The sequence below is a fragment of the Pseudoalteromonas sp. LC2018020214 genome (genome assembly GCF_016598755.1).
Taxonomy (GTDB): Bacteria; Pseudomonadota; Gammaproteobacteria; order Enterobacterales; family Alteromonadaceae; genus Pseudoalteromonas; species Pseudoalteromonas distincta.
Genome location: NZ_CP066805.1, coordinates 288358 through 346028, shown reverse-complemented (window position 1 = coordinate 346028; position 57671 = coordinate 288358). Strand labels below are relative to the sequence as shown.

General features: G+C 38.2%; 44 protein-coding genes (2 of these 44 only partly in view). 37 read left to right on the top strand and 7 right to left on the bottom strand.

Annotated features, from left to right (window positions below; genetic code table 11):
- The 4 genes from JG479_RS17975 to JG479_RS17960 all read right to left on the bottom strand — a co-directional run.
- Positions 1-12 carry the 5' portion of a Na+/H+ antiporter NhaC family protein gene (locus tag JG479_RS17975; RefSeq protein WP_200220644.1) on the bottom strand. It extends 1371 nt beyond the left edge of the window, so the window shows 12 of its 1383 coding nt (coding positions 1-12); it begins with the start codon at positions 10-12; the stop codon falls past the left edge of the window.
- 463 nt (positions 13-475) lie between these two features.
- Positions 476-1084 (bottom strand): PqiC family protein, encoded by a 609-nt coding sequence (locus tag JG479_RS17970; RefSeq protein ID WP_200220643.1) that lies wholly within the window; start codon positions 1082-1084, stop codon positions 476-478.
- Positions 1084-2739 (bottom strand): intermembrane transport protein PqiB, encoded by a 1656-nt coding sequence (gene pqiB / locus JG479_RS17965; protein WP_002959056.1) that lies wholly within the window; start codon positions 2737-2739, stop codon positions 1084-1086. Before pqiB ends, JG479_RS17970 begins: the two co-directional genes overlap by 1 nt.
- A complete protein-coding gene (locus JG479_RS17960; protein WP_231619691.1) occupies positions 2736-3902 on the bottom strand; it encodes a paraquat-inducible protein A in 1167 nt (388 codons plus the stop codon). The genes pqiB and JG479_RS17960 overlap by 4 nt, the downstream gene beginning before the upstream one ends.
- Positions 3903-4066: 164 nt before the next feature.
- Here JG479_RS17960 and JG479_RS17955 point away from each other — a divergent pair, with 164 nt between their 5' ends.
- On the top strand, positions 4067-4813 hold the full coding sequence (locus tag JG479_RS17955) for a substrate-binding periplasmic protein (RefSeq protein ID WP_200220642.1): 747 nt from the start codon (positions 4067-4069) through the stop codon (positions 4811-4813).
- Here JG479_RS17955 and JG479_RS17950 read toward each other — a convergent pair.
- Positions 4802-5617 (bottom strand): thioesterase family protein, encoded by an 816-nt coding sequence (locus tag JG479_RS17950; protein ID WP_024595563.1) that lies wholly within the window; start codon positions 5615-5617, stop codon positions 4802-4804. The two genes, JG479_RS17955 and JG479_RS17950, sit on opposite strands and share 12 nt — an antisense overlap.
- A gap of 241 nt (positions 5618-5858) precedes the next feature.
- On the opposite strand from JG479_RS17950, the gene dnaK reads away from it, so the two are divergent.
- The 12 genes from dnaK to JG479_RS17895 all read left to right on the top strand — a co-directional run bounded on the left by dnaK (position 5859) and on the right by JG479_RS17895 (position 19184).
- On the top strand, positions 5859-7775 hold the full coding sequence (gene dnaK / locus JG479_RS17945) for a molecular chaperone DnaK (protein WP_002959064.1): 1917 nt from the start codon (positions 5859-5861) through the stop codon (positions 7773-7775).
- Between the two features lie 202 nt (positions 7776-7977).
- Complete coding sequence (gene dnaJ, locus JG479_RS17940; protein WP_002959065.1) at positions 7978-9117, top strand: molecular chaperone DnaJ; 1140 nt, start codon at positions 7978-7980, stop codon at positions 9115-9117.
- A gap of 103 nt (positions 9118-9220) precedes the next feature.
- Entirely contained in the window at positions 9221-9682 is a 462-nt protein-coding gene (gene ybaK / locus JG479_RS17935; protein ID WP_200220641.1) for a Cys-tRNA(Pro) deacylase, read from the top strand.
- A 150-nt stretch (positions 9683-9832) separates the two neighbouring features.
- Positions 9833-10237: a DUF1761 domain-containing protein gene (locus JG479_RS17930; RefSeq protein ID WP_138490397.1), complete on the top strand. Its 405-nt coding sequence runs from the start codon at positions 9833-9835 to the stop codon at positions 10235-10237.
- Positions 10238-10329: 92 nt separating this feature from the next.
- Complete coding sequence (locus tag JG479_RS17925; protein ID WP_024595560.1) at positions 10330-10698, top strand: response regulator; 369 nt, start codon at positions 10330-10332, stop codon at positions 10696-10698.
- Positions 10699-11002: 304 nt separating this feature from the next.
- Positions 11003-11254 carry a hypothetical protein gene (locus JG479_RS17920; RefSeq protein ID WP_024595559.1) on the top strand — a complete coding sequence of 84 codons (252 nt, stop codon included), beginning with the start codon at positions 11003-11005 and terminating at the stop codon, positions 11252-11254.
- A 161-nt stretch (positions 11255-11415) separates the two neighbouring features.
- Positions 11416-11679, top strand: coding sequence for a CBU_0592 family membrane protein (locus JG479_RS20160; RefSeq protein ID WP_024595558.1), 264 nt, complete (start codon positions 11416-11418; stop codon positions 11677-11679).
- 190 nt (positions 11680-11869) lie between these two features.
- Complete coding sequence (locus JG479_RS17915; RefSeq protein ID WP_039488491.1) at positions 11870-13600, top strand: ATP-binding protein; 1731 nt, start codon at positions 11870-11872, stop codon at positions 13598-13600.
- Complete coding sequence (locus tag JG479_RS17910) at positions 13593-14957, top strand: sigma-54-dependent transcriptional regulator (protein ID WP_200220640.1); 1365 nt, start codon at positions 13593-13595, stop codon at positions 14955-14957. The genes JG479_RS17915 and JG479_RS17910 overlap by 8 nt, the downstream gene beginning before the upstream one ends.
- Before the next feature lie 176 nt (positions 14958-15133).
- Positions 15134-16090 carry a porin gene (locus tag JG479_RS17905; protein ID WP_138490398.1) on the top strand — a complete coding sequence of 319 codons (957 nt, stop codon included), beginning with the start codon at positions 15134-15136 and terminating at the stop codon, positions 16088-16090.
- A 9-nt stretch (positions 16091-16099) separates the two neighbouring features.
- On the top strand, positions 16100-17575 hold the full coding sequence (locus JG479_RS17900) for an SLC13 family permease (RefSeq protein WP_149603626.1): 1476 nt from the start codon (positions 16100-16102) through the stop codon (positions 17573-17575).
- A gap of 214 nt (positions 17576-17789) precedes the next feature.
- The gene (locus JG479_RS17895; protein ID WP_442793223.1) at positions 17790-19184 is read left to right on the top strand and encodes a coniferyl aldehyde dehydrogenase; all 1395 of its coding nucleotides are present in this window, start codon (positions 17790-17792) and stop codon (positions 19182-19184) included.
- Between the two features lie 136 nt (positions 19185-19320).
- Here JG479_RS17895 and JG479_RS17890 read toward each other — a convergent pair whose 3' ends face one another.
- Entirely contained in the window at positions 19321-20046 is a 726-nt protein-coding gene (locus tag JG479_RS17890; protein WP_149603627.1) for a tetratricopeptide repeat protein, read from the bottom strand.
- 782 nt (positions 20047-20828) lie between these two features.
- Here JG479_RS17890 and JG479_RS17885 point away from each other — a divergent pair.
- From JG479_RS17885 to JG479_RS17855, 7 genes are all read left to right on the top strand, one after another.
- On the top strand, positions 20829-21692 hold the full coding sequence (locus JG479_RS17885; protein WP_039488498.1) for a DUF6279 family lipoprotein: 864 nt from the start codon (positions 20829-20831) through the stop codon (positions 21690-21692).
- Between the two features lie 84 nt (positions 21693-21776).
- Entirely contained in the window at positions 21777-22805 is a 1029-nt protein-coding gene (locus JG479_RS17880) for an XdhC family protein (protein ID WP_200220638.1), read from the top strand.
- Positions 22799-23392, top strand: coding sequence for a nucleotidyltransferase family protein (locus JG479_RS17875; protein ID WP_200220637.1), 594 nt, complete (start codon positions 22799-22801; stop codon positions 23390-23392). The genes JG479_RS17880 and JG479_RS17875 overlap by 7 nt, the downstream gene beginning before the upstream one ends.
- A 199-nt stretch (positions 23393-23591) precedes the next feature.
- Complete coding sequence (locus tag JG479_RS17870; RefSeq protein ID WP_007582016.1) at positions 23592-24080, top strand: (2Fe-2S)-binding protein; 489 nt, start codon at positions 23592-23594, stop codon at positions 24078-24080.
- 12 nt (positions 24081-24092) lie between these two features.
- Positions 24093-26384 carry a xanthine dehydrogenase family protein molybdopterin-binding subunit gene (locus JG479_RS17865; RefSeq protein ID WP_200220636.1) on the top strand — a complete coding sequence of 764 codons (2292 nt, stop codon included), beginning with the start codon at positions 24093-24095 and terminating at the stop codon, positions 26382-26384.
- Positions 26385-26569: 185 nt separating this feature from the next.
- Positions 26570-27541, top strand: a complete 972-nt coding sequence (gene moaA, locus JG479_RS17860) for a GTP 3',8-cyclase MoaA (protein ID WP_200220635.1) — start codon at positions 26570-26572, stop codon at positions 27539-27541.
- 147 nt (positions 27542-27688) lie between these two features.
- A complete protein-coding gene (locus JG479_RS17855; RefSeq protein WP_002958691.1) occupies positions 27689-28726 on the top strand; it encodes a GGDEF domain-containing protein in 1038 nt (345 codons plus the stop codon).
- 10 nt (positions 28727-28736) lie between these two features.
- Here JG479_RS17855 and JG479_RS17850 read toward each other — a convergent pair whose 3' ends face one another.
- Entirely contained in the window at positions 28737-29675 is a 939-nt protein-coding gene (locus JG479_RS17850) for a LysR family transcriptional regulator (RefSeq protein ID WP_002958690.1), read from the bottom strand.
- Between the two features lie 119 nt (positions 29676-29794).
- On the opposite strand from JG479_RS17850, the gene JG479_RS17845 reads away from it, so the two are divergent.
- From JG479_RS17845 to JG479_RS17765, 17 genes are all read left to right on the top strand, one after another.
- Entirely contained in the window at positions 29795-30964 is a 1170-nt protein-coding gene (locus JG479_RS17845) for an efflux RND transporter periplasmic adaptor subunit (RefSeq protein ID WP_002958689.1), read from the top strand.
- Positions 30965-30973: 9 nt separating this feature from the next.
- Positions 30974-34126: an efflux RND transporter permease subunit gene (locus JG479_RS17840; protein ID WP_002958688.1), complete on the top strand. Its 3153-nt coding sequence runs from the start codon at positions 30974-30976 to the stop codon at positions 34124-34126.
- On the top strand, positions 34119-35531 hold the full coding sequence (locus tag JG479_RS17835) for a TolC family protein (protein ID WP_193226861.1): 1413 nt from the start codon (positions 34119-34121) through the stop codon (positions 35529-35531). Before JG479_RS17840 ends, JG479_RS17835 begins: the two co-directional genes overlap by 8 nt.
- 10 nt (positions 35532-35541) lie before the next feature.
- Positions 35542-36570, top strand: coding sequence for a zinc-binding dehydrogenase (locus tag JG479_RS17830; RefSeq protein ID WP_200220634.1), 1029 nt, complete (start codon positions 35542-35544; stop codon positions 36568-36570).
- 605 nt (positions 36571-37175) lie between these two features.
- Positions 37176-39431 carry an acyl-CoA dehydrogenase gene (locus JG479_RS17825; RefSeq protein ID WP_200220633.1) on the top strand — a complete coding sequence of 752 codons (2256 nt, stop codon included), beginning with the start codon at positions 37176-37178 and terminating at the stop codon, positions 39429-39431.
- A 399-nt stretch (positions 39432-39830) separates the two neighbouring features.
- The gene (locus tag JG479_RS17820; protein ID WP_200220632.1) at positions 39831-40028 is read left to right on the top strand and encodes a helix-turn-helix domain-containing protein; all 198 of its coding nucleotides are present in this window, start codon (positions 39831-39833) and stop codon (positions 40026-40028) included.
- Positions 40025-40615 carry a DUF1819 family protein gene (locus JG479_RS17815; RefSeq protein WP_234047912.1) on the top strand — a complete coding sequence of 197 codons (591 nt, stop codon included), beginning with the start codon at positions 40025-40027 and terminating at the stop codon, positions 40613-40615. The genes JG479_RS17820 and JG479_RS17815 overlap by 4 nt, the downstream gene beginning before the upstream one ends.
- Position 40616: 1 nt before the next feature.
- Positions 40617-41240: a DUF1788 domain-containing protein gene (locus JG479_RS17810; RefSeq protein WP_200220631.1), complete on the top strand. Its 624-nt coding sequence runs from the start codon at positions 40617-40619 to the stop codon at positions 41238-41240.
- Between the two features lie 17 nt (positions 41241-41257).
- Positions 41258-44839 (top strand): BREX system P-loop protein BrxC, encoded by a 3582-nt coding sequence (gene brxC, locus JG479_RS17805; protein WP_200220630.1) that lies wholly within the window; start codon positions 41258-41260, stop codon positions 44837-44839.
- The gene (locus JG479_RS17800; RefSeq protein WP_200220629.1) at positions 44836-45960 is read left to right on the top strand and encodes an AAA family ATPase; all 1125 of its coding nucleotides are present in this window, start codon (positions 44836-44838) and stop codon (positions 45958-45960) included. Before brxC ends, JG479_RS17800 begins: the two co-directional genes overlap by 4 nt.
- Positions 45957-46484: a hypothetical protein gene (locus JG479_RS17795; protein WP_200220628.1), complete on the top strand. Its 528-nt coding sequence runs from the start codon at positions 45957-45959 to the stop codon at positions 46482-46484. Before JG479_RS17800 ends, JG479_RS17795 begins: the two co-directional genes overlap by 4 nt.
- Before the next feature lie 19 nt (positions 46485-46503).
- Positions 46504-50070: a BREX-1 system adenine-specific DNA-methyltransferase PglX gene (gene pglX, locus JG479_RS17790; RefSeq protein ID WP_200220627.1), complete on the top strand. Its 3567-nt coding sequence runs from the start codon at positions 46504-46506 to the stop codon at positions 50068-50070.
- Positions 50071-50134: 64 nt separating this feature from the next.
- Positions 50135-52723 (top strand): BREX-1 system phosphatase PglZ type A, encoded by a 2589-nt coding sequence (gene pglZ / locus JG479_RS17785; RefSeq protein WP_200220626.1) that lies wholly within the window; start codon positions 50135-50137, stop codon positions 52721-52723.
- Between the two features lie 75 nt (positions 52724-52798).
- Positions 52799-54874 (top strand): BREX system Lon protease-like protein BrxL, encoded by a 2076-nt coding sequence (gene brxL / locus JG479_RS17780; RefSeq protein WP_200220625.1) that lies wholly within the window; start codon positions 52799-52801, stop codon positions 54872-54874.
- A 243-nt stretch (positions 54875-55117) separates the two neighbouring features.
- Positions 55118-56203 (top strand): ArdC family protein, encoded by a 1086-nt coding sequence (locus tag JG479_RS17775; RefSeq protein ID WP_200220624.1) that lies wholly within the window; start codon positions 55118-55120, stop codon positions 56201-56203.
- Between the two features lie 108 nt (positions 56204-56311).
- Positions 56312-57151 carry a hypothetical protein gene (locus tag JG479_RS17770; RefSeq protein WP_200220623.1) on the top strand — a complete coding sequence of 280 codons (840 nt, stop codon included), beginning with the start codon at positions 56312-56314 and terminating at the stop codon, positions 57149-57151.
- A protein-coding gene (locus JG479_RS17765; protein ID WP_200220622.1) for a hypothetical protein crosses the window boundary here: on the top strand, positions 57148-57671 show its 5' portion. It continues 208 nt past the right edge of the window; the window shows 524 of its 732 coding nt (coding positions 1-524); the start codon lies at positions 57148-57150; its stop codon lies beyond the right edge, outside the window. Before JG479_RS17770 ends, JG479_RS17765 begins: the two co-directional genes overlap by 4 nt.

The window sequence follows — 57671 nt, the reverse complement described above, 5'->3', positions numbered from 1 at the left end:
AGGTTCAAGCATTTAAGTATTCACAAAATTAAAAGCATGTATAAAAATTACAATAGTATTAATTTTTAAACTGCTTATACAAAAACAAAGAAGATGATAAGTTTGTTGTTAAATCATCTTCCAAGTCACTGCTTTTGTACGCGAGGGAGGAACACATAAACAGTTATGTTAAATAGCGGCTTAAGTGAAACGCGTTGGCTTTGGCGCCAGACGGTGCAAGGAGTGCAAACCGCTATTGTTGTGCCTGTAAAAACATCGGCGCAAAAATAATCCGCTTTTTAATTTCAGTCAACAAAAATTTACATGTTTGATAAAGTTTTATTAGAGGCGGTTTAATTGAGTGCTTTGTAGCGCTAATTCCTTGATGTAAAGAGATGCCATTCATCAACTTAAAAAATTATTGAAGAAGCAGCAAAAAGTAAGATTCGACGGTAATTGATGTTAAAACCGCCGTGATTATATTGTCACTTAACGATTAAAGTCTTGCTTGTTCTATTTGTTTTGCAACATTTAGGTTTATATTTAGCCATGTTGCTTCAAGTGTTGAAACTAAACCGTCATAGCCATCATCATCAATAGGGACCAATTGCGAAAAATTATGAATACTTATAAGACGTCGGCCTGTTTCAGGGTGTGTGTAATATAAACGCCAAAGCCCAGAAATATCAGCGTTACCTCGCATATCGCCATTAAAGTGGTGAATTTCGTATTCAAGCTCATAAAACGTTTGTTGATCAAGTTCAGTAATGACCGGTAAGCCTTTTATTACCATCCAGTTGGGCATAGCATTAAAAAGTGTTTGCTGGGCTGTTGCAGTAAGCATTACATCCGGCGATTCGCCCCATAGGTTGTAATTTGCAGCATGAATTTGGTTGCTATCTATTTTCATAGCAATGCCTAAATTATTTAAAGCGCCTCTAAGTACAACAGTTTGTATTCTTAGTTGCGCATCTGTATCTGCAACGTTTCGAGACGATGCACCTATAGGCTGCTCAAACTGGTAATACTGTGTCGCAGTTTGTATTGATGAACTACAACCTGCCAATAGTAATAATAAACTTGCAGTTAAAAATAACGATTTCATTATTGCTTCCTTGGTTTTGGATCTGCTGGTAATGATTTATCAAAAATTAGCATATTAGGTTGCTCGTTTAATCCGCGAGTTAGAGGCTGTAGGCCCTCACTTAAACGTTTAAACTCTTTTAATGTTTGCTGTATTTGATGATGAAGTTCAGAACCGGCTTGGTAACTGGCCATGGTTTTATCAAATTGGCGCATAGTGACTTCAAACTGCTCCATGCTTTTTGTCATCTTTTCGAAATTACGGTTAAAATCGCCAGGTAAGTTTTGTGTATCTTTTTGGCTTAGCAGCTCTCGCATTTCATTAGCAAGCGCTCGGTAATCGGTAAATGTAGCTTGCATTTGTGCCAAGCTATCTTCAACTTTTAAGTTATTTACCTTATTAAGTACGTCAGAAACTTGATCTGCTAATACAGTTATACCGCTAGAAATACTCGGAAAAACATCATACTGCACAAGTTTACCTAGGTGCGCTTCTGGCGCGTCGGGGTATATATCAAAATCTACATACACAGCACCCGTTAATAAATTACCAGGCTTTAACGAGGCGCGCATACCACTTTCAATCCAGCCCTTTAAACTGCCTTGCCAATACTCTTTTGCTGAAGCACTGTCATGATACAAGCGTCCGTATTCTACTTTTATAAGCACTGGAACCGCCGTATTATGGTTTCTAAAGTGGGCAGGTTTACCGTCAATAATTACATTGGCAGGGGTTTCAACAACAGTACCTACACGCATACCTCTGTATTCGACAGGTGCACCTGTGCGTAGTCCTCGAACTGATTGTTCAAATTCGATTAGGTAGTAATCAAAATCATAAAAGCGCTCTTCTAACGCCTCTTTATAGCTTTGGCTTAATGAAAAGCTGTGCCCATCTTGTGCTATTTCACCCGGGGCCTGTTGTTCAGGTAAACCAACCGAAATACCGCCTTTTAATAGTTTACTCAAAGAGCCCGTATTAATATTGATGCCATCGGCAGATAGGTCAATTTCAATTCCTGCGTTCACCCAAAAAATAGAGTTCATGGTGATCAGATTTTGATAGGGGGCTTTAATAAATACGCCGTACTTCATTGCTTGGTTTTCCCAATCAAAAGTGGCGGTTTCTATTTGCCCTATTTTATAATTTTTGAAGAATATACCGGTGCTTACATCAAGTACTTCAGCGTTGTAACTCATTAATTTAAAACGACCACCTTTCACATCTTTACCAATGAGGGCGGGTTCATCTTGTAACTTAAAACGCTCTTTTAGCTCTTTACTTTCACCGGGTGAAAACTCTAAATATACACCAGACAATAACGTACTCATCCCGCTAATACCTGTTTCATCAATGCGTGGTTTCACGACCCAAATTTTAGCATCGTCAGTCAGTAGCTCGTTGTAATTTTTATCTATTTGCGCGCGAGCAATTACGCTGTCTTGCGTGTCGGATAGCCTAACATGATCAATTTGGCCTATTTTTACACTGCGCACTTTTATTTCAGTCTTACCTGCAATAATACCTTCTGCTTGTGGCATTTCGATAAAAATAGTAGGGCCTTTATTAGCTTGGTATTGGTATAACATCCACATGCCCACTAACAGCGCAATTGCCGGAATGATCCAGATAGCGGAAATTTTCGGTTCTTTTGTTATTTCAGCGGTTTCGGTCATGCTTTGTTCTCTGATTTTTTGTTTTTAGGGGAATCCCACAATAAGCGTGGGTCAAAGGCATGGGCAGCCATCATTTGGCATATTACCATAACTGTAAAAAATACAATGCCTAATCCTGGCGTTACTGACATTAAATTACCCAGTTGAACTAAGGCCACTAAAATAGCAACCACGAATACATCTATCATCGACCATTTACCAATAAACTCGGTCAGTTGATAAATTCGGGTGTAACTTTTTGTATGTTTATTGGCAGGCCTTGTAACCATAAAGCATAAAAAGCTCAATACAAATGCCTTAGCAAGCGGTACAACCACACTGGCTAAAAATATAATAGCGGCAATAGGGTAGGAGCCACTGTTCCAAAGAGTAATAACACCACCAATTAAAGTTGAAGGGGATTCATCCCCAAGGCTAGTGGTGTGCATAATAGGTAAAACATTAGCTGGAATATAACAAACAACAGAAGTAATTAGCCAAGCTGCTGCTTTTTGTACGCTATAAGGGTTTCTTACGTGTGTTTTTGTATGGCAACGCTGGCAAATATTACCGGTACATAGTTGATGGCACACATGGCAGGCTTTAATATTTTCATCTATTGCACGTTTAGCATGCTCTGCGCCTTCGAGTACTTTTACAGGCTTTATTTGAGCCCATAAGCGTGGGCGATTTAAGTGAACAAGCGCAGCTATGTATAAAATAACAAACCCCACATAAGCCCAAAAACTCGTGCCGAAGCTAATATCAGCCAGCGACATGATTTTTACCATACTAACAAGTACGCCAATTAAAAATATTTCCGACATAATCCAAGGCTCTAACGCCAAAGTGAACTTTAGTAGTCGCCTTGCAATGCTCTCTGGTAATGCTTTTAAAAGCCCAAGATGCAAAGGAATTAAAATAAGAAGCAAACCCATGGGCAGGGCAATAATGCTCAAATCAATAAATAAGCCAAGTAGCTCACTATCATAATTAAACAAAATTCGAGCCGCGTCGGGCAGTGTAATAGTTTGAGTTATACCGCTACTACTAAATGAAATAAAAGGGTAAAACATACTGCTGAGCAGCATTAATAGTGCGCTAAAGCTTAGTGCAACTATGCGACTGTCGTGATTAACATCGGCTTCGCAAAGTTTATGGTGACAATGTGGGCATATCGCCATTTGTTTTGCGATTATGCGAGGTATATCTATGATCAGATCACAACAGGGGCAGACAGTTTGCAATTTAATACCAAGCAAGAAGAATATTTCTTCAATTTTGCTATATTTAATACATTAATACAACGCGTTCTGCTATCAAGCTGCTCGTTATATAAAGGAAGCGTGTGAAATATTATTTGTACTGCATATTAATGTGGCTCTTTATTTGTTCGCAAAATGCTGTGGCTATTAATAAAGAACGAGAAGTAATTATCGCCGCGAGCGCATCAATTCCGCCCTATGTTTTTGCAAAAACAGACTCGGGTATACACCTAGGTTTAATCAAAGCCGCGTTAAAGGCTAATGGATTTGCCAATATTAATGTGCAATATATGTCGAATAAACGCGCTGAGCATCAATTGCATAATAAAGGAGTAGATATACTTTTAAATTATGCAGGAAGAAGTAGTGCTGGTATTTACCCAAGTGAACCGGTACTTAGTTATGAAAATGTAGCCATTACACTCAAGCGAAATAAATATAATATTGATGAAATAGAAGGCATGTTTAATAAAAACGTTCTTGCTTTTCAAAATGCAATTGCATATCTGCCTTCTATATTTAAAAGTAATGTTAAAAACTTTAGCTCATATCAAGAGGTTATTAATCAAAAGGCGCAGGTAGATAAGCTGTTAAAAGGTTGGGTGGATGTAATTGTGTTAGATAAGCGTATTTTTTACTATTACTACAATCAACATAAATCACCCGAAGCTGTGCAAATTTACACTTTATTTCCAAAAGCAGAGCGACCTGCTTATTTTAATAACCTCTCTTTAGCTACTGAGTTTGATATAGGTTTGGCGCTCATCAAGCAAAACGGTACTTATAAAAGAATTGTTGATGAAGGCCAAACCCATTCATCAATCAAATAATGCCACTGTTTGACGTGTAAGCGCTATTAGCTCACCGGATTGTGACCATATACAGCCATCCTCTAAACCATAGCCATCTTTTGAATGATGAGTGATTGCTTCAAAGCCAAGCCATTCGCCAGGTGATAAGTTTGGCTCTTGTACAAACTCTAAATACCACGACATGCTACTAGCTGGAGCGGGTTGTTTAAACATTTGTAATAACGTAGGTGGCCATGCATCTGTTAATGCAATCACATGCGCTTCAGTTATTTGTTCGGGCGTATGCTTAAAGCGCATCCAGCCCCCTAAGTGAGAAGTTTCTGCGCTGCTAAATGGCATGGCACCTTGTTGAGGGCATAAATCAACATGTTGAAAAAATTCAGGCATCTGGCCTTTAATAAAAGGTAGAGTATGGCGCTCGTCTACCGGTTTTAACCCTAAAGACTTTGAAACAGGCACATTTACACCCGACTCTCTACTTTTAGCAAAACACGCTTGTACAATTACACACACTTGTTCATTTTGAATCGCTTTGGCGAGTACCTGTGTGCTGCTTTTACCTTGTCGTAATATTTCTACCGATAACGAAAAAGGAGTATCAGCTAGTAATGGCCCTACAAAATTTGTACTGAGTGAGAGTAGGCGACGATCATTGGATACTTTTCCTCTGATAGCTTGATACAACAGTGCGGCTGAGAGACCACCAAAAGCAGTTCTGCCTTGGCACCAGTTTTCTGGAAATTGCATTGTGCTAGTTAATTGTTCGGTATTGTCTGAACTTCCAATTTTTGCAGCTTGGAGAAGTAATTGTTCAAAATGCATGAAGATGTCCTTTTATAGTGCGATTTAATAAATTTATAACACAACCAAACTAGTCAGACCAGTAATTAAAAACGTCTCTGGCGGTGCAAAAATCACCATTCCTTACAATTATTAGGGTTATTTTGTAAATAAATCACAAAAAATGGATTTTTTTTCATTTTTACAGTTGAAATAAGTTTGGCGCATCCCTATTTACTATGTCATCGAACGTATTAACGAATATTGAAGTTGGAGAAGTTTCATGGGTAAAATTATTGGAATCGATTTAGGTACTACAAACTCTTGTGTTGCAGTACTTGATGGTGGCAAAGCACGTGTTATTGAAAACGCGGAAGGCGATCGCACAACCCCGTCTATTATTGCTTACACGCAAGACGGCGAAACATTAGTAGGTCAATCTGCTAAGCGTCAAGCGGTTACTAACCCGACAAACACATTATTTGCAATCAAGCGTTTAATTGGTCGTCGTTTTGAAGACGAAGAAGTACAACGCGATATCGGCATCATGCCGTTTAAAATCATCAAAGCTGATAACGGCGATGCATGGGTAGAAGCGGGTGGCGAAAAACGCGCTGCACCACAAATTTCTGCTGAAGTACTGAAAAAAATGAAGAAAACGGCAGAGGACTTCTTAGGTGAAGAAGTAACTGAAGCTGTAATCACAGTACCCGCATACTTTAACGATTCACAACGTCAAGCAACGAAAGATGCTGGTCGTATTGCGGGTCTTGAAGTTAAACGTATTATCAATGAGCCAACTGCTGCGGCACTTGCTTACGGTATGGATAAAAACCGTGGCGAAAATATCGTTGCAGTATATGACTTAGGTGGCGGTACTTTTGATTTATCAATCATTGAAATTGATGAAGTTGAAGGCGAGCACACTTTTGAAGTACTTGCTACAAACGGTGATACTCACTTAGGTGGTGAAGATTTCGATAACCGTGTAATCAACTACCTAGTAGCTGAATTCAAGAAAGATCAAGGTTTAGACTTAAAAACTGATCCTCTTGCAATGCAACGTGTTAAAGAAGCTGCTGAAAAAGCAAAAATTGAACTGTCATCTGCACAATCAACTGAAGTAAACCTTCCGTATGTAACTGCTGATGCATCTGGTCCTAAGCACATGAACGTGAAACTAACACGTGCTAAGCTTGAATCACTAGTTGAAGATTTAGTAACTAAGTCTCTAGAGCCACTTAAACGTGCACTTGCTGATGCTGATTTATCAGTAAGCGACATCAACGATATTATTCTTGTTGGTGGCCAAACACGTATGCCTTTAGTACAAAAAACAGTTGCTGATTTCTTCGGTAAAGAACCACGTAAAGACGTAAACCCTGATGAAGCAGTTGCAGTAGGCGCAGCGATTCAAGGTGGTGTACTTGCTGGTGACGTTAAAGATGTACTATTACTAGACGTTTCTCCATTATCTCTAGGTATTGAGACAATGGGCTCAGTAATGACTGCATTAATTGAGAAAAACACGACGATTCCTACTAAGAAATCGCAAACATTCTCAACAGCTGAAGATAACCAATCTGCTGTAACAATTCACGTGTTACAAGGTGAGCGTAAACGTTCAAGCGACAATAAATCTTTAGGTCAATTTAACCTAGAAGGTATTCGCCCAGCACAACGTGGTACACCGCAAATCGAAGTAACATTCGATGTTGATGCCGATGGTATCTTACATGTATCTGCAAAAGATAAAGATACAGGTAAAGAGCAAAAAATCACAATTCAAGCATCTTCAGGCTTAAGCGATGAAGAAGTTGAAAAAATGGTTCGTGATGCAGAAGCACATGCTGAAGACGATAAAAAGTTTGAAGAACTTGTAGCTGCTCGTAACCAAGCTGATGCTCTAGTACACGGTACTCGTAAGCAAATTGAAGAAGCTGGCGATGCATTACCAAGCGAAGACAAAGAAGCGATTGAAGCGGCTGTTGTAGATTTAGAAGCTGCTATTAAGAGCGACAACAAAGAAGAGATTGAAGCTAAAACTCAAGCTCTTGCTGAAAAGTCTCAAAAACTAATGGAAATTGCACAAGCGAAAGCACAGCAAGGTTCAGCAGATGCAGGCGAGCAACAGCAATCAGCTAAGCAAGACGACGACGTTGTTGATGCAGAGTTCGAAGAAGTGAAAGACGACAAGTAATTGTTGCTAACGCTTCTCGCTAGCCAAAAACACTTAACTCAATCGAGTGTTTAGGTTAGGATGAACAATTGAGGCGCGCGAGCAATAGCTTGTCGCGCCTTTTGCATGTATTTAAGGTTTAAAAATTCAATGATAAATCGATGCGATTTATCGGTTTATCCAGCAGCTCACGCTGCAAACAGAAAAGAGTAGTGTGATAGATATGTCAAAACGCGATTATTACGAAGCCCTCGGCGTAAGCAAAGATGCGAGTGAGCGAGACATAAAAAAAGCGTATAAACGCTTAGCGATGAAATATCATCCAGATCGTACCGCAGGCGATAAAGAGCTTGAAACTAAATTTAAAGAAGTTAAAGAAGCTTACGAGATTTTAACCGATCCTCAAAAACGCCAAATGTATGACCAACATGGTCACGCGGCATTTGAGCAAGGCGGTGGCGGTGGTCATGGCGGCTTTGGTGGCGGTCATGGCGATTTTGGTGATGTATTTGGTGACGTATTTGGCGATATTTTTGGTGGCGGCGGTGGTCGACGTCAATCTCGTCAACAACGTGGTTCTGACTTACGTTACAACATGGACTTGAGCTTAGAAGAAGCGGTTCGTGGTAAAGAAGTTGAAATTAAAGTGCCAACATGGGTGGGTTGTGAGCCGTGTGATGGCAGTGGTGCTAAAGCAGGTTCTAAGCCTAAAACATGTACTACATGTCATGGTGCTGGCCAAGTACAAATGCGCCAAGGTTTCTTTGCTGTTCAGCAAACGTGTCCAACGTGTCAGGGACAAGGTCAGATTATTTCAGACCCTTGTAACAAATGTCATGGTCAGGGCCGCGTAGAAAAAACTAAAACGCTTTCAGTTAAAATTCCAGCTGGCGTTGATACTGGAGACCGTATCCGCTTAACTGGTGAAGGTGAAGCCGGAATGCACGGCGCGCCATCTGGCGACTTGTACGTGCAAGTATCTGTTCGCGAACATGAAATATTTGTACGTGAAGCAAATAATTTATACTGTGAAGTACCAATTAGCTTTACAACAGCAGGTCTTGGTGGCGAAATTCAGGTGCCTACACTTGATGGTCGTGCAAAACTTAAAATACCTTCTGAAACGCAAACGGGCAAAATGTTCCGTATGCGTGGCAAAGGCGTTAAGTCTGTTCGAAGTGGTGCCCAAGGCGATCTAATTTGTAAGGTAGTAATCGAAACGCCGGTTAATTTAAACGAGCGTCAACGTGAACTACTGCAAGAGTTAGATGAAAGTATGGGTACAGATAGCTCGAAAAATCGTCCTAAAGAGCAAGGCTTTTTTGACGGTGTTAAAAAGTTTTTTGATGATTTAACCAAGTAAATTTAAATTATTATTAATAATAATGAAACGGCGCTTTTTAGCGTCGTTTTTTTTGCTTTAAATTTTATTTTTGTTACTGTTAAAAAAAACACGATTAAATAGTATGACCCCAGCAATCGAATTACTTAAAAAACAAAAAATCCCCTTTGAAGTACTCAGTTACGAACACGATGCAGGTAATAGTCAATATGGGCTTGAAGCTGTTGAAAAGTTAAATTTAGATAGCGCCCAAGTATATAAAACCCTCGTTCTGGAAACGCATGAAAGGCAGCTAATTGTTGCTGTTACTCCTGTGTCGCAACAAGTTAACTTAAAACAGTTAGCAAAATTATGTGGTGCCAAAAAAGTAGCCATGGCTGCCCCGCAAAAAGTTCAAGCTAGCACTGGTTATATTTTAGGTGGAGTAAGTCCACTTGGGCAAAAAAAACGCTTAGCTACGTTTATTCATAGTAGTGCTTCACTTTTTGATACTATTTATGTGAGCGCCGGAAAGCGAGGTTTAGAAATCGCACTCTCCCCAACTAATTTAGCGGCGTTAACTAACGCTAAGTTTGGCGATTTATAGCCTTTATTTTTAAAATTACTCTCCATAAAGGCAATTAACTCAAGTTAAGCAATTTGCTCAATACCTTATTTGTAACTACATTGAGAGTATCTTTATACCGTTAATATTTAATACCAAACGGTATTACACATTTTGTATACGGCTGTTTGTATGAACCTTTTAGATGTAGATTATTTTGCAATACTGGTGGCTGCACTGTCTTCTTTTATGCTTGGCGGCATATGGTACTCAAAAGCACTCTTTAAAAACGCTTGGCTAGAAAGTATTGGCTTAACTGACCTTGATTTGCAATCAGCCAATCCCAAGTTGATATTTGGCGGCAGCTTCTTTTTAGTATTTATAGCGGCTTTAATGTTGTCTCTATTTTTAGGTAAAGACGCAAGTTTAGCTGAGTGTGTAGGAACAGGCTTTGTGATCGGCTTTTTTTGGATCAGTAGTTCACTAGGGTTAAGTTATATATTTGAGCAACGCCCTTTAAAGCTATTTTTAATTAACGGGAGTTACTGTATTTTACAGTTTTCGTTAATGGGGCTTATTTTAGGTATTTGGCCGTAAGGGTTGAGTAGCCGTTAATGCCCGGTTTGATTCTTACCTGAGAGTAGAGTAGGTTTATATAATCGTATTTACATGATTTGGTAGCAGTATTAATGAAAATATTAGTTGTTGATGATATGCCGCTCATGCGTCATGTTTTAATTAATATGCTAAGAAAGTTGGAGTATTGCAATATCGTTGAAGCTACAGATGGATTACAAGCTTTGGCTTTATTGCGTGACCAACATTTCGATTTGGTTATTACAGATCTTCATATGCCAAAAATGGATGGTGTTGATTTACTCACAAACATTCGAAAAGACAGAGCCCTTGCCGATATTCCCGTGTTGATGGTTACCTGTGAGGATAGTACAGATAAAGTTAAGCAAGTTATTGCAGCTAAAGTATCGGGGTTTATAATCAAACCTTTTAATATGAATGTACTATCATCTCAATTAAACCGCTTCTTTTTCAAAGATTAGGTTATATTTTTCATCATCATTAAATTATTATGAGCTCACTTTAATAATCATACCGCGTAAAAATTTACAACCCAGTGGTCACCTTTATCTACCTAATACCAATAAGCAATAATACCTAATCATTTTGCGAGGCTAAATGTGTCGCTCCCTGTGTTAAAAAATTCACATTTAGAACAGTTAAATAGCGAATTTTCGCCTAGCTATCAACACGTTTTTCTACCCTCTAAATAGATCACTTAATTAAACGAATTGCTATAAACTGGTATCATAAAGAATAATTTTTTATATAGTACAGCAGGACTTAATGGCAAAACCTAATAAAAAAGGCCCAACTAAAACGGTCGATATTTTTTGCTCTGCTTGTAAAGCTTCCTTATTTAAATACCGAAAAGGAGGCAAAGGAGCATTAGTTAAGTGTTTTAAAGAGCGTATTAGTCAAGACTTTACACAAGAGCCCTGTATTTGTCCTAACTGCAGTCGGCCTTTTGCCCGAGAAGCGATTATTCGTGGTGCGCCTGCCTATAAAATAATTGGTGGCAAAGTAACGTTTAAATAATTCAGATACAGTAAAATTTCTTCATACGGACATATGGCCTTGTTAGAATTTATCATATTGATAGAATCGCTCGGTTTGCTGTTTCAATGAATGAAAAAATACCCTCCCCATGGATCGGGCCAGTTTATTGGGTTATTTAAAAATGGATAAAGGATAGTTTCGTGATAGCACTCTTATTTGACATCATAGGTATGACAGGTACTTTTTTAGTAGTTGGTTCATTTTTCTTACTGCAGCTAGGAAAAACGTCCCCATCTAGCCTAACGTATAATATGATGAATTTAACAGGGGCGATTTTGTTGTTAATTAGCCTTTGCTATAACTTTAATTTAGCGAGCTTTGTGATAGAAATATTTTGGATAGCGGCTTCATTAATTGGTTTATACAAATACCTAAAAAACAGATCAGCTTTAGCTACAAATTAATAACGTATTAATTTTGTTCTAAACCTTAAACACTGCAAGCACACCTGTTTGCGGTGTTTTTTGTTTTTAGGACTAGATTTAATTAACAAGTATAATTAAATTCATTTGTTAACAAAAAGTTTATATCCCTGCCTCATATAAGTCGTTACACTAGCGACCTTAAATTTTTAGGCTATTTCTCGGGTAGGCCATGTTTACGTTTTCTAAAAAAATAATTACAGTATGTATATTATTAGTATTAATTTTGGTTGTTACATTTTGGGTAGGCCGCGCTCACGATATTGAAAAAGCAACAGCTCAAGCGCAGCGTCAGGTTACTCAATTAAATAATTACATTGATACTGAACTCGCTCGTTTTTCGGCTATTCCCCAGCTACTTACTTATAATCAGTTAATGATTGAATTTGCAAACGGCGACCAAGCCCATTACAACGCTATAAATAACTACTTAGCTGATATACAACAAGCCAGTGGTGCATCAGATATATTTGTACTTAATGCCCAAGGCGCAGTAACGGCAAGTAGTAACTGGCAAGCCGATTACACATTTTTAGGCAGTAACTTTGCCTTTAGACCTTACTTTAAGCGTGCATTTGCAGGTGAAAAAGTGGCCTACTTTGCACTAGGTATGCGCTCAAAAGAGCGTGGTATTTATTTTTCGCAGGCTGTTTATCACGACAACAAAGCGGTTGGTGTTGTTGTATTAAAAGTGAATGTAAGCAAATTTGAAAACGACAGAGAGCTTTTAAATACATCTAAAGGTAGCCATTTTTATTTAGAGCTTAGTGATAATGTAATTGCGATGTCTGATATGCAAACATGGCGTTTAAATAGCTTCAGCGAGTTTGATATAACAAAGCGACGTAATATAAAGTTACGCCGCGCTTATTTAGATCATCAACCTGTATATATTAAGCAATTTCAATATAAGAGCCAGGGTATTTCGCATTTCAAAATTAATAAAAACCTTTATGTGAGTGCGACAAAACCACTGCGTTACTTTAGTGCACATATGAACGTACTTGTTGATATTACAAAAGTAAATTCAGCTCAATTAATACGCTTGTTTTGGGCATTTAGTATTTATGCTTTAGTTATGATTGTTGGTTATAGCTTACTTGCTCGTTTTGCGGGTTATAAAAAGCTCGTTTACTCTAGGCATAGTCTTGAGCAAAAAGTGATTGAGCGCACACAAGAGCTTGAGAAAACGCAAGTTGCATTAGTTCAATCAGCAAAACTTGCAACAATTGGGCAGTTAAGCGCAGGTATTAATCACGAAATAAACCAGCCCCTTAGCGCTATGAATACATACCTAGCAAGCGCCAAACGTTTACTCGCTAAGCAAAATTACACCGCACTTGGCGAAAGCATAACGGTAATTGAGGGGCTTGTAGGTCGCGTACACAAAATAGTGGGGCAGCTAAAACATTTTAGCAAACCATCACAAACTCAATTAAGGCCTTATCCGTTAGCTGGTTTATTAAATAACGCCTTGATGATTGCCAGCTCACAACTAAAGCAAGATAACGTACACGTAGAGCAGCCTAATTTAGATAGTGGGTTAATAGTGTGGGTTGATTCACTTAAATTTGAGCAAGTGTTGGTTAACTTAATAACTAACGCGAGCCAAGCTATGAATGGTGCAATAATACGTAAATTAAGTTTTAATGTTGAGTGCTTTGATAACCGAGTAAAACTCTCAATTTTAGATACAGGGCCTGGAATAGAGCAACATGCTTTTGGTAATATTTTCGAACCTTTTTATAGTACTAAAGAGAGTAACGGCTTAGGCCTTGGGTTATCTATTTCAAAACAAATCATTGACTCGTTTAATGGCTCTTTAAGTGCGCACAATCGACTGCAAGGCGGGGCTGAGTTTATAATCAGTCTATCAAGCACGCAGGATAAAACCGATGATTGAAAACTCACCGTGTAAGCACATCATTGTAGTTGATGATGAAGCGATGATCAGAGATTCATTAAAACAATTACTTACTCTCGAAGGCTATACAGTTGAGTGCTTTAATGATGCAAGTACGGCTCTATCAAAGCTTAATCGACGTTTTATGGGCGTTGTACTGAGTGACATAAATATGCCTGCAATGGATGGGCTAACTTTGCTTGAGCAAGTCACGGCATTTGATAGTGAACTGCCGGTTATATTTTTAACAGGGTACGCCGATGTAACTATTGCTGTTAAAGCTATGCAATTAGGCGCGTATGACTTATTTGAAAAACCAGTAAACGAAACATTGCTTGATTGCATAGCAAGAGCATGCGACAAGCGTAGCTTAGTGATTCAAAATCGTGCACTAAAACTTGCTGTACAAAAAACCTCAGCGCCGGGTGTAAGAATCCTGGGTGATACTCCTAAAATGCAAGATATGATGCATTTACTCAATACGGTTATTGATACCCCAGCTGATGTAATGATTGAAGGTGAAACTGGCACGGGTAAAGAGCTTGTAGCGCGTTACTTACACGATCAAAGTATTCGCTCAGCAAGTAATTTTGTGGCTATAAATTGCGGCGCGGTGCCTGAGCAGTTGATAGAAAGTGAGTTATTTGGTGCTGCAAGTGGTGCCTATACCGGAGCAACTCACACTCGTAAGGGAAAGTTTGAATTTGCACAAGGTGGTACAGTTTTTTTAGATGAAATAGAAAGCACCCCAATGTCGTTGCAGGTTAAATTATTACGCGTATTAGAGGAGCGAAAAGTAACTCCAGTAGGTGATAATAAAGCAATTGAATTAGATATAAGAATTGTTGCAGCCACTAAAGTAGATTTGCTTTTATTAGTTGAAAAAGGTGAATTTAGAGCAGATTTATATTATCGACTAAGTTTGGTAAAAGTCGATATACCGCCTCTTAGAGCTCGAAAAGCAGATATAGTATTACTGTTTAAGCACTTTAGCTCTATTGCAGCAACACGCTATCACAAGCCGCCAGCACCTCTTAATAGCGAAATACAACAGCGACTCTTAGCGTACGACTGGCCTGGTAATGTAAGGGAGCTTAGAAACCAAGCTGAGCGCGCGGTTTTATTAGGAGTAGAACTTGCTTTTAGTGTTAGCAAAACGCAGGCTAAAGGTGAGCTTTCTCCCGATTTAAGCCTATCTGAAAAAGTTGCTTTTTATGAGCAGTCGTTAATAGAAGAAGCCCTAGAGCGTAACCATGGCAGTATTAAAAATACGATGGATACACTGCAAATCGCTCGTAAAACCCTTTACGATAAAATGAGTAAATACAATTTAAACCGCGATATGTTTATTGACTAAATTGTGTGGTTTATGTGACAACTTCGTTTTTATGGTGTGTGGGAAACCGCACATTTATTCTCTTTTTTATACGCAACACCCATTAACTATCTGAAATATAGAAGTATTTTACCATTGGCAGTAAAGTTGCCTTATTAGGTCTGACAACAAGTAGATTCTAATAATTAGGACACATAATGATAAAGTTTACACACTCTACTATTTTACTCACCTCAATAAGTAGCTTTGCTTTTTACTCGTACACGGCTTGCGCTACTGAATATGATGTTTATGGTAAAGCCGAAGTGCAAATTGCTAATACAGATACGGGTATTATGCGTTACGCAGAAGAAGGCACGCAGATTGAAGCGCCATTTTCGCGTATAGGCATTCAAGGGCAACACAAATTAAATGAATATTTAAACGTTGTTTTTAAATACGAAGTGCAAGTAAAAGGTTTTGAGCAAGATGACACCGAAGAGCCATTTAGTGCAAGGAATACATACCTTGGTTTAAAAGGTCAATTTGGCGAGCTTGTAGTGGGAAGAAATGATACTCGCTTTAAATACTCTGAAGGCAAAGTTGATAACTTTAATGAAACCCAAGGTGACATAGCTCAAGTTATTGCAGGACAAGATAGACTTGGTGATACGCTAACATACACTTCTAATTATTGGCATAATACGCAATTTTCGTTTACTTATGCTCCAAAAGACGACAACAAAGATAACGAAGCTGGATTTGCAGCAACCTTTATTTATGGTGATCGTAGCTTAAAAAACACCTCATATTACTTATCATTAAGCCATGTTGATTCTCTTAATAATATTAATGCGAGCCGAATAGCAGCAGCCTATAAATTTGAACAATTACAGCTTGGTGCACTATACCAGCATTCTGAATCAACAGATGGTATAAAATCAGGTAACGGTTATGTGTTAAGTGCAAGCTATACGCTTGATAAATGGGTACCTAAATTACAGTTTGCTAAAGATGACTCTTTACTTCGTCAAACTTCTGAGGCAACACAATGGACTACGGGCCTTGACTATGTATTTGATAAGCAAACAACTGCTTACCTTTTATACACCGACCTTAATTTAGAAGAACAAGACGACAGCAGTGTTGCGCTTGGTCTTAAATACAAATTTTAGAGGCCTGCCATGACAGATAATATACTCACGCAAAAACCAGATAAGAAAAGAAATTTCCAATGGCTTTTTTTGATACTAGGCCCTGTAGTAATGCTAATGACATGTTTACTCGATCCACCAACGGGTATGTCTGTAGCGGCATTTAAAACCGCAGGTTTAGCATTTTGGATGGCATCGTGGTGGGTGAGCGAAGTAGTACCAATTCCAGCAACTGCTTTGCTCCCTCTGGTAATTTCCCCCCTGGCTGATATAGCAGCAATTAAAAGCGTGGCTGCCCCGTATGCGCACCCGCTAATATTTTTATTTTTAGGTGGTTTTTTAATTTCTATTGCTATGGAGCGTTGGGGGTTACATAAACGTATTGCGCTAAGCACCATGTTATATGCGGGTAAAAAGCCAAGCTTGCAAATTTTAGCAATGATGCTGGTAACCGCATTTTTGTCGATGTGGATGTCTAATACCGCAACAGCTGTAATGATGCTGCCTATTGCGCTTTCAATTACTAATTTAGTTAAGCAGTCAGACCCGAGTAATGAAGGTTTTGGTAAGGCTTTACTGTTATCAATCGCTTATGGTGCAAGTATTGGTGGTATTGCTACCTTAATCGGTACTCCGCCTAATGCTTTAATGGCTGCTTACTTGTCAGATAGTTACCAAATAGAAATTGGCTTTGCGCAATGGATGATTGTAGGCGTACCTCTGTCTTTAGGTATGCTAATTATTAGCTGGGTTTGGCTTACTAAATTTGCGTATAAAGTAGATGCTAATGTTAAAAACGATCAAAAAATTGATACAAAAGCGGTGTTTTCAACACAGTTAAAAAACCTAGGTATAATGCAGCGCGCCGAAAAAGGCGTGTTATTTGTGTTTGTTTTAGCAGCACTGTGTTGGATATTTAGACCTTTATTAGGTGACATAACAGGTCTTAATATTTCAGATACTACTATTGCAATTGCAGCGGCATTGCTGTTGTTTGTAATGCCAGCGAATAAAGGCAAAGATGAGCGTATCCTTGATTGGGAAAGCGCAGCTAAAGTGCCGTGGGGCGTTTTATTATTATTTGGTGGCGGGCTTACACTTGCATCTCAAATTAAGTCATCAGGGCTTGCTGAATTTATTGCTCACCTAATTGAAGGCGCTAGCACTATTCCACTTGTTATGAGTGTACTTGTTGTTGTGGCATTAATTACGTTTTTAACTGAGATCACAAGCAATACAGCAACTGCAGCTGGCTTTCTTCCTTTGTTAGGGCCCGTTGCAGAGTCTATAACAGGCTCACCATTGGTTTGGGTTATTCCTGCAGCTATAGCGTGTAGTTGTGCGTTTATGATGCCGGTAGCGACACCACCAAACGCTATTGTGTTTGGCTCAGGGCAAATTCAAATGCGCGACATGATAAGAGCCGGCTTTGTGCTAAACATTGTGGCTATTGTATTAATTACGCTGGTTACAATGACGATTGCAGCCCAAGTATTTGGTTTTTAAAGCTGTACTAAATTAGTTCCAACCAACCTATGTCAGAGTAGTTTTGTTTATACTTACAATTTTAAACAAAGCTACTCTTTATGCTTATATATATTACTTAAAAAGCTCTTTTTTAGATAATTAGTGTTATTGCTCGAAAAACAGAACAAGGTTATAGTCGTTAATAACTTTAAAAATTGAGTAACCTATTTTGAGCACTGAGACATCACAGGCAATGCCTTTAATTCCCCAGTTTGATGAATTGCAAAAAAGCTTTCTCGAAACGCCTTACTTGCCAATTGATAAACGTCTCGTTTTATTGAAAAAACTCCGTGTACGTATTGTTGAACTTGAGCAAGAGCTAGTAGATGCTGCTTCAAAAGACTTTGGTTACAGAACCGCTTTCGATACTTTACTTGGCGATATATTGCCTACAGTGCAAACACTCGCGCACATTATTAAAAAACTGCCAAAATGGGCAAAGCCAAGTAATCGCACTGTGGGTTTAAGCTTGTGGCCTTCAAAAGTAAGTGTTAATTATCAGCCCAAAGGTGTGGTAGGTATTATTGCACCGTGGAATTACCCCATTCAGTTAGCGTTAGTACCTGTGCTTACCGCCATAGCTGCCGGTAATAGAGTGATGCTTAAATTAAGCGAATTCACACCTCATACAAACGCCGTTATCGAAAAAATCTTTAAAGATGATCTGCAAGCTCATTGTAAAATAATACTAGGGGCGAGTGATGTTGCAGCACAGTTTTCATCACTGCCATTTGCTCATTTATTATTTACGGGTTCTACGAACGTAGGTAAATTAGTAATGGCGTCAGCGAGTCGTAACTTAACGCCGGTAACGCTTGAACTCGGTGGTAAATCGCCAGTTATTATTACGCAAAATGCCGATATTAAAAAAGCGGCACAAGCCTTACTGTTTGGCAAAATGGCCAACGCAGGGCAAATATGCGTTGCACCCGACTACGTATTTGTACCCAAAGAGCTTGAGCATCAGCTTATTCAGCAATTATGCGAGTTGTATAAAAAGCATTTTAAAGACGGTGTTGAAGGTAAAAACTTAACTTCTATCATTAGCGATGCGCATTATAAACGTTTGGCAACCTACTTAGAGCAAGCCCAAGAACTGGGTGCAAACATTATTAAGCCACTTGAGCAAAACCAGCAAGACGAAGAAAAGCACCGTATGGGGCTGCATTTAGTAACTCAAGTAACTGACGAAATGCAGCTTATGCAAGATGAGTTATTTGGTCCAATACTACCAATAATGAGTTATGAAAAGCTCGACAGCGCAATTGACTATATTAAAGCTCATCACCACCCATTAGCGCTTTATATTTTAGGCCAAGATAAGCACGCTCAAGAATACATTATGAAGCAAACAATCAGTGGCACTGTGGCAATAAACGACACCTTAGTGCAAGTAACTGCTGATGATGCTCCCTTTGGTGGTGTAGGGCATTCAGGAATGGGGCATTATCATGGTATAGAAGGGTTTTTAACGTTTAGCCATGCTAAAAATACGTTAGTATCGGGCTCGTTTAATCCTCGCATTGTTATGCTACTAAAACAAAGCAAACTTATTATTAAGCTTCTAAAGTGGCTTTACATAAAATAATAGGGTGCTGATTTGGTAAAGTTGAATAAGTGTTAACTTGCTAATCAAGATATATTAAAAAGGCTGAATTACATTATGTAATTCAGCCTTTTTTAGATTAGTTTAAAGCTACGGTCTTAAACTCTAAAATAAGACTTTAAAATAAGCGACCTTCGCCAGCATAGGTACCCACTTGTATTTTTGCATAAATGGCATCGGCTTTTTCTTTAGCTTCTTCAATTTCTTTAGGCAGCATTTTACGCTCATCAAGTTTACGGCTATGACTCGCTTGCATATTACCGTTGTACTCAGCGATAGTATTCCAAATATATGACTTTTCTAAATCTTTTGGCATACCTAGTCCTTCAAAATACATGAGGGCTAAATTAAATTGCGCTAAAGAGTAATTGTTTGCAGCTGCTTTTTCGTACCAGTTACGTGCCGCTTCATAGTCTCGTGTAACACCCACGCCATTAGCGTACATTACGCCCAAATTAAATTGAGCCGCAGGTAAATTCTTCTTAGCTGCTTTTTCAAATAAGGTAATTGCCATTTGATGATCAAGTTTAACGCCTTTACCTTCGTCGTATAAAACAGCTAGAGCAAACATCGAATCAGCATGGTTCTTTTTAACGCCTTGTTGATAAAGTGCAGCTGCTTTGCGGTAATCGCGTGTTACACCGTATCCACCTTCGTATAATTTGGCTAGTTCGTAAATTCCTGGCGCAAAACCTTTGTCTGCTAGGTATTGGAATTCTTTTAGGGCGACTGCAAATTCACCTTCGTTAGCTGCTCTTATGCCATCTTCTAATGTTGCATGAGCGAAAGGGCTGGCAAGTAAAACGCCAGCAAGAATGAGTGCTTTTAAATTAAACTGTGACATATTAATGTCTCCAATTAGTAATAGTTTCGATAGATTTTAGGGCCAGTACATTTTTTAGGTTAAACACCCACTGCTATTTAGGCTCGCGCTTGAGGCGGTTTGTTCTTTGCTGCTCGGTTTTTTAATGAGCTTACTAAGTTACAAACTTCGCGCGGCGATTAAATAACGCCTAGATAGAACAAATTTTAATCCTAAAAGGTCAACAGGCCATAGTTAAATGCTAATTTATTAAATTTTTGCACTATTTGCACATTATAAACGTTTAATACCCAATACATTTATGTAAAGACTAAATCGGTTACTATAAATAGATGCAAAAAAGGGTGTCTACTGTTATGTTTTACGCCAGCTTTAGTGTAAACGCAAGGCGGTACCTTATAAGATCGTGCGTATAAAATGTAAATAACACCGCGGTGGACTTTCAAGGTAAGTAAATGAGTTTAAGAAGTGTAAGATACAGATTTTATAGAAAATTTAAAGATATAAAAAAAGCCCGTTAGGGCTTTTTTGAGTCATATTAACCGTCACTAATATGAGTAATGTAGCAAGTAAATGTGATATTTGGTGTTATTACTTGGGTCGAGTAAGTAATACCACGAAGCGGCACGTTCTTCTTTTAATGTGTCAGCATCCTTGCTGAATATCCTTCCATAGGCACTGAGGTCGGTACACTTTGTTTCTGATAATGATTATTAGTTAGATTAGCGCGCAAGTCAATGCTTAAATGATAATTATTATCAAATAAGATTTTCATGATTATAAAATTTAAAATAAGGAAAGTGATGCTTAATAATCTTAAAGCTAAAAAAGTGATAAATGCATGCTTTGCTATCAGCATGGTATTTTTGTGTAGCTGTTCAGCCTCATTCACTTATAACAACTTGAGCTGGCTTTCGTCATTTTGGGTAGATGATTATATTGATTTAAATAAAACACAAAATAAGCAGCTCAAACAGATTATTAACACGACCCAAGCGTGGCATAGAAGTACGCAGCTACCAGCCTACAAACAAGACATTCAAAATATTAAGGCACTTTTTAACAACACACTAAGCATTGATCAGTTAAAAGAGCAGGTGGTTTTTGCTAAAAAGCATTGGCAAAACCTACTTGAATACGCGCACATGCCTTTAGCTGAGCTTGGGGCAACCTTATCAAGTGAGCAAAGAGAAGAACTTTTAAACAATATTCAAATAAAAATTAACGACGAACGTGAAGAGTTTAACGAACAAACCCCGCTTGAGCGAAAAAGTGAGCGTTTGGAAGAGCAATTTGAATACTACGAGCAGTGGATAGGCAAACTTAATAAACAACAAAAAGCGCTGATTAAATCAACTAATGAGCAACATCAAGACTCAGGAGCGCTGTGGTTAGAGTACAAGCAAACCCGTTTGAATGCGGCCAAACAGGTATTTACAAATGCTGAAATTACAAAAAAAGAATTTATAAATCAGTTGAGTACAGTTATTAAAGAGCGCGAACTATATATGAGCGACGCACTATTGAAAACCAATGAAGCAAACTTAGATTTATATATAAATTTACTCTACGAATTAAACTCAACCTTAAATGATAAACAACGCCAAAGCGTTAATGATCAATTTGATGAGTTAATTGAGACCTTAAACGATATAATAGAAAACTAAATTGTGCGTGAATTATTAAGTTTTAAATTAGCTGTTTAGGCTGATTTGTTTTTAAACGCAAAAATGCTTTTTAAAGGGCAATATATGGTTACAGATTTGAAAAGTATCTTAAACACTTGGTATCCCAACAGGGACAACCAAGAATGGGTTTTAGCTACTTTGTACAAAATTGAAGGCTCTAGCTACAGAAAGCTAGGTGCTATGATGCTTATTTCGAGCTTAGGCGAGCGCTTAGGGATGCTTTCGGGTGGCTGTTTAGAAGCTGACATACAGCGCCATGCTAAACAAGTAATGAGTACTTTAAGCAGTAAAACCATTAGTTATGATGCCACCGATGAAGACGATTTAACATTTCAACTTGGCATTGGTTGTGGAGGTATAGTACATATTTTACTGCAGCCTATTCATAAGGCTAATGACTATTTACAGTTAGAGCTTGTATCTAAAGCACTTAATGAGAATAAACCAGGGCGGTATCTTCAACAAGTAAGCCCCATTCTGCCAGCCGGTAGTGGTGTATTTACGCAAAATGATGAGTTGCATGGTTTATCAATGAACCGCAAAGCGCAGTTGGTAGAATTACAAGGCGCTACGTGTTTGCAAACCTCTATTTATCCACCGCCCCATCTATTAATAGTAGGGGGTGGCGCAGATGCAGTTCCGGTTTATACATTTGCCAAACAACTTGGTTGGAGTGTAACGGTATGGGATACACGCGCGGCTAATGCAAAAAGACAATATTTTAAAAATGCAGATGCTATTTTGCGCATCACACCGAGTGAGTTAAAAGAATATTGCATAACCCATAAAGTTGATGCGGCTATTTTAATGGCTCACAGCGTTGAACTTGACGCCAGTACATTGGCTCAATTTAAAGATGTTCCGTTTAAATATATAGGGCTATTGGGTCCTAAGCACAGACGTAAACAAGTTTTAGAGCACGCAAATACGCGTGTTTCACAAATTAAGTCTCCTGTTTTTGGGCCTGTCGGTTTAAATTTAGGGGGCGACTCGCCAGAGAGTATTGCACTATCGCTGATCAGCGAAATACATGCAGTGCTGTGTGATAAAGATGCCCAATCACTAAGTCATTGGGGGCAAGAGCCGTGCTAATTGCAAAAGTTGTTTTAGCCGCAGGGCAATCATCTCGCTTTAACGGCTGTAAATTAACAGCTGATATTGGCTTTGGCAAAACAATGATTGAGCATGCTGTAAATACACTGCAAGCACTTGATGACACGCCGGTGTATGTAGTTACCGGGGCATGGCATAAAGAAGTAGTACAAGCACTGGCAGGTTATAAAAACATAGAGCTGATTGAGAACAAGCAATGGAGCCAAGGCTTAGGTAATTCAATCGCGATAGCTTCTCAAACAGTGTTTAAAAATAAGTCCTTTGATGGGATTTTATTTATGCTCGCGGATCAGGTTGAGCTAAAAGTAGCGCACTTAAGTGAGCTAGTTACTGGTTTTAAACGTAACCCATCGCGCTGGTGCGCAAACTATGGCGAGCGTTTAGGTGTACCCGCTATATTCCCAGCGGTTGATTTATCTCAGCTTGCAAGCTTAACTTCAGATAGAGGTGCGCAGCAATTACTGCGTTCCAACAGTGAGGTCGTCAATACAATTAGTTTAAGTAGTGCGAGTGTAGATATAGATACTCAAAAGCAGCTAAGTAATTTTATAGCTAAAAATGAGTGAAAAAGTATTAGTAGGGCAAAATAAGTTTTAGCTGCGCTAACGCTTTAGTGCAGTGGTTATGGTATTTAGCTGTTAATGTAGCTGATGCGGTAACTATATGTGTTATGGATTAGTAGTTACAACAATCTTAACTGTTATAACCTGAGTTTAAATTAAACAATTTAAACGCAGGTTATAAAGCTTAATCAAGGGGCAAGCTATGGTGACGTTTACAATTAATGGCAAGGTGGTTGAATCACACGCAAGTGAAGATACACCATTGTTATGGGTTATTCGTGATGAAATTGGATTAAAAGGTACGAAGTTTGGTTGCGGTATTGCAATGTGTGGTGCGTGTACGGTGCATTTAGATGGGCAAGCAACTCGCTCATGTGTTTTACCAATTGGCGCAATTGCAGGAAAAAACATTACCACAATTGAAGGGCTTAATAACGAACACCCACTTCAAAAAGCATGGGTTGAAGAGCAAGTACCACAGTGCGGTTACTGTCAGTCGGGGCAAATAATGCAAGCTGCTACATTACTGGCAGCTAATCCAAGTCCTTCAGATGAAGAAATAGTAAGCCATATGAATGGTAACTACTGTCGCTGTATGGCTTATAAACGTATTAAAACTGCTATTCAACGCGCTGCAGATGAGTCACAAAGTGTAGTAAATATATTTGATCCAAATGCACAAGACGCTTAACTGGAGCCGATAATGAAAAAATTATTTCAAAAAAATAGCGAAACCGTTAATTTAAATCGTCGCTCGTTTATGATTGGCACTGCTAGCGCAGGCTTAGTCATGGCGTTTGCCCCTGCGTTATTTTCGGGTTCGCTCAGTGCAAAAGAATCAATTGCGCAACAGGCTTTTTCACCCACTATTTGGTGGACTATGAGCACCGACGGCGCCGTAGAAGTGAGTATTGCTAAAGCTGAAATGGGTCAACATATCGGTACTGCTCTTGCGCGTATTGTGGCTGATGAGCTTGAATGTGATTGGGATAAAGTATCAATTACCTACGTAGATACTCATGAAAAATGGGGCTTTATGGTAACGGGTGGTTCGTGGTCTGTATTTCAAAGCTTCAAGCCATTATCTCAAGCCGGCGCTGCGGGTCGAATTGCATTAATAGAAGCCGGAGCTAAAATGCTCGGTGTGCCTGCAGATAAATGTCGTGCTGAAAAGGGCTATATTATTGCAGGCGAAAAATCGGTTAGTTACGCAGACATAGTTAAAAAAGGCGAGTTTAATCGTACATTTACCAGTGATGAAGTTGCAAACCTTCCACTAAAACCTGCTAATAAACGTCATTTAACTGGGCTTAAACAAGACTTTAAAGCGCTTGATATACCAGCCAAAACAAATGGTACAGCAGTATATGGGATAGATGTAGAAGTCGAAGGCATGCTGTACGCGCGTCCAGTTATTCCACCAACTCGTTATGGCAGCACAGTAACAAACGTTGACGATAGTGCAGCAAAAGCAATTAAAGGTTACAAAGGCTATGAAATTTTAAATGACCCTAGTAACACAGTGCAAGGCTGGGTTGTTGTATTAGCTGATAGTTACCCAAGTGCCATTAAAGCAGTAGATGCTTTAAAGGTGAGTTACAAAAAGGGTGAGTCGGCAAATATATCTGAAGCTGATATTCAAAAAGAAGGTAAGCGATTATGCGAGCAACGCGACTCGGGTACTTTGTTTGTTGATGAAGGCGATATAAAGAAAACCCAAGCAAACGCTAGTGAGTCGTTAGAATCAATGTATACCACAGCGACAGCGAGCCATTATCAGCTAGAGCCATTAAACGCGGTTGCAGAGTTTAAAGACGGAAATTGGATTATTCATACAGGTAACCAATGGCAGTCACTTACGTTACCAGCGCTTGCTAAAGCACTCGATATAGAACAAAACAAAGTAATTATTCGTCCTTATTATTTAGGTGGTGGTTTTGGTCGTCGATTATTTGGTGATTGGACTGTACCTGCGGCTCTAACTGCAAAAGTAGTAGGTAAACCAGTAAAACTGGTATTTACACGGGCAGATGATAGTTTATTTGATCAGTCTCGCTCTGCATCTGCTGCAAAAATGACGGCGTCGTTTGATAAAAATGGTACCTTCACAGGAATGGAACATGCATTTGCCGCTGGTTGGCCTACTAAAGCTATGGCACCAGGGTTTTTATCACCGGGTGTTGATGGCAAAGGTAAATTTGATGCATTTTCGGCATCGGGCGCTGATCATTGGTACAGCATGAGCAGTCATCGTGCTCGCGCTATTAATAACGAAGTTGCACAAAGCACCTTTAATCCAGGTTGGTTACGTTCAGTAGGGCCAGGTTGGATTGCATGGAGTCTTGAGTCGTTTATTGATGAAATTGCCCATAAGCAAGGCAAAGATCCTGTTCAATTTAGAATTGAAATGTTAGATGGTAAAGGCAAGCAAGCGGGTAAAGCACCTGAGAGCGTTGGCGGAGCACTGCGCTTACGTAATGTGCTTAAAACGGTGTCTGACAAAGTAGCTTCTGTAAAATTAGCTAAAGATGAGGGCATTGGTTTTTCTGTAAGCTCAGGGCAAGAACGTACCATGCCAGCATGGCTTGCAACCGCAGCGCATGTTCACGTTAACCGTGATAGTGGTAAAATAACGCTTAAAAAGCTTTATGTTGTTGTAGATGCGGGCTTAATAGTTCACCCAGATGGCGCACTGGCGCAAATTGAAGGGTCGTTACTATGGGGCAGCAGCCTTGCATTGCATGAATCAAATACGTATAAAGATGGGCAAGTATCTGCGACTAACTTTAATACTTATTTACCGCTAAGAATGCAAGATGTGCCAGATATGGACATCGAGTTTTTACAAAGCGATGAGTTTCCAGTTGGTTTAGGTGAGCCTGGCGTGATAGGGGTTGCTCCTGCTATTGGTAATGCAGTGTTTAATGCTGTAGGCGTGCGTTTACGTGACCTACCAATGAAGCCAAGCGAACTTAAAAAAGGCTTAGAAGCGTAAAACAAAATAATTAAAGGGGTATGCTTTAGGCTGCCCCTTTAAGTTATTAAATATATTTATGTAATTATTATTTATGTATCAATAGGTAGCGTTGTTTATACCAGTTTGCTTAATTAAACGATTAAGTATTAGTGCAAATTGGTATTAGGTTGTTATTACGTGTTGATATTAGTTAAGGTTTATTTATGCTAATCGACCCAACAGGGCGAGAGTTTAGTTACTTACGTTTGTCTATTACTGATGTATGTAATTTCAAGTGTGTTTATTGTTTACCAGATGGTTATCAGGGCGGTCCCGACCGTGGCTTCCTCACAATTGATGAAATTAGCAATACGCTTAAAGCGTTTGCACACCATGGTATTGAAAAAGTAAGGATCACTGGCGGAGAGCCAACCCTTAGAAAAGACTTTATAGATGTTGTTCGCGCGGCAAAAGATGTTGCGGGCATAAAAAAAATTGCAATGACTACCAATGGTTTTTCTCTTCATAAGAATATTCATGACTGGGTAGATGCAGGCTTAAACGCCATTAATGTAAGCATTGATAGTTTAGATTCGCGCATGTTTAACACCATTACTGGGCATGACAAATTTACCTCAGTAATGAAAGGTATTGATACTGCGCTTGAAACGGGTATTGATTCGGTAAAAATAAACAGCGTGCTGATGAAGCAATACAACGCAAAAGAGTTTGATACATTTTTAAATTGGGTTAAACACCGCCCCGTCACCATCCGCTTTATAGAATTGATGCAAACAAACGACAACAAAGCCTTTTTTGATGCTAACCATGTATCTGGGCAAGTTTTAAAAACTCAGCTATTACAAACGGGTTGGCAGCAAGTTGCGCGTAGTGCATCAGCAGGTCCTGCTCAAGAGTTTGCCCACCCTGATTATCAAGGCAGAATTGGTTTAATAATGCCTTACAGCAATGATTTTTGTAGTACCTGTAATCGACTAAGGGTTACAGCAAAAGGAAATCTGCACTTGTGTTTGTTTTCTGAAGAGGGTATTTCGCTAAGAGAATATATGAACGACAGTTCGCATAGTGAATTAATGGCATTGTTATCTCGCTATATTAAAACTAAAAAGCCAACTCATCTTTTGCATCAAGGTAATACGGGCATCACCACTAATTTATCTATGTTAGGTGGTTAATTTTTAGAGCTAATTTGTAAACAAAAACATCAAACGTGTCCCTAAATCACCAATAAAAGGGTGTGTTTACATGGTTTTAGAGCAACAAAGCTTGTTAAATTGTATTTTCACGTTAAACTTACTTTTTATTTTTATTAAGTGATTAGAATGGATATCGCAGCCCTTAATAGCACTAAATCATTAAGAAAGGACGTTCTAAGAGGGATGTGCCTTTGCTTTGGTGTTTTATCGGTTGGATTTGCGGGATTTAATTTAACCGTAAATAACTTTCCATTGCTTGGCTATATCGAAATCTGTTTTTCCATTTATTGTATATTTACTTACATTACACTTATACGCCGCCCATTACAGTTTTGGCAATCCGTTGTAATGTGCGCACTTATCACATTCATCGTTATTTTGGGTACATCTTTGGCGTCGCCTCGTAACGGTGTGTATGTATGGTCGTTTGCATTACCTATTTTGTACTACCTACTATTGGGTAAACAATATGGTGTAATTTTCTCTGCAAATTTATTAGTGATCCAAGTGTTTATTTTAGGTAGTCAGTCTACTCTTGCCCCTTTTGAGACTTTTAACTTATCCCTTAATCTACTCTGTGCTTATTTAAGTATTTGGGCGATTTCTCACGTTTTTGAAGGGAGTCGTTCACACTTTTCAAGGCGACTTAAAAATTTAGCGTTACTTGACCCACTAACGGGTGCAGGCAATCGCCTTTCAATGAACCACTACTTTGAAGTAGAACTACAAGATAAATCACAGTTATATTTATTCTTACTTGATTTAGATTTTTTTAAACAAGTAAATGATGAATATGGCCATGGTGTGGGTGACCAAGTGCTTATTGAAGTAGCAACTTTACTAAGAGTTATACTCGCTAGAGGGTATGTATTTAGAGTCGGCGGTGAAGAGTTTGCTTTATTTAGCTCTTTTGAAAATGATGAGGCCGCGCTGAAAACCGCCGAACAAATAAGGGCGCGTTTTGAAAGTACCACATTTGACATTGACGGCCTTGCAATCAATGTTACAACCAGTATTGGTGTCGCAAAATTTAAAAGTACCAATTCATTGGAAAGCTTTGTAAACCAAGCTGATAAACAGTTATACAAAGCAAAGCAATTTGGTCGCAATAAAGTGTATTGTAAGTTTAAAAAAGAAAATGATTACCAGGCAGTCGTTGCGTAAGTCGTGCTACTTAGTACATTTGTTCAAAGTTAGGGATGCCGTTTTCCCAAATCGGTTTATCTTTTCCTAAATGCTCGCGTACAGCATCAAAAAATAATCGGGTTCTTACTGGTAAATCTCGATGCGGATATACGGCATACATCGCGCTAAATTCCATCAGTTTTACATCGGTCAATAAAGGCACTAACTTACCTTGTATTATTTCATCACCAATAATGAATGCAGGGGCGACAAAGTAAGTTGTACCCGATAATGTTTTCATTAACAATGACTCGGCATCATTAGCACGAAACACACTTTTTATTTTTTGCTCGCAGCGCTCACCTTTACTATCGTAATAATCAATTGCTTCTACTCGAATAGAGTTACTGGCATAGCTTGCTGCTGGTAATTTCGCTAACTCTTCCATTGTTTTTGGCATACCATAAGTTTCAATAAACTGTGGCGCAGCTAAAATTAATAATCGATTACGCGCTATTTTACGTGCAATAAGTGACGAGTCTTTAGGCTCTCCTACACGAAAAGCCAAATCAAATCCTTCAGAGACTATGTCTACTAATCTATCGTCTAAACGCAGTTCAACTTCTACTTGCGGAAAGCGTTTTTGAAAATCATTAAGTACAGGTTGTAAATAACGACGACCAATAAGTGTTGATGAAGTGATTTTTAAAACGCCGCGCGGCTCTAAATGGTAGTTTTCAGCCATGCGCACGGTTTCGCCGAGCAGCTCTCTAAGCTCTGCGGCTTTTTTGATCATTTCGGCGCCTGCCGCAGTGAGCGAAAATGAACGGGTAGTACGGTTAAGTAACCTAACGCCTAACTCATCCTCTAAACGGCTAATTTGTTTAGATATAACAGAGCGATCTATGTTGCGTATTTCTGCAGCTTTAGCAAAAGAGCCTTGCTCAACTACTTCAAGTAACATTAAAAGTCGACTTGTTGTATCCATTATTACACCTTAACTAATCTATTGATGCCATTTTGGCATTAATGAATTTAAAAATCTATGGTTTTTACACACGGGTTTAATCCGTATTATGCGAGGCTAATTAACAATGGAGCGTCTTCATGAACAAACATCTAATTGCTGCTGCACTTACTGCGGCATCTTTAACACTTGCGGGTTGTGCTGATGAGAGCACAGCTCAATCAGCACCTGCACAGCAACTTCAACCAATTGATGTAGCACAGGTGCTTGTTAAGCCGGTACAGAGCTGGCACACATATACAACTCGTTTAGAGTCTCCACAAGAAGTTGCTTTAATGCCGCGTGTATCAGGAATCATCGATAGCATTGAATTTAAAGAAGGCGACGTGGTTAAGCAAGGCGATGTTTTATTTCAATTAGATGCTCGCCCATTTGCAGCGGTTGTTGCAAGCTTAAAAGCGCAAATTAAAAGTGCAGAAGCCGCACTTGAACAAGCTAAAAGTGAAGACAAACGTGCGGTACGCTTATTAGACCGTAAGGCAATCTCTACAGAGCAAGCACAAGCGCGTACTTCAACACTGCGCCAACGCGAAGCACAGCTTTCTGCACTGCAAGCACAACTTACCTCAGCAGAACTTGATTTAGAGTTTACGTCAGTAGTATCACCAATTGACGGCATTATTTCTCGTGCAAATATTACTAAAGGTAATAACGTACTTGCGGGTCAAAGCGTATTAACATCGATTGTTTCAAACCAAGCTATGTACGCTTATTTTGATGTTGATGAGCGCACATGGAATAGCTCCTTTAATGATGTTACTGCTGCGAGCCATCAAACTGTTGTAATGCAAAAAGTCGGTCAAAGTGATTTTGCATACAAAGGCTACATTAACTTTATTGATAACCAAATTAATTCATCAACGGGCACATTACGTGTACGTGCGGTATTTAATGAAGACAACAACCAATTACGCGCAGGCTCGTTTGCACGTATCAAGCTTGCAGCCAATTCTATTAGCGACGCTATTATTATCCCAGAACGTGCAATTGGTACTGACTTAAAAAATCGTTTTGTATTAACCGTTGGCGAAAACAACGTACTTGAATACAAACTAATTACTATTGGTGAACGTTACGGTGCATTACGTGCGGTTACTTCAGGCCTTAACGAAGGTGATGTAATTGCTGTAAATGGTCCTGCTCGCGTAGGTCCTGGTATGCCAATCTCTCCGCAAACAGTAACAATTGATACAAGCGGTGTGGCATTTACATTGTCAAACGACAACGCACAACTTGTGGCTAAGCAATAAGGTTTATTGATGAAATTTTCGCATTTCTTTATACAGCGCCCAATATTTGCGGCTATGCTGTCGTTGGTTATTTTAATTGCTGGTGGCATATCACTATTCCAATTACCAGTAAGTGAATACCCAGAAGTAGTTCCTCCAACAGTTGTTGTTACCGCCAACTACCCAGGTGCTAACCCTACCGTTATTGCGCAAACAGTAGCAACACCGCTGGAGCAAGAAATTAACGGCACTGAAAACATGTTATATATGTTTTCGCAAGGTACTAGTGATGGCCGTATGACATTAACGGTAACTTTTGCGTTAGGTACCGATTTAGACCGTGCTCAAGTACAAGTACAAAACCGTGTAAACAGTGCACTTCCGCGTTTGCCAGAAGAAGTACAGCGTTTAGGTGTTGTGGCTGAAAAGTCATCACCCGATTTAACCATGGTAGTGCATTTATACTCACCTGAAAAAACGCACGACACAGCTTACTTATCTAACTATGCTGATTTAAACATTAAAGATGAAATTGCGCGCTTACCAGGCGTAGGTGATATTCGCATGTTTGGTGCAGGCAAATACTCAATGCGAGTATGGCTAAACCCAGATGCACTTGCTGCACGCGAATTAACAGCAACAGATGTAGTAACAGCACTTCGCTCGCAAAACCAGCAAGTTGCCGCAGGTAGCTTAGGTGCGCAACCAATTTCAAACGACAGTCAATTTCAAATATTGTTAAACGTTAAAGGTCGTTTAAACAGTATTGAAGAATTTGAACAAGTTATTATTAAAGTAGGCGACGAAGGTCAGTTAACGCGTTTATCTGATATAGCCCGTGTTGATCTAGGTCAAGACACTTACGCACTGCGTGCAGAGCTTGATAACCAACCAGCTCTTGCAATGCCAATATTCCAACGTCCAGGTTCAAACGCTATTGAGCTTTCTGATCAAGTACGCGAAACAATGGCGCGCTTATCTAAAGATTTCCCTACTGGTGTTGAATACGACATTGTGTACGACCCTACGGTATTTGTTCGCGGCTCAATTGACGCGGTAATTGCCACTTTGCTTGAAGCAATTGTACTGGTAGTTATTGTTGTTATTGTATTTTTACAAACGTGGCGAGCATCAATTATTCCGCTAATTGCTGTGCCTATTTCACTCATTGGTACGTTTGCCGTAATGCAGTGGTTAGGTGTCTCAATTAATACCTTGTCGTTGTTTGGTTTAGTATTGGCCATAGGTATTGTTGTAGATGATGCGATTGTAGTTGTTGAAAACGTAGAGCGTAATATTGAAAAAGGCTTATCGCCACTTGAAGCAACCCGCGTTGCAATGAGCGAAGTAACAGGCCCTATTATTGCCATTGCGCTAGTACTAAGTGCTGTATTTATTCCTACTGCGTTTATTACCGGTTTATCAGGTCAATTTTATAAGCAATTTGCACTTACAATTACAATTTCGACGATAATCTCAGCGTTTAACTCATTAACGTTATCGCCTGCGCTTGCTGCATTGTTATTAAAATCGCACGATGCAAAACCAGATGCCTTCACGCGTTTACTTAATAAATTGTTTGGTCGTTGGTTGTTTAAACCGTTTAACCGCGTATTTAATCGTGGTGCTAAAGGTTACGAAAAACTGGTACAAAAACTAATCCGTATGACCGTTGTTGTAATGGTGGCTTATATTGCACTTGTTGGCGGCACAATTAAGTTATTTGATACCGTACCAGGTGGCTTTATTCCACAGCAAGACAAACAGTATTTAGTGGCTATTGCGCAGTTACCTGACGCATCAAGCCTTGATCGTACTGAAGATGTACTTGCTCAAATGCAGCAAATTGCATTAGAAGTCCCAGGCGTTGCACATACTGTTGCTTTTCCTGGCTTATCAGTGAACGGTTTTACAAACAGCCCTAACAGCGGCATTGTATTTACACCACTTGAAAGCTTTGACAAACGTACCGATCCAAGCCAATCAGCGATGGCGATAGCGGCGCAGTTGAATAAACGTTTTGCTGCCATTGATGAGGCATTTGTAGCGGTATTTCCACCGCCGCCAATTCAAGGTTTGGGCACTACAGGTGGTTTTAAACTGCAAATAGAAGACAGAGCTAATAAAGGGTTTGAAGCACTATTTAATAGCCTGCAAGCCGTTATTGGTAAAGCGCAACAAGACCCTGCATTAATGGGCCTTTACTCAAGTTTCCGTATCCAGGTTCCACAAATGGATATTGATATTGACCGCGAACAAGCGCTTATTCAAGGTATTCCACTTGATGAAGTATTTAATGCACTGCAAATTTACTTAGGCTCTGTGTACGTAAATGACTTTAATATGTTTGGCCGTACGTACCAAGTAAATGCACAGGCTGATGCTGACTACCGCTTAGACCCTGATCAAATACTTAATTTAAAAGTACGTAATCGCTCAGGTAATATGGTGCCATTAGGCTCTGTATTAACAGTAACACCAACAATTGGTCCTGACCGTGTTATGCATTACAACGGTTACCCAAGTGCAGAGTTAAATGGTAGCCCAGCGCCAGGTTATAGTTCTGATCAAGCACAAGTTGCTATTGAAAAAGTACTCGCAGACACACTACCAACAGGTATTGAGTATGAGTGGACTGAAGTAACGTACCAACAAGTACTTGCCGGTAACACCATGGTTTATGTATTCCCGTTAGTTGTATTACTTGTATTTATGGTACTTGCAGCGCAGTACGAGAGCTTACGTTTACCACTGGCAATTATATTAATTGTACCAATGACTATTTTCTCAGCCTTGTTGGGCGTGTGGTTTGTTGGCTCTGACAACAACATATTCACCCAAATAGCGCTCATAGTTCTGGTCGCGTTGGCTTCTAAAAATGCGATATTGATGGTTGAGTTTGCAAAAGATAGACACGACTCAGGCTTATCGCACTTAGAGGCAATACTTGAGGCATGTCGTATGCGATTGCGTCCAATATTAATGACGTCGATTGCATTTACAGCAGGTGTTGTACCGTTAGTACTTGCCACCGGTGCGGGCGCCGAAATGCGACACGCAATGGGTAACGCCGTATTCTCAGGCATGATAGGTGTAACCGTGTTTGGTCTATTATTCACGCCGGTATTTTATATGTTAGTGACTAACAAAAAAGAGAAAGCGCAGGAGAATACCCATGACTAAATTAATGCAAAAAAGACTTAAAACAAGTCTAACTGTCAGTGCAGTATTAGTCGCTGCGTTTTTAGCCGGGTGCGCGAGTAAAATAGACACCATGAGCGAGCAAAAAGCTGTTAACGAATTTGTTGCTAAAGCTAATATTGCGAGTAACGTCAGCGTTGCTGATGAAACAAACTGGTGGAAAAAGCTTAATTCTGATCAACTAAATGAGCTTGTTACTGGTGCGCTTGCAAATAACTATAATTTGCAAACAAGCCAGCTAACACTTAAAAGTGCATTAGCGCGATTAGGAGAGCAAAAAGCCCAGTACCTTCCGCAAGGTGGCGTAAATGTTGGCGCAGCTCGAAGCGATGCACCAAGCGTTTATGACCGTCAATCAAGTGCAAACGTTGCACTTGATTGGCAGCTAGATTTATTTGGTCGCATAACAGCGTTGGTTGATGCTGCAAATGCATCGGCCATGAGCCAAGCAGAGCAAGTACGTTTACTGCAAATTGAAGTAGTTTCGTCAGTTGTTAAAGGCTTTGTAAGTTATCAAGGTAATGTTGAAAAACAACACATTGTAGCACTTCAAATTGAAGCGCTTGAGCAAAGTATTGACGTTCTTCAAGCCCGTGTTGACGAAGGTGTTGCAAACGAGCTTGATTTAAACCGTACGATGGCGCAGCTTAGGCAGCAACAAGCACTAATGCCTGCCATTGAGTATGCAAAATACAGCGATTTATCTGCTCTTGCAGTACTAAGCGGTAAGCTAGCGCAAAATATTGCTATTGAAAACGAGCAAAGCGTGCTTGAACGTGACTTTAGCGTTGCACTAAAAAATGCTAATAATGCCATTGCCTTACGTCCTGATATTAGCCGTGCACTGTTTGACTTTAGCCAAGCAAATAGTTTAAGTGTTGCAGCTAGCAAAGCGTTATTACCAGATATTAGCTTATCTGCATTTGCAGGGGTTGTGAGTATAGACAGCACAGGCTTAAAAAATACCGATCAGCAGTGGCAAGTAGCGCCGCAGTTACAATGGTCGTTATTAAGCTACCCAGCATTATTAGCACAGCGCGACGCGCAGCAGTTTTTAAGTGAAGCCGCATACAGCGATTATCAACAAGTGGTATTAACTGCACTAAGTGAAAGTGAACTTTCACTGCAATTGTTGGTCAATCAAGCACAGCAAAAACGCTTTGCCGATGAGCGCTATGACTTTGCTAATAAAGCATTTTTACAAGCCCAAGCAATGTATGAAGAAGGTCAAATTCCTTACCTTGAGTTGTTAGATGCGCGTCAGGATGTTTTAATAGCACAAGAAAATGCTGTTGAAACAACAATTTCTTCACTGCTTGCCAAAGTAAATGCTTACCAGTCATTTAATGGCCAATGGAGTTATGCGTTAAACGACACTAATAAGTAGAGTTATATTGATGCCAAATACTGAAAATTTACATGAATACATTATCCCGCAAACAATGCGCGCTATTGTACTGCCAGAACCAAATGAAGCAATTAACTTAGCGGATGCTGAGCTGCCTGTTCCAGACTGTGCAGATAACGAGCTGCTTGTAAAAGTAGAGTACGTTGGTTTAAATCCAGTTGATGGTCAATTTGCTAAAACAGGCTTTTGTAAGTGGCAGTATCCACACATTTTAGGCTTAGATGCTGTAGGTGTTGTGGTTAAAGCTAATAAAGGTGTGTTTCCAAATGTTGGCGAGCGGGTTATGTGGCATGCCAACATTGGTGAGCAAGGTGCTTTGAGCGAATACACCAAAGTACCTAACTTTGCAGTGTCGGTTGTGCCAAGCGGTTTAAATCCGGCCATTGCAGCAACACTTCCATGCGCCGGTATGGCAGCACTTATCAGCTTAGATAAAATAGGCATTAGTGAAGGCGATACTATTTTTATTGAAGGCGGAGCCGGAGCGGTAGGGCAGTTTGCTATTCAATATGCAAAACAGCGTGGTGCAGATGTATTTACCACGGCATCAAAGCGTAACCATAAATTGGTTAAGCAGCTAGGCGCTGATGTGATTTTTGACTATAGCGATAAAAAGCTATGCGAAAAAATCCGCAGAGAACTTGGTCCGCAAGGCTTTGATGCGGTTATTGATACGATAGGTGGTGAGTGTACTCAGCGTAATATTGAGTTAATGCGTTTTTGCGGACGTATTGCCTGCTTAAATCCACTCCCTTGTTTTGATCAAGACTTAATGTATCACCGAGCGCCAAATATTAGCGTTGTATCAATTGGTGGTGCATGGCTTGCTAATAGTTTATGTGCACAACAACGCTTGAGCTTTATGGGCAACCTGTTACTTGAAGGAGCTGTTAGTGGGGACATTAAACACCCAGAAATAACGCCCGTAGATTTTAGTGCTGAGTCAGTATCGCAAGCGCTTAATAAACAACTTGCTGGTGGTTTTACCGGCAAGCAAATTGTTAAAGTTGCTAAGTGAAGCGCTTATACAATTTGATTTAAATTTAGGTAGTTTTAGCTAGATTAACTGATAATGTAGCCTCTACAAATTGAATAAAAACGTAGCCTATTTGTGCTGCGTTTTTTTATGCCCATCAAAAAGTAGATACAGCGCTAGGGTCTGTTGATCTTTCAAGGTTGAATTTGCAGCAGTCTGTTTGGTATTTAGGTAAGGCAGAGCCTATGTAGTGTGGTTATTCCCCATAAATGGGCGATAACGTAGCATTAATGCCAAACAGGCGCTGCCCAAGGGGTTCTTCCTAGGGGCTATTTACTCTTTGTTGCTCGGTTTTTACTTAGCCCACTAGGTTACAAACCTCGCGCCGCGATTAAATAGCCCCTAGTTTGAACAAATTTTAATCCGCAAAGATCAACAGACCCTAGAGCTTTTGCTGTTTTATTCATCATTTTAGTCAAAATACTTTTTTTCAGCGTACAACTGTAAGCCTTTGTGTTTCAACAGTTTACGTTCAGGTAAAGAAAATAAATTGAAAAAACTGTTAATTAATTGAATAGAGTAATTGATCTAAACGATTTTTTATGACGTAATGTAGTTATTATTTAGCTGGTCGGATGAGTTCAATCATGAGTTTACGTACAAAACTAAAAAAAGTATTACCAAGTATTTCTATCACAGAACAAGAAGCGCTAGACGCGGGTGATGTATGGCTTGAAGGTTCTATCTACCAAGGTAAACCTGATTTCAGTGCACTTCGCGACGTACCTGCTGCTACATTAAGCGCAGACGAGCAAGCATTCTTAGACGGTCCAGTAAAAGAACTACTGGGCATGATTGACGATTCAGTGATTCAAAACGGCATTCATTTACCAAATGACATCTTAGAATTTTTGAAAAAAGAGCGTTTTTTCTCGCTTATCATTCCTAAGTCGTTTGGTGGTTTAGAGTTTAGCCCTTATGCAAACTCTACCATTGTTGGCACAATTGCGACTAAAAGCTCAGCAGTTGCGGTAACCGTAATGGTTCCTAACTCGTTAGGCCCAGGTGAGTTATTACTTCACTTTGGTACGCAAGAACAACAAGCACATTACTTACCACGCCTAGCAAATGGTACAGACATTCCATGTTTTGCATTAACAAGCCCTGAAGCGGGTTCTGATGCAGGTGGTATTCCTGATGTTGGTAAAGTAACTAAAGGTATGTACAACGGCGAAGAAGTCCTTGGTTTAGAAATTACCTGGGACAAGCGCTACATTACGCTTGCACCTATTGCTACCGTACTTGGTTTAGCATTTAAAGTAGTTGACCCTGATGGTCTGCTAGGTGGTAAAGAAAGCTTAGGTATTACCTGTGCACTTATTCCAAAAGAGCACCCAGGTGTTGAGCTTGGTAATCGCCACGACCCAATGGGTATTCGTTTTTACAACGGTACTACACGTGGTAACAAAGTATTTGTACCAATGGATTTTGTTATTGGTGGACAGAAAAACATCGGCCGTGGTTGGCAAATGCTGGTTAGCTGTTTAGGTGCTGGCCGTGGTATTTCATTACCTGCGCTAGGTGTTAGTACAGCACAAGTTGCATTTAAATCAGCATCTGAATACGCAGCAGTGCGTGAACAGTTTGGTTTAGCCATTGGCCAGTTTGAAGGTATTCAAGAAAAACTAGCTGACATTGCAGGTAAAACATACCTACAAGAAGCAATGCGCGTACTTACAACTGAAGGCTTAGGCATGGGTTTAAAACCATCAGTAGTAACCGCAATCGCTAAATACCATATGACAGAGCTTGGTCGCGACGTACTTGATTCAGCAATGGATATTCAAGCAGGTAAAGCGATTCAAAATGGTCCACAAAATACATTAGCAAGCGGTTATGTTGCACAGCCGATTGCCATTACGGTAGAAGGCGCGAACATTCTTACACGTAACCTAATGATCTTTGGTCAAGGTGTTATGCGTTGTCACCCATATTTACAATCTATGGTTGAGTCAATTCACAGTGAAGACAAAGGCGCAGATAAAGAATTTAACGGCATTTTGCGTAAAACAATCGGCTACAGCACAGCAAACAGCTTACGTGCTTTGCGCTTAGGTGTTTTACCATTTACAGCAAGTGCAAACTCTGATTTACCAGAAGTACGTGACTACGAAAAAGCAGTACATAAACTATCTGCAAAACTTGCAGTGTACGCAGACTTTTCGTTACTTGTACTTGGCGGTAAGTTAAAACAAGCAGAAATGCTATCGGCACGTTTAGGCGATGTAATGAGCTTCTTATATGCAGCTATGGCATCAATTAAATACTACGAGCAAAAAGTATCAAGTAGTGACCGTGAGCAAGCAGCGCCGTATTTCCATTACGCGACTCGTTTTGCACTACAAAGTGCTGAAGAAGCATTGCATAAGTTTTTAGATAACTTCCCTGCAAGCGGTACACGTAAGTTTATCCGTTTCATTACAATGAACTACTCAACTAAAATGCCAAAAATTAGCGACGATTTAATCCGCGAACTAGCTAAGCAAGCTCAGCTAGATACCGCATTTAAAGCGCAAATCACGCATTTAGTTAAACCAGTAGTGGGCGATGGCCATCATATTAATGAGCAAGCTTACAAAGCTAAAATGGCATCACTTGGCGAGCTGGCTAAAGTTAAAAAAGCATTACGTGCTAAAGTAATTAAGCCAGGTGCACGTTTTAACATTACACTTGATAACGCATTAGCGGCAAATGTAATCACGCAAGCTGAGCACGTTCAGTTAATTGATTACAACATCAAACGTGAAAAGGCGATTCGTGTAGATGAGTTCGATTTTGATATGAACCTACTAGATGATAACGCACAGCCAATTAACCCGCTTAAAAGCGTAGTTAATCAGTAAGTTAAAGTAATTAAATTCAATGATGCAAAGCGCCCGCAGTTGTCAGTATGGAATTAAGTTTGTGTTAGCTTAATAAAGTTTGTGATTTTAATTAAGTTTGTGATGAAATGCTGACAGTGTAAAAAAGAGCCGAAAGGCTCTTTTTTTTGTGTCAGCTAATAAATTTAGTATTTTACTTTGTTAGTCGCACTAAAAGTTATTTAAAAAATTAGAATTAATAGCTTTAATCTACATTATAATTGGAGCTTAAAGTTTAATTGACTTATTTGTTTAAAGTATACACGAAAGCGTTCCTTCCCCCCGTCAACCCTACCAAATCACATCAAATCAGATGTACACTACCTGAGTAATATGGCATATTAGCCTTAGTAATATATTGACTACTAATATGGTTTTAATATGACCGAAAGATGGCTATCCGTTGAAGAAATAGCAAATCACCTTGGTGTAAGTAAAGACACCGTATATGCATGGCGAGAGAAAAAAGGTTTACCTGCGCACAGGGTCGGTAGGTTTTGGAAATTTAAAGCGAATGAAGTTGATGATTGGATAAGGAGTGGAAATGCTTCTGAATCATCTGATGGTGGCAGTATATGAGTAGTATTAAAAAGAAGATGTCTCTTACACTTAGGCCAGCAATGATCCACGAGAATTTAATTATTGCAGAGGAATATAATAAATTTAAGGATTGGATTCAGGTTCGTGAAGAAGTACTAAGTAACAACCTTTTACAAGCTAGAACAGAAAGTACCTTAAAAACAATATATGGTGAAGTGTCCAAACGACTTATGAACTTAACAGACGATGAGTTAGTGTTAATGACTAAGTCTGACGTTGACGTTAAGCATTTAGTTTGGTTATCTATTTGCCGCCAATATTTATTTACGTATCAGTTTGCGATTGAAGTCTTATCAGAATATTTTAACAAGAGTCGTTTTCAACTATTCACAGAAGACTATATTGCTTTTTTAAATGCAAAAGCTGAGTGGCATTCTAATCTTGATAAAGTCACTGAACAATCCAGGTATAAAGCCCAGCAAATTATGTTCAAAATGCTAGTTGAGTGCGGTTTAATTACTAAAGAAAAAGAAATTTTACATCAAAATATATCTCCCAAACTTCGAGAGCTTATAAAGCAAAATAATGCTGATGATCTTGCTATTTTTCCGGGGGAGTATAGTTAATATGGCTGGAAAGTTTAATAGTGTCCTAACCAAGGCTAATTTCCGTGATGCGTACACGCATTTGACTGATGTTCTTGCTAGCGAGCCATTTCGAAACATGGAAGGGTTGAACGGGGATATACCTTTTCATATTTGCCCCTTCGAACCGTCACTTCAAAATGATATTAATTTGCTAATAAAGCAAATAACAAACTATCTAATCGATGCCCAAGTTAAAGTGTTGGAAGTCAATTTATATGACCTAGTTATAGAGCTATGTAAAGAAGAAGGTGATTGGGAATGGCTATTAGAAAATGAAGCCTCTATATCTAAGCAGGAATTTAAAGAAGAAATTCAAGGTATTATTGACACTAAAACGATTCTTATTCCCGCCGTTGTAAAAAAAATGTCTGAGAATACTTTTGATATTTTAATTATCACAGGGGTTGGCGAGGTTTATCCGTATATTAGATCAAGCAACCTCCTTGAAAATCTACAAATTAAAGCTAAAGAAAAGCCAACAATAATGTTTTACCCCGGACAATATAAGCACTCAGTTGAAAAAGGGACTTCTTTAGTTTTATTTGGAACTTTAGAAGACGATAAATATTACAGAGCTTTTAATATTTTAGATCGCGCTATATAAGGAATAAGCTGCATATCATGAAATTATCTCAATTATTTGCAAAGAAAGTAGACAGACCAATTGAAGGTGTTATTAAAGCGGATGACGATGTTGGTTTATATCTAGAATTAGATGAATACGTTATTACAGATGAAGTTGCCAAACGACTCGATATCTTTTTGGATGCATACCTAAATTATGCTGGTGCTAACGGTGTATGGGTATCTGGTTTCTTTGGTTCTGGTAAGTCCCACTTATTAAAAATGCTCGCCTTACTTTTAGAAAATACATCTATTGAAGATATAAGCCCGTTAGATATTTTCTTAGAGAAGCGTCCACTAAATGAAGGTGGAATCTTTGCAAATGATCTTAAGCGTGCTGTTGCTATTCCTTCAAAAAGCATCCTATTTAATATCGATCAAAAAGCTGATGTAATCAGTAAAACTGAACTTGATGCCTTGGTCGCTGTTTTTGTAAAAGTTTTCGATGAGCATTGTGGTTTTTATGGTAAACAAGCTTACATAGCGCAATTTGAGAGAGAACTGAAAGACGATGGCTTGTTAGACCATTTTACCAATACATTTGAATCTATCAGCGGAATGAGCTGGATAAAAGGTCGTGCAAGAGCAAAACGCATGGCCGCTGATGTTGATAAAGCTTATAACCAAGTATCTGGGCAATCTGTTACCAGTATTCTAGATAAATACCGTGAAGATTACAGGCTTTCAATTGAAGACTTTGCTGAGCAAGTACAAAGCTATATTGAAAAGCAAGAAGAGGGTTTTAGATTAAACTTCTTTGTGGATGAGGTTGGGCAATATATCGCTGGTAACATTAAGCTGATGACGAACCTTCAAACGGTCGCTGAAAGTTTAGCCTCTAAGTGTAAGGGACAAGCTTGGGTTATTGTCACAGCTCAAGAAGATATGTCGAAAGTGATTGGCGAAGCTGATCAAAGTAATGAAAGCGATTTTACGAAAATTCAAGCTCGCTTTAAAAATCGAATGAAGCTCACCAGTCAAGACGTTGCAGAAGTAATTCAAAAACGTTTGCTTGAGAAAAAAGAAGAGTTTATTCCACAGTTAACAGAATTATATCATCAGCAAGAAAATAACTTTAAAACCTTGTTTGATTTCGCAGATGGTTCACAGTCATACCGAAACTTTAAAGACAAAGAGCACTTTTTACAAAGCTATCCGTTTATCCCGTATCAATTTGGGCTTTTTCAGTCTGCTATCCAAAACCTCTCAACGCATAGTGCGTTTGAAGGTAAGCATAGTTCAGTTGGTGAGCGTTCAATGTTAGGTGTTTTCCAAGAAGTAGCTATAGCTATAAAAGATCACAACCTTGGCGAACTAGCGACGTTTGATTTAATGTTTGAAGGTATTCGTACCGCACTTAAAACAGCAAACCAACAGTCGATATTAAAAGCTGAACTTCAATTAGACAACAAGTTTGCAATACGACTATTAAAAGCACTGTTCTTAGTAAAATACGTGAAAGAATTTAAACCCACAGTAAGAAATTTATGTGTACTAATGCATGATAGTTTCAAGCGTGATATTCCTTCATTAAAACTAGAAGTAGAGCAAGCACTAAACTTACTTGAAAAAGAAACTTACATTCAACGTAATGGCGACTTGTTTGAGTACTTAACAGATGAAGAACAAGACATAGAAAAAGAGATCAAAAATGTAGAGATTGATTCTGATGTTATAGCTTCTGAACTTGAGAAGTTGATTTATGACGGTGTACTTAAAAATAGAAAGATTCGTTGGGTAGAAAACAACCAAGATTATCCGTTTAGTCGTAAATTAGACGATAAAATATCGGGTCGTGAGAATGAATTGGCAATTAATGTTATCACCTCATTTCATGACCATCGTGATGCATTTGAAAAACATAAATCAGATACGTTATTTAATGACGAATTACGTATAGTGCTGCCAGAAAGTGTCCGATTAGTAACCGATTTACTTCTTTACAAACGAACTGAAAAATATGTCGCTCATGAAACTAAAGCAACACAACAAGACAGTATAAAACGTATTCTCACTGAAAAAGGTATACAAAACGTTGATCGCTTAAATCAGCTTAAAGTACTAGTATCTAAACTCGTTGGTACGGCAAAATACTTTGTAGCAGGTGCAGAAATTGAATTAAGTGGCGAAGATGGCCAAAACAAAATGGTCAAAGCGTTTGGTGAGTTAATCAAACACACTTACCCAAACCTAAAAATGCTGCGTGATATTACTTACAGTGAAAATGATATTGCCGATATTATTAAAAAAGCAGGACAAGGCTTACTTGTTGATAACACTCAACTTCCTGAAGCTCAGCAGGAGATGTTTTCATTCATTCAAAGTAATAGTCGAGGTGGAATCCGTACCACGGTTAAATCGTTAGTTGAAAAGTTTGAAAGTAAACCGAATGGTTGGTCTTATGCCGCTATACTTTGTAACCTCGCATACTTATGCGCAGGCGGTAAGATCGAAGTTCGTGAATCCACTAACTTGCTTGATGATAAAGATCTAGTTCGTGCATTAAGAAACATTGCTACCCATGCTAACTTGATACTTGATCCACAAGTGGAGTTTACACCTTCACAAATACGCGGTGTAAAAGAGTTTTATCGTGACTACTTTGAAAAGGTTGCTCATGCGACAGAAGCGAAAGCTATTGCCAAAGAGCTGCAAGAGTCCTTTGCAGAACAGGCGACTGAGCTTGATAAGTTACAGTCACAATCAGAGCAGTATCCATTTTTGCGAGTATTAACCGATATAGTAACTAAGCTTCAAGAATTCAAAACAAAACCTTATACATGGTTTATGACCGAACTTACCCAAAATGAAGATACTTGGTTCGACTATAAAGAAAAGATGATAGACCCCATTGTTAAATTTATGAGAGGTCCGCAAAAATCTACCTTTGATAAAGCTAAACAAGTGGTAACAGAGCAAAAGGCAAATATAGAGTACGTTGAAGGAGCGGAGTATCAGCAAATAAAAGATGCTTTAATTAGTGCAACTATTTTTAAAGGTAGCGCTATACAACAACTTAAAAGTGATACAGATGCGCTAGAAAATAAAATTATAGAGCAAGTAAACTTAGAGCGTAAAAAAGCCATTGAACTAGTTAAAAATCTTCAAGATAAGCTAGTTGGTTTTTATGAATACAAGTCGTTAGGGCAAGATAAGAAAGATCAACTGCTTACCGAATTTACGCGTGCTGTTGATAAATTAAAGCAACAAGCATTAATTGCGATGTTACGTGATGAAGCAAGACGATTCGAAGATCAGATTTATTCGGCTCAAGTACAGAGATTAATGACATGGTCTCAACCTGCTCCTAAACTAGATCCTGTGCCAGAACCAACACAAACCTCACCAGAGCCTCAGGCAGGTTTGTTTGGTGGTAAGACTGTTGATCCTTCACCAAAAGTTCAAGAGCCAACTTTATCAAAAAACAAAGCAGAAATTAAAAGTGTATCCGCAAAGCAAATACGTGTTGATTACCCTAAACCATGGCTTGCTAGTGAAAGTGATGTTGAAGGTTATTTAGAAGAATATAAAAAGGTATTACTAGCTGCTATTAAAGAAGGGAAGCATATTCAATTATGATCACTAAATTAACATTAGAGAATTTTTCAGCTTTTGAAGACGTTGTTATAAATTGCTCATCTCAAATAAATATTATTGTTGGGGAAAATAGCTGTGGCAAGACACAAATATTAAAAGCAGCATACCTGTTAGGAAAAGCTAGCTCATTGAAGTCAGCAGGAGTGTCTGATTCAAAAATACAGGCTCAGATAAAGTCATCTTTACTTGGCTTATTTAAACCAAGAAGTAGAAGGTTAGGGGGAGTCATAAATAGGGATGCGAAGAAAGATTGTAGTCTTTCGATTGAAGATGCATATGGCTCAACAAATACAATTAAAATTGAGAACGATAAATCTACTGAAACAGTAAACGTTCTTGATGAAAAATTTGATTTAGAAACAGGTGTATTTTTACCTACTAAAGAAGTGCTTACTTTGTTACCTGCTCTTGAGTCAAAAAAGGTAAATGAAAAACAGCTAAGAGAGTTGTTTGATGAAACCGTAGTTGATCTTTGTTTAGCTTTCATAAATAACGATACATTGGAAGAAAAAGAACTTCTTAACCGAGATCAGAGGTTAGGGGGAGTGTTAAAACAACTTTGTGAGAATATTGAAGGTCAATATCGCTATAAAGACAAAGACCACTACTTTGTTGCCGGAAATTATCAAGAATACACAGATAAGCCTAATGAGTTTTGGTTTAAACCTATTGCGGGTAGTGAATTATCTACGACCATGACAGCGGAAGGTTACCGAAAAATTGGTATGATTCAGCAGCTTATTTTGAATGGTCAGATTAATAACTCAGCTAAAAGCACGTTATTTTGGGATGAGCCAGAATCAAATTTGAACCCTAAGCTTATGAAAATGATAGTTAAATCACTATTAGAAATATCTAGGAATGGTAAACAGATTTTTATTGCGACACATGATTATGCATTGCTGAAGTGGTTTGATTTACTAGCTAAAAAAGGTGAGAAAATTGGGGATAGTATCCGATACCACTTACTTACAAAAGATCCTGTAACACAAAAAGTTATATGCGAATATTCTGATGACTATAGCTTGATTAGTAAGTCTACAATAAGTGATGCTTATGCTGAAATTTATGATCAAGATGTCGAACGAGCGTTAGCAATATGACGGTGAAATTTAAAGCTGAGGAAACAGCTGACCTTGAATTTGAATTTCCAAAAACTTTATTATGGGAAGAGTTAGATATACAGGGAGTTACTTTACCCGAGAATATGAAATTTGTTGATATTGTAATTGAACGGGAGACTGACATTTTATTAGTTGAAATAAAAGATCCCTCTAATATTCGCTCACCTGAAAAAGAGCAAAATAAATATAGTAAGCGTTTAATAAATAACTCTGTATTAAAGAAAGAACTTACTCCCAAAGCTAGAGATTCATATTCTTATATGCATTTAATGGAAAGAGATACTAAGCCATTCAAATATATAGTCTTGCTTGGTCTGGATGCATATGATGACTCAGTTCAAAAACTTATTTTAACAGGGTTTAAAGATCGGTTAATGGCAGATATTCAAAGTGAAGGTCAAGGTTGGAAACGAAAATATGTACAAGATTGTGTCGTTCTTACTGTGGAACACTGGAATAAAGTTTTTGATTGGCCATTAAAAAGAATATCAGCAACCGCTTAACAATTAAATTAGGTTAATCATGGATACATCCAAATTAAAAAAATTCGCTCAATTTGCTCGTCGTAATTTAATTGAGCAAGTGCAAAGTAAACTAAAACTCGTCTTAGCTGATGAGAGTGCTGCTCGTCGTGAGCATCCTAAAGCGGTTAAAGAGCTAGAACAAAAAATCAATCAGTCTTCAAATAAAAAAGATGCCGAAGAGCAACTCATTGAGCTAGTGGCTTACACTTGGTTTAATCGCTTTTGTGCGCTTAGATTTATGGATGTAAATCAATATAATCGTATTATGGTGTTATCACCTATTTCAGGGCAATTTCAGCCTGAAATATTGGCAGAAGCAAAAGCAGGTCATTTGGATGACTCTGTTTTTAATGACAAAGCGCGTGGAGATATTCAAGGGCTATTAAGTGGCTCAGTTCCAAGTCGTGACGGCCAAGCTGAAGCCTATCGGTTAATAATTGTTGCTGTGTGCAATGATTACCATCGTCTAATGCCATTCTTATTTCAGCGTATTGAAGATTATACAGAGCTGTTAATGCCTGATGATCTATTATCGGGTAATTCTATTCTTGCTTACACTCGTGAAGCAATGACGCCTGAAAACTGTGAGTCAGTTGAATCTATTGGCTGGCTATATCAGTTTTATATTTCTGAGAAGAAAGATCTGGTTTTTGAAGGCTTAAAGAAAAATAAAAAGATAACGCCAGAAAATATTCCTGCGGCTACTCAACTGTTTACCCCTCATTGGATTGTTAAATATTTGGTTGAAAACTCATTAGGTCGTTTATGGATGCTCAACAATCCAAACTCAAAAATTATTGAGCATATGGAGTATTACATTAAACCAGTCGAGGATGAGGTTGATTTTCTTAAAGTTGGCAGCCCAGAAGAGTTAAAGATATGTGATAGCGCTTGTGGTTCAGGCCATATACTGACATATGCCTATGACTTGCTATACGCCATTTACTTAGATTCTAACTATGATCCTGTTGATATTCCTGAGCTAATATTAACCAAAAATTTATACGGAATAGAGATTGACGAACGAGCTTCTGAACTAGCTGCGTTTGCGTTAAGTATGAAGGCTCTTAAGGGGAATCCAAATGGTGATGGTAACAATCGTCGTCGATTTTTCCGAAACCCAATCAAACCTAATATTTGTCGATTAGAGAAAGTAAAAATAGATGAAGATGCCCTTAAAGAATATATGGATTTTATAGGGCGAGAGTTATTCACGCATGATTTTAGAGTAACGCTTACTGAGTTTGAAGAAGCTGATAACTTTGGCTCATTGATCCAACCAACGTTGAATAATATTTCTGATGTTTTAGCTATTATTGAAGAAAAAGGTGCGGCAATTGACTTTTCTCTTGATGACACGCATAAGTCTGTTTTAAAAATATTAAAACAGGCTGAATATTTAAGATCTAAATATTCAGCGGTGATAATAAATCCTCCCTACATGGGGAAGAATGGTATGAATGAGCGAATGAGTGTCTGGTTAAAAGAAAATTACAATTTAGTAAAATCTGATTTGTTTTCTTCATTTATTGTACGAGTTTCAAAAATGACATTGAAGCACGGTAGTGTAGGAATAATGTGCCCTAATGTTTGGATGTATATATCATCTTTTTTACACTTAAGAAAAATATTGACCAGTAAATGTAATTTAACCAATTTAGTTGAGCTACCATTAAACGGCTTTAAAGGAGCTACAGTACAAATTTGTGCCTTTAATTTCATTAATCGAAGTGATTCAGTAATGCCGGGTAATTTTATACGATTAGTCGATTTTAAATCGGGTAATTATGATTATTCTGAGTTAACAAAAGAAGCAGTAAAAAATCCTGACTGCGAATACATATTTAGAGCATCAAAGTTTGATTTTGAAGTGATTCCTGGAAATACAATATCATATTGGGCCTCAAAGAAATTGAGTAACTTATTTAAAGAGCACCCAAGTTTAGCTGCTATTGCAAAACCTAAGCAAGGACTCGCAACAACTGACAATGATCGATTTTTGCGTTTTTGGTTTGAATGCTCCCAAGACCAAACTTATATGAATGCTAATAATTCAGATGATTCCCTCAATAGTAAAAAGAAATGGTTTCCAATACAAAAAGGTGGAGCTTTCAGAAAGTGGTACGGCAACAATGAATATGTAGTGAATTGGTTCGAAAATGGGGTGGAAATTAAGGATGTCGTAAAAGAAAGGTATGGAAGTGCTTCAAAAAGAGTCGTAAATGAACCTTTTTATTTTAAGACTGGAATTACATGGTCGTCTCTTTCAAGCTCTTCGCTTTCTATGCGTTATGTACCAAATGGTTATATATTTGAGACGAAAGGGTCTATGTGTTTTTTTGAAGCATCAGAACAATTAAAACATGTACTAGCATTTTTTAATTCAAATATTGTAAACCCATTACTTGAGTGTGTCAGCCCTACTTTAGATTATCATGAAGGACCTATTGGAACTCTACCTATCAGCCAAACCGTACGGCCTGAGTTGATTCTAAATGTTGATAAAGCAGTTGAAATATCAAAGATTGACTGGAATGAAAGTGAAGTATCTTGGGAGTTTACAAGCTTTTCTCTTTTAAAAGGACTAACTGAAAAGAATAAGCGGTTACAAGATCAGTATTCGAATATTCGTGAAAATGAACTTAATAGAATTGAAAACCTTAGACAGATTGAGGTATCCAACAATAAAATCTTGATAAATGATTATAGTTTAGATGGGGAGCTTCCCACTGCTGTCGATGAAAATAAAATCACTCTGAATTGTAATTCAGCTTATAGGTTCCCGAATACAGTAAGAAAAACATTATCTGTAGAAGAAAGAGAATCATTATACAAAAAAGTGATTTTAGTTGAGTTTATTTCTTACTCGGTAGGATGTGTTTTTGGGCGTTTCTCGACCGATGAAGAAGGTCTGATTTTAGCTAATCAAGGCGATACGATAGAAAATTATCTTTCTAAAATACCTTCACCAACATTTATGCCTGACAAAGATAATGTGATTCCAATTATCGATTTTGATGGTGATTGGTTTGAAGACGATATTACAGAACGTTTTAAAGCTTTCTTAAAGGCAACTTTTGGGGAAGAGCACTTTGCTGAAAATTTAGCATTTATTGAAGAAGCCATCGGTAAAGATATTAAAAAGTATTTTGTCAAAGATTTCTATACGGATCATGTTAAGCGTTATAAAAAACGACCTATTTATTGGATGTTCTCAAGCCCTAAAGGCTCATTTAACGCATTAATTTATATGCATCGTTATCAGCCTGATACTGCTAGCGTTGTATTAAATGATTACTTACGTGAATTTCGTACTAAGTTAGAAGCACGTAAAGAAAGCTACGAGCAAGTTGAAATAAGTGCATCGGCAAGCCAAAAGGATATAACGCAGGCGATTAAAGCCATTGCGAAAATAGATAAAGTGCTTGAAGAAGTGAATGACTACGAGCATGACGTATTGTATCCACTTGCTGGAAAGAATATTGAAATAGACTTAGATGATGGCGTTAAGCACAACTACCCATTATTTGGTAAAGCACTGAAAAAAGTAGCAGGCTTATCTTAGTTTTAACGTAAATATTAGTTTGTTAATTAATGAGCAATCACGTTAAAACGGTTTAGGAAATTTGATGACAGAAAATAGAATAGAAAAAGCATTAAGCAGATTATTTGATACTAACCGTATTGTTTTTTGGTACGACGAGAAGAAAGAGCTTCGCGATGCCTTTGAATCTTTGTCCCTAGACAATATAGAAAAGATAGAAATTGCTAATAATGAGTTTTCAATTAAACACAAACTACTACGTGAGTCACCAAAAGCACAATTCTTATTATACAAAGAAGATAAGCAACCAGAGCCTATAAAAAACTGGCTATTAGATGTAGAACTTGCTCATATAGTTTTTAGAACCGACCAAGTTGCCATCTGGCTAAGTGAGCTAGAGTTACCCAGTGAGTTTACAGAGTTAGTTGAGTTGCATTCAGCATTTTTTGATTCAATTGGTGACACGAACGAAGCAAAAGTATTGGCAGAAAAACGTAAGCAAGTACTTAAAAGTTTAATAGTTCCTGATGATACCTTGAGCCAAATACGATCGAAAATGTTGTTTGTAGCTGCTGGAGCAACACAGAAAGGAGATGCACGTTTAGATGTGATTCTTGAATTGTTAATGGCTGATATGGGAAATAACGACGCTTATCAGCTAATTGAGCAGTGCAAGTTAGATAGTTTTTTATGGCAACAGGTTACTAATCAATATGGTTACCAAAGTGACAATCCTTCAATCAAAGACTTTGTTTTTGAATTATTCAAATTTTGCTATTTAGCTGAATTACCAACAGGACTGCAAGGAACGACAGTAGAACCTGAATCAGCAACAAAGAAAAATATGAGTAATAGCGCTTTAGTCTTCTTTAAACGTTGGAAAGATAGCCGTACTCATCAAAATACGTTTGAATGGTTGTCTGCACAGTGTTCGAAGATAATGAATATAGAAAATGACTTACAACACAGAAGTTTAAAAGATGTACTTGAACTGGATTACTTTAGAGTTATTGATCAAAAAGTAATCCATGAACTAGTAAGTGGTGTTGCAAACCGAACTGTATCACAAGGTGAGGTAGCAGTTTGGTGTCGTCAACGAAGACAGGGTCATTGGTACAATGATTTTGCTTTTTTATATGATGCGGTTGATTTTGCTAGCCAGTTTTTTGCATTACTAGATGCTTCAAAATTTGATATGTCGACTGCGTCAGAAGGTGTTCAACGATATACGAAGCATTGGTATAAGCTTGATCAGTTATACCGCCAATATGTCCATGCACTTAAAGTATCTGCTCAACCGACATTGTTAAGCTCGTTAACAGAGCAGATTGAGAATTTATATACAAATAGTTATGTTCAAACATTAAGTAATGCATGGCAACAACATGTAGATGCTATGACAACTTGGACAGTGCCAGAAGTTAAATCACAAAGTGATTTTTATAGCCATTGGGTTAAAACTAAGTATTTAGATAAAAATAAAAAAGTGTGTGTGATTATTTCTGATGCCTTTCGTTATGAAGCAGGTGAAGAAATGGTAAGTCGCATTAGGCAAGAAGATCGTTTTGAAGCCGAACTTGAACATGCATTATCAGCTATGCCGAGTTATACCCAGTTAGGAATGGCATCGTTATTACCTCAATCAAGAGAATATCCATTACAGTTAGCGGATAATAAAACGGGTACTGTTTTTATGGGCGAACTCTCAACCCAAGGTACGGATAACAGGGATAAAATATTAAAGACGATTCATGGTGATAGATCAAGTGCGGTACAGGCTAAGTCGTTAATTGAGATGACGCAGTCTGATAGCCGTGAACTATTAAAAGCGAACGATGTACTTTATATTTATCATAACCGGATTGACCATGCTGGCGATAAAATGCAGTCAGAAGGTGAAGCTTTCGAGGCCACAGAAAAAACATTTGATGACTTATTAAAACTTATTAAAAAGTTAACTAATGCTAATGCAAGTAATTTATTGATTACCGCAGATCATGGCTTTATTTATCAAAATAGTAAGTTGGAAGAAAGCGATTATTTATCAAAAGACGTAGTGGGTGAAATTCTCTATAACGATAGACGTTTTGTACTTGGTAAAGGCTTAACATCTGGTAAGTCATTAAAAGCCTTTAGCTCAAACGAGCTTGGCTTAAAAGGAGATGTGCATGCTGTTATTCCTAAAGGAATTCAAAGACTACGATTAAGTGGCTCTGGTAGCCGCTTTGTTCACGGTGGTGCATCACTTCAAGAAGTTATAGTTCCGATTATAAAAATCAATAAAAAGCGTTCTAGCGACACTAGAATTGTTGATGTTGATATATTACGCGGTGGCTCAAACATGATCACTTCAGGGCAATTGTCGGTGACCTTATACCAAGTAGAAGCAGTTACAGATAAAGCACAACCTAGATCATTACGTGTTGGTATCTATACTGAATCAGGCAAGCTGATTTCAGATAGTCATACTGTGAGAATGGATTTAACGTCTGAAAATGCCCGTGAACGGGAGATGAAACTTCGTTTATTGCTTAATCAGGAAGCTGAATCTGCTAATAATCAAGAAGTAATATTAAAACTTGAAGAGCCAGTTAGTGGCTCAAATCAATATCAAGAATATAAGCAATTGCGTTATACCATTCGTCGTTCATTTACTTCAGATTTCGACTTTTAGTGTACTTTTAATATAGTAAAAAATAATAAATAGTTTAAAAAAAGGACTTTTTAAGCTTAACTTTAAGGCATGAAAATGAGTGATCTTAACCGTAAAATTTGTGATGTGTTTGCTGGTCTTGTTGTCAGAAAAGATTTAGTAAAGACAGTAAAAGGGAATGCCATTGTTCCCTCATACGTACTTGAGTATTTACTAGGCCAATACTGTGCAACTAATGATGAAGCAAGTATTGAATCTGGCATTCAAACGGTTAAAGAAATTCTGGCTAAGCATTACGTACATCGTAATGAGGCTGGTTTGATTCGTTCAACCATTCGTGAAAAAGGTCGCCATAAAGTTATTGATAAGGTGAGTGTTTCACTCAACGATAAAAAAGATGTATACGAAACCGAATTTTCAAATCTTGGTATTAAAAAAGTTCTAATTGATTCTGGGACAGTTAAAAAGCACCCTAAGTTATTAGTAGGTGGGGTTTGGGTTATTGCCGATGTTGAATATGATCACACCGAAGAGAAAGATGCTAGCCCTTGGATTTTGAGTACAATTAAACCCATTCAGATGTCTCACTTTGACTACGATGGCTACATTGATGCTCGAAGTAAGTTTAATTTAGATGAATGGATTGATGTACTAGTACAAAGCATTGGCTTTAATCCTGAATTTTTTGGGCGTAGAAGTAAGTTAATGCAATTGGTGCGTTTAATCCCTTTTTGTGAACGCAACTTTAACTTAATTGAGCTTGGCCCAAAAGGTACGGGTAAATCTCATATTTATTCTGAATTTTCACCACACGGTATTTTGATTTCTGGTGGTGAAGTTACCGTACCTAAGCTTTTTGTAAATAACTCTACAGGCAAGTTAGGTTTAGTAGGATATTGGGATACAGTTGCGTTTGATGAGTTTGCAGGTAAGCAAAAGAAAGTAGATAAAGCCCTTGTTGATATTATGAAAAACTACATGGCGAATAAGTCTTTCTCTCGTGGTGTTGAAATGCTGGGTGCAGATGCATCAATGGCGTTTATTGGTAATACAGAACATAGCGTGCCTTATATGTTAAAGCATTCAGACTTATTTGATGCTTTACCAGAAAAATTCTATGACTCAGCATTTTTAGATCGATTACATTTTTATATACCGGGTTGGGAAGTCGATATAATACGAGGTGAAATGTTTTCTGACGGTTATGGCTTTGTTGTTGATTATTTGGCAGAAGTACTACGCCATCTAAGAAACCAAGATTACTCAGATCACTATAGCGAATATTTTAAAATATCATCGCAGATATCAACGCGTGATAGAGACGCTGTTCATAAAACATTTTCTGGTTTAATGAAAATATTGTTCCCTCAAGGAGGCGCAACTGAAGCCGAAATTGAAGAGATTTTGAAATTTTCTATGGAAGGTCGAAAGCGTGTCAAAGACCAGCTATTTAGAATTGACAGTACTTATGCAGATGTTAACTTTTCTTATAGCAATAAAGTGGGAAAAGAAGCGCCTGTCAGTACACTTGAAGAGCTCCAGTATCCGAACTATTTCAATAAGACCGTTGGGGAAGTTACAGACATAGGTATGCCTGAGCCTGATATAGAGCCTGTAGTTGATAAACAACGAGAACCATTGATTTCAGTTGCTGTTGAAAAAGCGTCTTATGATGAATGCGAGTTAAAAGAGCATCACTTAACTTTTGTAGAGAATCAACGGGGCGTCAGCTACGACAATTTGTTTGGTCCATACCTCAAAGGCGCGAAACACATAACAATTACTGACCCTTATATTCGCTTATTTTATCAGGCCAAAAATTTGATGGAATTACTTGAAACTATCATTAAACAAAAAGCCGAAGAGGATGAAGTTGTAGTTAGCCTGATAACCGTTGAAGATGAATTTAAAGGTGAGCAACAACGTGAGTACTTTGAAAAAATCCAAAGTTCAATGTTTGCAGTAGGTATTAAGTTCGATTATTCATTTGATACAACCGGAAGTCAACATGCACGCCATATTGTTACCAACACTGGATGGAAAATATCACTAGATCGCGGCTTAGATATATTTCAGCAATATGATGTAAATGATGTGTTTAGCTTATCTAATAGAATACAAAAACATAGGCCATTGAAAGGTTTTGAAGTAACTTTTATAAATATTCAATAAATATTTTCAGGAGTTGTTGAGTTTTATTTATAGCTTTTGAGTTCAACAGTTTCTATTGGCAAGCTAGATTACCTGAATGCTTAAATAGTATTTCATATGTTTAACTGTCTATTTATATGAGAATACTTGAACCAATACCAAAGTAGCTAACCTATCTGTAGTAAAAACTTAGGTATGGACTTCTTATTATTTGACTCAAAATCGGTTGATTAAAATGGCGACTTATATAAACGGAATTTAATTATGAAAAAGGAAGAAGTAGACGCGCATATTAGAAGTGTTGTAGATAAGCTAATTGAGCAAATGCAGGAGAATTTGGGGGAATGGGTTGCACCTTGGCATAATGGTTTTCTAGAACCTAAAAACGCCATTACACACCACCTTTTTAGTGGAATGAATGCAACGCTACTTTGGCTATCTACCCTTGAGAATAAATTTCAATCGGATGAGTGGGCTACACTTAAACAATGGAATACAAAAAAAGCTAAGGTAAAAATTCGCTCAAAAGGAACGCGTTTATTTCGCCCCATTTACGCTAAAAAAAATAAACCCAGTGATGTGGATTATATTGTTTATTTTAAGCCCTATTCGGTGTTCAACGCTGACCAAGTCAATGATTATAACCCAGCACACCCTGATTTATTTACAGATGATATACCAGAAGATCCGAGTGCTGATAAATTTATAGCCAGATGCAAAGCAAATATTACTCATGGTAATACAGATGCTTTTTATAGAGTATACGAAGATAAAATATATCTGCCATATCCCACTAACTTTGTAGATAGTTCTCATGGAAGTAAAAAGCATAATTATTATGCTACTGCTATCCATGAGTTAATTCATTGGAGTGGGCATAACTCTAGAATGAAACGCGACTTAGCCAATAATAGTACCGAACAGTATGCATATGAAGAGCTTGTTGCTGAACTTGGTGCAGCAATTATATGTACGCGGCTTGAAAATACAATTACGCCAAGAACGGATCATGCTGCTTATTTGAAGTCTTGGACAAAGCATTTAAAAAATGATTTTCATTACTTATTTAAAGCCGTAGATGACGCAAAAAAAGCAGTACATTTTTTGTATGAGTTAACAGGCATTGAAAACGCTGATGTGGATTGTGAAGATAAAGAGTTTGAACAACTTAATGATATTGAAGCAGTAGAACCAGAGAAAATAACCCTTACAGGTTTTGTAAGCACTCTAAAAGTTAGTACGTGCTGTAACCACTGTCATGAAAGCTATAGCGTTACATTAACCCGTTATGAAAACTTATCGTTTTGTGAGCAATGCTCAAAGCCTAATAAGCACCTTATTGATTGGTAATTACTAGTTTTACATTGAATAAAGAAAAAACAGATAAATAAAATAATAATTTGTAATGAACATTTTCTATTTCAGCTACGCTTTGTTAAAGAGCTGAGAGGAATTTATATGTCTCATCAAGTGATTTGTTTAGCGGTGCAATTACTTAATAAAGAACAGCTGAATGAACATTACAGGTTAACGTTACCTACTTATTGCTTAGTTGAGTTTGCCGAAAGACTCATTAATAAAGTACGTAAGGCTCGTAAGCTTCTAGAAGAAAATAATCTTTATGAGGTTGTTGTAAAAACTACGGAGGTCAATTGGTTTTATGAGCTAACCAATCGGTATCATCATTCAATGACTTCATACCTACATGTAACTAATACAAAAATTGCCTTTTCAGGGCTGTTCCCCCCAAATAAAGACCCTCACTTCATTACCCCATATGTAGATATTAACGATATAGCTCTACCTGAGCGGAATATTAAAAGCGTTATATTAAATAAAAAACGTGTGCCATTAGTTTTATCGTTACTTCGTGAACTTGAAGCTAAACAAGGAAGATTTGAAAAAACCTCCGACTTATACTGGCAGCTTGAGAATATAATTTCGCCGATTCGTGATTTAGATAATAGGTGTACCAATGCGCTAACGAAAGGTCGTGATGAACTATTATCTAACTTAAATGAAGAGTCGAACAAGCTAAGTGTACAAACTGAACGGCTTGAACTGGAGATTGAGCAAATAGTATTAAGAGTCATAAAGCGTATTTTTGGTGTGGTTTATGGTGATTTAATTACTCATATTGATACTAAAAATAGAACAGTTAATTTACAGTTTGAACATGTTTATTACTACGATAAGGAAATCACATTTAGTGGCACAGGCATTACAAAGCAAGGAAAGCTTGGAAAGCGACATCAGTCTTTTAGTATAAAGATTATGGCTGAGCCTAAATCAATATGAATATTCAAACTTTGCTATCAGAAATCAAACAAGCTAAAAAGCGCAGAGTGGTTCTTGATTATCATTGTTCTCCAGTGAGTGGAGTTGATGTGCCTATTGAGGACTGGCAGCCTAGCTTAGTGTTATTACGCAGCTTGTTTAAGGCATTTAAGGTAAAGGGCTGCAATATTGTAATTACGTGGTGGGGGCAAATATTCATCATACCAAAAAACAGTCATACTGCATTTGAGTTAGCACTTAACTATCAAGCTGCAACAGAAGATATAGCTAGTTTAGATGCTTTAATGAGGAAGAAAAATTTCATTAAACTACGTTTTTCAAATCCTAAACCTATTTATACTTTAAGCATAAAGGCGCATCGATCAGGGACTAAGTGGTATCGTACCCCTTTAGATATAAACAAGGGTTTTACTGATAAACTCGCGGCATCGTCGTATGAAGTGATGACCGCAAGGCTAAATAGTTACCAGTATCCAGGATTAGAAGTAAAAAATCACGTTTCAGATATGGACGATATTGA

Coding starts and splice junctions, on each gene's coding strand:
- JG479_RS17800 (WP_200220629.1), top strand. CDS start 44,836: ATGATCACTAAATTAACATTAGAGAATTTTTCAGCTTTTGAAGACGTT.
- JG479_RS17825 (WP_200220633.1), top strand. CDS start 37,176: ATGAGTTTACGTACAAAACTAAAAAAAGTATTACCAAGTATTTCTATC.
- pglX (WP_200220627.1), top strand. CDS start 46,504: ATGGATACATCCAAATTAAAAAAATTCGCTCAATTTGCTCGTCGTAAT.
- JG479_RS17930 (WP_138490397.1), top strand. CDS start 9,833: ATGAACCTTTTAGATGTAGATTATTTTGCAATACTGGTGGCTGCACTG.
- JG479_RS17895 (WP_442793223.1), top strand. CDS start 17,790: ATGCCTTTAATTCCCCAGTTTGATGAATTGCAAAAAAGCTTTCTCGAA.
- JG479_RS17970 (WP_200220643.1), bottom strand. CDS start 1,084: ATGAAATCGTTATTTTTAACTGCAAGTTTATTATTACTATTGGCAGGT.
- pglZ (WP_200220626.1), top strand. CDS start 50,135: ATGACAGAAAATAGAATAGAAAAAGCATTAAGCAGATTATTTGATACT.
- JG479_RS17925 (WP_024595560.1), top strand. CDS start 10,330: ATGAAAATATTAGTTGTTGATGATATGCCGCTCATGCGTCATGTTTTA.
- JG479_RS17835 (WP_193226861.1), top strand. CDS start 34,119: ATGACTAAATTAATGCAAAAAAGACTTAAAACAAGTCTAACTGTCAGT.
- JG479_RS17920 (WP_024595559.1), top strand. CDS start 11,003: ATGGCAAAACCTAATAAAAAAGGCCCAACTAAAACGGTCGATATTTTT.
- dnaJ (WP_002959065.1), top strand. CDS start 7,978: ATGTCAAAACGCGATTATTACGAAGCCCTCGGCGTAAGCAAAGATGCG.
- JG479_RS17855 (WP_002958691.1), top strand. CDS start 27,689: ATGGATATCGCAGCCCTTAATAGCACTAAATCATTAAGAAAGGACGTT.
- ybaK (WP_200220641.1), top strand. CDS start 9,221: ATGACCCCAGCAATCGAATTACTTAAAAAACAAAAAATCCCCTTTGAA.
- JG479_RS17815 (WP_234047912.1), top strand. CDS start 40,025: ATGAGTAGTATTAAAAAGAAGATGTCTCTTACACTTAGGCCAGCAATG.
- JG479_RS17770 (WP_200220623.1), top strand. CDS start 56,312: ATGTCTCATCAAGTGATTTGTTTAGCGGTGCAATTACTTAATAAAGAA.
- JG479_RS17850 (WP_002958690.1), bottom strand. CDS start 29,675: ATGGATACAACAAGTCGACTTTTAATGTTACTTGAAGTAGTTGAGCAA.
- JG479_RS17810 (WP_200220631.1), top strand. CDS start 40,617: ATGGCTGGAAAGTTTAATAGTGTCCTAACCAAGGCTAATTTCCGTGAT.
- JG479_RS17950 (WP_024595563.1), bottom strand. CDS start 5,617: ATGCATTTTGAACAATTACTTCTCCAAGCTGCAAAAATTGGAAGTTCA.
- JG479_RS17830 (WP_200220634.1), top strand. CDS start 35,542: ATGCCAAATACTGAAAATTTACATGAATACATTATCCCGCAAACAATG.
- moaA (WP_200220635.1), top strand. CDS start 26,570: ATGCTAATCGACCCAACAGGGCGAGAGTTTAGTTACTTACGTTTGTCT.
- pqiB (WP_002959056.1), bottom strand. CDS start 2,739: ATGACCGAAACCGCTGAAATAACAAAAGAACCGAAAATTTCCGCTATC.
- JG479_RS17870 (WP_007582016.1), top strand. CDS start 23,592: ATGGTGACGTTTACAATTAATGGCAAGGTGGTTGAATCACACGCAAGT.
- JG479_RS17905 (WP_138490398.1), top strand. CDS start 15,134: ATGATAAAGTTTACACACTCTACTATTTTACTCACCTCAATAAGTAGC.
- brxC (WP_200220630.1), top strand. CDS start 41,258: ATGAAATTATCTCAATTATTTGCAAAGAAAGTAGACAGACCAATTGAA.
- JG479_RS17845 (WP_002958689.1), top strand. CDS start 29,795: ATGAACAAACATCTAATTGCTGCTGCACTTACTGCGGCATCTTTAACA.
- brxL (WP_200220625.1), top strand. CDS start 52,799: ATGAGTGATCTTAACCGTAAAATTTGTGATGTGTTTGCTGGTCTTGTT.
- JG479_RS17915 (WP_039488491.1), top strand. CDS start 11,870: ATGTTTACGTTTTCTAAAAAAATAATTACAGTATGTATATTATTAGTA.
- JG479_RS17890 (WP_149603627.1), bottom strand. CDS start 20,046: ATGTCACAGTTTAATTTAAAAGCACTCATTCTTGCTGGCGTTTTACTT.
- JG479_RS17885 (WP_039488498.1), top strand. CDS start 20,829: ATGCTTAATAATCTTAAAGCTAAAAAAGTGATAAATGCATGCTTTGCT.
- JG479_RS17960 (WP_231619691.1), bottom strand. CDS start 3,902: ATGGCGATATGCCCACATTGTCACCATAAACTTTGCGAAGCCGATGTT.
- JG479_RS17900 (WP_149603626.1), top strand. CDS start 16,100: ATGACAGATAATATACTCACGCAAAAACCAGATAAGAAAAGAAATTTC.
- JG479_RS17775 (WP_200220624.1), top strand. CDS start 55,118: ATGAAAAAGGAAGAAGTAGACGCGCATATTAGAAGTGTTGTAGATAAG.
- JG479_RS17840 (WP_002958688.1), top strand. CDS start 30,974: ATGAAATTTTCGCATTTCTTTATACAGCGCCCAATATTTGCGGCTATG.
- dnaK (WP_002959064.1), top strand. CDS start 5,859: ATGGGTAAAATTATTGGAATCGATTTAGGTACTACAAACTCTTGTGTT.
- JG479_RS17795 (WP_200220628.1), top strand. CDS start 45,957: ATGACGGTGAAATTTAAAGCTGAGGAAACAGCTGACCTTGAATTTGAA.
- JG479_RS17820 (WP_200220632.1), top strand. CDS start 39,831: ATGACCGAAAGATGGCTATCCGTTGAAGAAATAGCAAATCACCTTGGT.
- JG479_RS17880 (WP_200220638.1), top strand. CDS start 21,777: ATGGTTACAGATTTGAAAAGTATCTTAAACACTTGGTATCCCAACAGG.
- JG479_RS17910 (WP_200220640.1), top strand. CDS start 13,593: ATGATTGAAAACTCACCGTGTAAGCACATCATTGTAGTTGATGATGAA.
- JG479_RS17865 (WP_200220636.1), top strand. CDS start 24,093: ATGAAAAAATTATTTCAAAAAAATAGCGAAACCGTTAATTTAAATCGT.